This is a genomic window from Bacteroides sp. An269 (assembly GCF_002159755.1).
Classification (GTDB): Bacteria; Bacteroidota; Bacteroidia; order Bacteroidales; family Bacteroidaceae; genus Phocaeicola; species Phocaeicola intestinalis.
Genome location: NZ_NFJG01000001.1, coordinates 115,344 through 169,845, shown reverse-complemented (window position 1 = coordinate 169,845; position 54,502 = coordinate 115,344). Strand labels below are relative to the sequence as shown.

At 43.3% G+C, this 54,502-nt stretch carries 71 protein-coding genes and 1 pseudogene (1 of these 72 running past the window's edge); 12 read left to right on the top strand and 60 right to left on the bottom strand.

The features are described 5' to 3' along the window. The 25 genes from B5F71_RS00965 to B5F71_RS00840 form a co-directional block, all read right to left on the bottom strand. Positions 1–23: the beginning of an N-acetylmuramoyl-L-alanine amidase gene (locus tag B5F71_RS00965; RefSeq protein ID WP_021927117.1), read on the bottom strand. Its footprint begins 574 nt before the window's first position; 23 of the gene's 597 nt are visible here — the first part of the coding sequence; it begins with the start codon at positions 21–23; the stop codon falls past the left edge of the window. Between the two features lie 231 nt (positions 24–254). After that, positions 255–764: a hypothetical protein gene (locus B5F71_RS00955; RefSeq protein WP_021927119.1), complete on the bottom strand. Its 510-nt coding sequence runs from the start codon at positions 762–764 to the stop codon at positions 255–257. Continuing rightward, entirely contained in the window at positions 764–1,150 is a 387-nt protein-coding gene (locus B5F71_RS00950; RefSeq protein ID WP_021927120.1) for a hypothetical protein, read from the bottom strand. Before B5F71_RS00950 ends, B5F71_RS00955 begins: the two co-directional genes overlap by 1 nt. Position 1,151: 1 nt before the next feature. Next, on the bottom strand, positions 1,152–1,583 hold the full coding sequence (locus tag B5F71_RS00945; protein ID WP_087207107.1) for a hypothetical protein: 432 nt from the start codon (positions 1,581–1,583) through the stop codon (positions 1,152–1,154). Then, complete coding sequence (locus tag B5F71_RS00940) at positions 1,546–2,733, bottom strand: reverse transcriptase/maturase family protein (protein ID WP_087207105.1); 1,188 nt, start codon at positions 2,731–2,733, stop codon at positions 1,546–1,548. The genes B5F71_RS00945 and B5F71_RS00940 overlap by 38 nt, the downstream gene beginning before the upstream one ends. Positions 2,734–2,759: 26 nt before the next feature. Beyond that, entirely contained in the window at positions 2,760–3,020 is a 261-nt protein-coding gene (locus B5F71_RS00935; protein ID WP_143269828.1) for a hypothetical protein, read from the bottom strand. Positions 3,021–3,071: 51 nt separating this feature from the next. Then, positions 3,072–4,433: a hypothetical protein gene (locus B5F71_RS00930; RefSeq protein WP_087207103.1), complete on the bottom strand. Its 1,362-nt coding sequence runs from the start codon at positions 4,431–4,433 to the stop codon at positions 3,072–3,074. 1 nt (position 4,434) lies between these two features. Then, positions 4,435–4,734, bottom strand: coding sequence for a hypothetical protein (locus tag B5F71_RS00925; protein WP_241148522.1), 300 nt, complete (start codon positions 4,732–4,734; stop codon positions 4,435–4,437). Positions 4,735–4,823: 89 nt separating this feature from the next. After that, complete coding sequence (locus B5F71_RS00920) at positions 4,824–5,057, bottom strand: hypothetical protein (protein ID WP_087207101.1); 234 nt, start codon at positions 5,055–5,057, stop codon at positions 4,824–4,826. Continuing rightward, complete coding sequence (locus B5F71_RS00915; RefSeq protein WP_021927197.1) at positions 5,054–5,524, bottom strand: hypothetical protein; 471 nt, start codon at positions 5,522–5,524, stop codon at positions 5,054–5,056. Before B5F71_RS00915 ends, B5F71_RS00920 begins: the two co-directional genes overlap by 4 nt. Positions 5,525–5,530: 6 nt before the next feature. Continuing rightward, entirely contained in the window at positions 5,531–11,014 is a 5,484-nt protein-coding gene (locus B5F71_RS00910) for a LamG-like jellyroll fold domain-containing protein (RefSeq protein ID WP_087207099.1), read from the bottom strand. Next, positions 10,996–12,180, bottom strand: coding sequence for a LamG domain-containing protein (locus B5F71_RS00905; RefSeq protein ID WP_241148521.1), 1,185 nt, complete (start codon positions 12,178–12,180; stop codon positions 10,996–10,998). The genes B5F71_RS00910 and B5F71_RS00905 overlap by 19 nt, the downstream gene beginning before the upstream one ends. A 1-nt stretch (position 12,181) precedes the next feature. Beyond that, positions 12,182–12,688, bottom strand: a complete 507-nt coding sequence (locus tag B5F71_RS00900) for a hypothetical protein (RefSeq protein WP_087207098.1) — start codon at positions 12,686–12,688, stop codon at positions 12,182–12,184. A 1-nt stretch (position 12,689) separates the two neighbouring features. After that, complete coding sequence (locus tag B5F71_RS00895) at positions 12,690–17,720, bottom strand: tape measure protein (protein ID WP_087207095.1); 5,031 nt, start codon at positions 17,718–17,720, stop codon at positions 12,690–12,692. A 1-nt stretch (position 17,721) separates the two neighbouring features. After that, a complete protein-coding gene (locus tag B5F71_RS00890) occupies positions 17,722–17,940 on the bottom strand; it encodes a hypothetical protein (protein WP_143269827.1) in 219 nt (72 codons plus the stop codon). Between the two features lie 35 nt (positions 17,941–17,975). Next, positions 17,976–18,620 carry a hypothetical protein gene (locus tag B5F71_RS00885; protein ID WP_021927440.1) on the bottom strand — a complete coding sequence of 215 codons (645 nt, stop codon included), beginning with the start codon at positions 18,618–18,620 and terminating at the stop codon, positions 17,976–17,978. A gap of 73 nt (positions 18,621–18,693) precedes the next feature. Further along, positions 18,694–19,203, bottom strand: a complete 510-nt coding sequence (locus B5F71_RS00880; protein WP_087207091.1) for a hypothetical protein — start codon at positions 19,201–19,203, stop codon at positions 18,694–18,696. A gap of 11 nt (positions 19,204–19,214) precedes the next feature. After that, on the bottom strand, positions 19,215–19,640 hold the full coding sequence (locus tag B5F71_RS00875) for a hypothetical protein (RefSeq protein WP_087207089.1): 426 nt from the start codon (positions 19,638–19,640) through the stop codon (positions 19,215–19,217). Then, on the bottom strand, positions 19,637–20,113 hold the full coding sequence (locus B5F71_RS00870; protein WP_087207087.1) for a hypothetical protein: 477 nt from the start codon (positions 20,111–20,113) through the stop codon (positions 19,637–19,639). Before B5F71_RS00870 ends, B5F71_RS00875 begins: the two co-directional genes overlap by 4 nt. Then, on the bottom strand, positions 20,104–20,433 hold the full coding sequence (locus B5F71_RS00865) for a hypothetical protein (RefSeq protein WP_087207085.1): 330 nt from the start codon (positions 20,431–20,433) through the stop codon (positions 20,104–20,106). The genes B5F71_RS00870 and B5F71_RS00865 overlap by 10 nt, the downstream gene beginning before the upstream one ends. A 2-nt stretch (positions 20,434–20,435) precedes the next feature. Further along, the gene (locus B5F71_RS00860) at positions 20,436–20,771 is read right to left on the bottom strand and encodes a DUF6706 family protein (RefSeq protein ID WP_087207083.1); all 336 of its coding nucleotides are present in this window, start codon (positions 20,769–20,771) and stop codon (positions 20,436–20,438) included. A gap of 1 nt (position 20,772) precedes the next feature. Further along, the gene (locus tag B5F71_RS00855; protein ID WP_087207081.1) at positions 20,773–21,129 is read right to left on the bottom strand and encodes a hypothetical protein; all 357 of its coding nucleotides are present in this window, start codon (positions 21,127–21,129) and stop codon (positions 20,773–20,775) included. Between the two features lie 3 nt (positions 21,130–21,132). Further along, complete coding sequence (locus B5F71_RS00850; RefSeq protein WP_087207079.1) at positions 21,133–22,368, bottom strand: hypothetical protein; 1,236 nt, start codon at positions 22,366–22,368, stop codon at positions 21,133–21,135. A gap of 17 nt (positions 22,369–22,385) precedes the next feature. Further along, a complete protein-coding gene (locus B5F71_RS00845; RefSeq protein WP_087207161.1) occupies positions 22,386–23,024 on the bottom strand; it encodes a hypothetical protein in 639 nt (212 codons plus the stop codon). Positions 23,025–23,031: 7 nt separating this feature from the next. Beyond that, positions 23,032–23,646 carry a hypothetical protein gene (locus B5F71_RS00840; RefSeq protein ID WP_087207077.1) on the bottom strand — a complete coding sequence of 205 codons (615 nt, stop codon included), beginning with the start codon at positions 23,644–23,646 and terminating at the stop codon, positions 23,032–23,034. Between the two features lie 266 nt (positions 23,647–23,912). On the opposite strand from B5F71_RS00840, the gene B5F71_RS00835 reads away from it, so the two are divergent. From B5F71_RS00835 to B5F71_RS00800, 9 genes are all read left to right on the top strand, one after another. Continuing rightward, entirely contained in the window at positions 23,913–24,380 is a 468-nt protein-coding gene (locus B5F71_RS00835) for an HU family DNA-binding protein (RefSeq protein WP_087207075.1), read from the top strand. Positions 24,381–24,493: 113 nt separating this feature from the next. Next, positions 24,494–24,703, top strand: coding sequence for a DUF4248 domain-containing protein (locus B5F71_RS00830; RefSeq protein ID WP_087207073.1), 210 nt, complete (start codon positions 24,494–24,496; stop codon positions 24,701–24,703). Between the two features lie 190 nt (positions 24,704–24,893). Continuing rightward, complete coding sequence (locus B5F71_RS00825) at positions 24,894–25,775, top strand: Abi family protein (RefSeq protein ID WP_087207071.1); 882 nt, start codon at positions 24,894–24,896, stop codon at positions 25,773–25,775. Positions 25,776–25,938: 163 nt separating this feature from the next. Further along, positions 25,939–26,154 (top strand): hypothetical protein, encoded by a 216-nt coding sequence (locus B5F71_RS19735; protein ID WP_143269826.1) that lies wholly within the window; start codon positions 25,939–25,941, stop codon positions 26,152–26,154. Next, positions 26,138–26,677, top strand: coding sequence for a hypothetical protein (locus B5F71_RS00820; RefSeq protein WP_087207069.1), 540 nt, complete (start codon positions 26,138–26,140; stop codon positions 26,675–26,677). The genes B5F71_RS19735 and B5F71_RS00820 overlap by 17 nt, the downstream gene beginning before the upstream one ends. 3 nt (positions 26,678–26,680) lie before the next feature. Next, positions 26,681–27,208 (top strand): hypothetical protein, encoded by a 528-nt coding sequence (locus tag B5F71_RS00815; RefSeq protein WP_087207067.1) that lies wholly within the window; start codon positions 26,681–26,683, stop codon positions 27,206–27,208. A 15-nt stretch (positions 27,209–27,223) separates the two neighbouring features. Continuing rightward, positions 27,224–27,664 carry a hypothetical protein gene (locus B5F71_RS00810; protein ID WP_087207065.1) on the top strand — a complete coding sequence of 147 codons (441 nt, stop codon included), beginning with the start codon at positions 27,224–27,226 and terminating at the stop codon, positions 27,662–27,664. Positions 27,665–27,970: 306 nt separating this feature from the next. After that, positions 27,971–28,252, top strand: a complete 282-nt coding sequence (locus B5F71_RS00805; RefSeq protein WP_087207063.1) for a hypothetical protein — start codon at positions 27,971–27,973, stop codon at positions 28,250–28,252. Then, positions 28,245–29,117, top strand: coding sequence for a phage antirepressor KilAC domain-containing protein (locus B5F71_RS00800; protein ID WP_087207061.1), 873 nt, complete (start codon positions 28,245–28,247; stop codon positions 29,115–29,117). The genes B5F71_RS00805 and B5F71_RS00800 overlap by 8 nt, the downstream gene beginning before the upstream one ends. Positions 29,118–29,452: 335 nt before the next feature. Here B5F71_RS00800 and B5F71_RS00795 read toward each other — a convergent pair whose 3' ends face one another. The 35 genes and pseudogenes from B5F71_RS00795 to B5F71_RS00635 form a co-directional block, all read right to left on the bottom strand. Then, a complete protein-coding gene (locus B5F71_RS00795; RefSeq protein WP_241148520.1) occupies positions 29,453–31,024 on the bottom strand; it encodes a hypothetical protein in 1,572 nt (523 codons plus the stop codon). 182 nt (positions 31,025–31,206) lie between these two features. After that, a complete protein-coding gene (locus B5F71_RS00790; protein WP_241148519.1) occupies positions 31,207–31,497 on the bottom strand; it encodes a hypothetical protein in 291 nt (96 codons plus the stop codon). Then, the gene (locus B5F71_RS00785) at positions 31,497–32,921 is read right to left on the bottom strand and encodes a phage portal protein (protein WP_087207059.1); all 1,425 of its coding nucleotides are present in this window, start codon (positions 32,919–32,921) and stop codon (positions 31,497–31,499) included. Before B5F71_RS00785 ends, B5F71_RS00790 begins: the two co-directional genes overlap by 1 nt. 11 nt (positions 32,922–32,932) lie before the next feature. Next, positions 32,933–34,366, bottom strand: coding sequence for a phage terminase large subunit (locus B5F71_RS00780; RefSeq protein WP_087207057.1), 1,434 nt, complete (start codon positions 34,364–34,366; stop codon positions 32,933–32,935). Further along, positions 34,353–34,895 carry a hypothetical protein gene (locus tag B5F71_RS00775; RefSeq protein ID WP_087207055.1) on the bottom strand — a complete coding sequence of 181 codons (543 nt, stop codon included), beginning with the start codon at positions 34,893–34,895 and terminating at the stop codon, positions 34,353–34,355. The genes B5F71_RS00780 and B5F71_RS00775 overlap by 14 nt, the downstream gene beginning before the upstream one ends. A 50-nt stretch (positions 34,896–34,945) precedes the next feature. Then, positions 34,946–35,347: a hypothetical protein gene (locus B5F71_RS00770; protein WP_087207053.1), complete on the bottom strand. Its 402-nt coding sequence runs from the start codon at positions 35,345–35,347 to the stop codon at positions 34,946–34,948. 84 nt (positions 35,348–35,431) lie between these two features. Further along, positions 35,432–35,662 carry a hypothetical protein gene (locus B5F71_RS00765; protein ID WP_087207051.1) on the bottom strand — a complete coding sequence of 77 codons (231 nt, stop codon included), beginning with the start codon at positions 35,660–35,662 and terminating at the stop codon, positions 35,432–35,434. A 30-nt stretch (positions 35,663–35,692) separates the two neighbouring features. Beyond that, a complete protein-coding gene (locus tag B5F71_RS00760) occupies positions 35,693–36,298 on the bottom strand; it encodes a hypothetical protein (protein ID WP_087207049.1) in 606 nt (201 codons plus the stop codon). A 5-nt stretch (positions 36,299–36,303) separates the two neighbouring features. Continuing rightward, positions 36,304–37,404: a DUF4417 domain-containing protein gene (locus B5F71_RS00755; RefSeq protein WP_087207046.1), complete on the bottom strand. Its 1,101-nt coding sequence runs from the start codon at positions 37,402–37,404 to the stop codon at positions 36,304–36,306. After that, positions 37,394–37,831 carry a hypothetical protein gene (locus B5F71_RS00750; RefSeq protein ID WP_087207044.1) on the bottom strand — a complete coding sequence of 146 codons (438 nt, stop codon included), beginning with the start codon at positions 37,829–37,831 and terminating at the stop codon, positions 37,394–37,396. The genes B5F71_RS00755 and B5F71_RS00750 overlap by 11 nt, the downstream gene beginning before the upstream one ends. 80 nt (positions 37,832–37,911) lie before the next feature. Next, positions 37,912–38,349, bottom strand: coding sequence for a hypothetical protein (locus tag B5F71_RS00745; RefSeq protein ID WP_087207042.1), 438 nt, complete (start codon positions 38,347–38,349; stop codon positions 37,912–37,914). After that, complete coding sequence (locus B5F71_RS00740) at positions 38,346–38,738, bottom strand: hypothetical protein (protein WP_087207040.1); 393 nt, start codon at positions 38,736–38,738, stop codon at positions 38,346–38,348. Before B5F71_RS00740 ends, B5F71_RS00745 begins: the two co-directional genes overlap by 4 nt. A 1-nt stretch (position 38,739) precedes the next feature. Further along, positions 38,740–39,066, bottom strand: coding sequence for a hypothetical protein (locus B5F71_RS00735; RefSeq protein ID WP_087207038.1), 327 nt, complete (start codon positions 39,064–39,066; stop codon positions 38,740–38,742). 2 nt (positions 39,067–39,068) lie between these two features. Then, positions 39,069–39,641 (bottom strand): 3'-5' exonuclease, encoded by a 573-nt coding sequence (locus B5F71_RS00730; protein ID WP_087207036.1) that lies wholly within the window; start codon positions 39,639–39,641, stop codon positions 39,069–39,071. A gap of 2 nt (positions 39,642–39,643) precedes the next feature. Continuing rightward, entirely contained in the window at positions 39,644–40,450 is an 807-nt protein-coding gene (locus B5F71_RS00725) for a ParB/RepB/Spo0J family partition protein (RefSeq protein ID WP_087207034.1), read from the bottom strand. Between the two features lie 134 nt (positions 40,451–40,584). Continuing rightward, the gene (locus B5F71_RS20630) at positions 40,585–40,761 is read right to left on the bottom strand and encodes a hypothetical protein (protein ID WP_164488559.1); all 177 of its coding nucleotides are present in this window, start codon (positions 40,759–40,761) and stop codon (positions 40,585–40,587) included. Positions 40,762–41,079: 318 nt separating this feature from the next. Then, positions 41,080–41,346, bottom strand: coding sequence for a hypothetical protein (locus B5F71_RS00720; protein ID WP_087207032.1), 267 nt, complete (start codon positions 41,344–41,346; stop codon positions 41,080–41,082). Positions 41,347–41,350: 4 nt separating this feature from the next. Beyond that, a complete protein-coding gene (locus B5F71_RS00715; RefSeq protein ID WP_087207030.1) occupies positions 41,351–41,800 on the bottom strand; it encodes a hypothetical protein in 450 nt (149 codons plus the stop codon). A gap of 25 nt (positions 41,801–41,825) precedes the next feature. Next, on the bottom strand, positions 41,826–41,990 hold the full coding sequence (locus tag B5F71_RS20625) for a hypothetical protein (RefSeq protein ID WP_021927482.1): 165 nt from the start codon (positions 41,988–41,990) through the stop codon (positions 41,826–41,828). Continuing rightward, positions 41,987–42,471, bottom strand: a pseudogene (locus B5F71_RS00710) (DNA N-6-adenine-methyltransferase). The gene B5F71_RS20625 and the pseudogene B5F71_RS00710 overlap by 4 nt, the downstream one beginning before the upstream one ends. Positions 42,472–42,473: 2 nt before the next feature. Continuing rightward, the gene (locus B5F71_RS00705; RefSeq protein WP_087207028.1) at positions 42,474–43,022 is read right to left on the bottom strand and encodes a hypothetical protein; all 549 of its coding nucleotides are present in this window, start codon (positions 43,020–43,022) and stop codon (positions 42,474–42,476) included. Then, positions 43,019–43,672, bottom strand: a complete 654-nt coding sequence (locus B5F71_RS00700; RefSeq protein WP_239383787.1) for an AAA family ATPase — start codon at positions 43,670–43,672, stop codon at positions 43,019–43,021. The genes B5F71_RS00705 and B5F71_RS00700 overlap by 4 nt, the downstream gene beginning before the upstream one ends. Further along, positions 43,602–44,396, bottom strand: a complete 795-nt coding sequence (locus B5F71_RS00695; RefSeq protein ID WP_087207026.1) for a hypothetical protein — start codon at positions 44,394–44,396, stop codon at positions 43,602–43,604. The genes B5F71_RS00700 and B5F71_RS00695 overlap by 71 nt, the downstream gene beginning before the upstream one ends. Positions 44,397–44,445: 49 nt before the next feature. Then, positions 44,446–45,210, bottom strand: a complete 765-nt coding sequence (locus B5F71_RS00690) for a hypothetical protein (RefSeq protein WP_087207024.1) — start codon at positions 45,208–45,210, stop codon at positions 44,446–44,448. A 25-nt stretch (positions 45,211–45,235) separates the two neighbouring features. Continuing rightward, complete coding sequence (locus tag B5F71_RS00685; protein ID WP_021927488.1) at positions 45,236–45,688, bottom strand: hypothetical protein; 453 nt, start codon at positions 45,686–45,688, stop codon at positions 45,236–45,238. A gap of 1 nt (position 45,689) precedes the next feature. Continuing rightward, a complete protein-coding gene (locus B5F71_RS00680) occupies positions 45,690–46,055 on the bottom strand; it encodes a hypothetical protein (RefSeq protein WP_087207159.1) in 366 nt (121 codons plus the stop codon). Between the two features lie 5 nt (positions 46,056–46,060). After that, the gene (locus B5F71_RS00675; RefSeq protein ID WP_087207022.1) at positions 46,061–46,705 is read right to left on the bottom strand and encodes a hypothetical protein; all 645 of its coding nucleotides are present in this window, start codon (positions 46,703–46,705) and stop codon (positions 46,061–46,063) included. A gap of 86 nt (positions 46,706–46,791) precedes the next feature. Continuing rightward, on the bottom strand, positions 46,792–47,268 hold the full coding sequence (locus tag B5F71_RS00670; RefSeq protein ID WP_021927491.1) for a hypothetical protein: 477 nt from the start codon (positions 47,266–47,268) through the stop codon (positions 46,792–46,794). Between the two features lie 2 nt (positions 47,269–47,270). Next, complete coding sequence (locus tag B5F71_RS00665) at positions 47,271–47,999, bottom strand: MBL fold metallo-hydrolase (protein WP_087207019.1); 729 nt, start codon at positions 47,997–47,999, stop codon at positions 47,271–47,273. Between the two features lie 11 nt (positions 48,000–48,010). Further along, complete coding sequence (locus B5F71_RS00660) at positions 48,011–49,003, bottom strand: recombinase RecT (RefSeq protein ID WP_087207018.1); 993 nt, start codon at positions 49,001–49,003, stop codon at positions 48,011–48,013. A gap of 4 nt (positions 49,004–49,007) precedes the next feature. After that, entirely contained in the window at positions 49,008–50,972 is a 1,965-nt protein-coding gene (locus B5F71_RS00655) for an ATP-binding protein (RefSeq protein ID WP_087207015.1), read from the bottom strand. A 1-nt stretch (position 50,973) separates the two neighbouring features. Then, positions 50,974–51,255: a hypothetical protein gene (locus B5F71_RS00650; protein WP_087207013.1), complete on the bottom strand. Its 282-nt coding sequence runs from the start codon at positions 51,253–51,255 to the stop codon at positions 50,974–50,976. Between the two features lie 6 nt (positions 51,256–51,261). Next, positions 51,262–51,801 (bottom strand): NUMOD4 domain-containing protein, encoded by a 540-nt coding sequence (locus B5F71_RS00645; RefSeq protein ID WP_021927496.1) that lies wholly within the window; start codon positions 51,799–51,801, stop codon positions 51,262–51,264. Further along, the gene (locus tag B5F71_RS00640) at positions 51,801–52,010 is read right to left on the bottom strand and encodes a hypothetical protein (RefSeq protein WP_021927497.1); all 210 of its coding nucleotides are present in this window, start codon (positions 52,008–52,010) and stop codon (positions 51,801–51,803) included. The genes B5F71_RS00645 and B5F71_RS00640 overlap by 1 nt, the downstream gene beginning before the upstream one ends. A 23-nt stretch (positions 52,011–52,033) precedes the next feature. Beyond that, positions 52,034–52,249 (bottom strand): hypothetical protein, encoded by a 216-nt coding sequence (locus B5F71_RS00635; protein WP_087207157.1) that lies wholly within the window; start codon positions 52,247–52,249, stop codon positions 52,034–52,036. Positions 52,250–52,461: 212 nt separating this feature from the next. Here B5F71_RS00635 and B5F71_RS00630 point away from each other — a divergent pair, with 212 nt between their 5' ends. The 3 genes from B5F71_RS00630 to B5F71_RS00620 are packed head-to-tail and all read left to right on the top strand — an operon-like array spanning position 52,462 to position 53,689. Beyond that, positions 52,462–53,145: a LexA family transcriptional regulator gene (locus B5F71_RS00630; protein WP_087207011.1), complete on the top strand. Its 684-nt coding sequence runs from the start codon at positions 52,462–52,464 to the stop codon at positions 53,143–53,145. Between the two features lie 8 nt (positions 53,146–53,153). After that, a complete protein-coding gene (locus tag B5F71_RS00625; protein WP_143269825.1) occupies positions 53,154–53,363 on the top strand; it encodes a hypothetical protein in 210 nt (69 codons plus the stop codon). After that, positions 53,360–53,689, top strand: a complete 330-nt coding sequence (locus B5F71_RS00620; RefSeq protein ID WP_087207007.1) for a hypothetical protein — start codon at positions 53,360–53,362, stop codon at positions 53,687–53,689. Before B5F71_RS00625 ends, B5F71_RS00620 begins: the two co-directional genes overlap by 4 nt. Positions 53,690–54,502: the final 813 nt, after the last annotated feature.

The following is a 54,502-nucleotide window of genomic DNA, read 5'->3' as shown; positions in this document are numbered from 1 at the left end:
CCGTTATCAATCAGTACCAACATTGTTTTGTTCCTTTCCTTTTTTTGCTTCGTTCACTAATTGCTTTATTTATTCCACCGCCAGCCATGAAACCACCGATACAGAGCATGAATACTCCAAGAGCATCAAGATCTGTTTTCAGATAGCCGTTGGTGCATACATCCCATATAAGGCAAAATCCGACACACAGCCCGATAAACGCACCTACCAGAATTGATAGTACAAGCGCAAAGGATTTGCTACTATCAAGCGTATTAGCCCTTATCAGACTTTTTAGATACTCCGCTATCCTTATTCTCTGCATTGCTCTTCTTGTTTTCAGTTATATCATCATCTTCATAGAAAGCATCATAATCTCCAGAGGCAAGTTTTTTCAATCGGCAATAAGTCCTTTTAGGTAGCCTACCCTTAAAGCACTCATCATCAGGTCTGACACATTCATTGTGTCGTGCCTCTCTTAGCGCAAGTTCCAACTCCGCATTTCTCTTGATCAGATCCAGCCTCTCATTTTCAAGTGAGCGTACTTGCCTGTATAGCTCATCCACTTTCTCGTTCAGAGATGAAATTTCCCTTTTTGCATCATCTACCTCTTTTCTTACCCTATGGTAATCCTCAATGATAGACTTATATTCCGCCTTAAAAGCATCTGCCGCTGTAACACGGTTTATATTTTTCCTGTTAAGAAGATACTTTAAGAACTCCAATCCGCCAAGTGCTGTTACTACGGAGGCAAAGGCAAGTAAAATTTCTTTCCAGTCATTCATTACCTTTTTCTTCTATACTTGTTACGTTTGTAATACTCGAAGTTATCCTTATCCTCTTGCGTGATCTTTGACTTCGGAGAAAAGAACTTGAATCCAGTGTTATTTCCAAAGCGCACTACCTTAATGATAGCACGGAATGGGAATGTTCGGTTTGGATTGCAAACCACATCTTTCAGCCTCTTGCTATCGGTGAAAAATGCGGATCTTCCTGCACCCTCACCAAAAGCAACAAGCGTTCTCGTTCCGTTCTCTGTCTGCACATCAGACTTTACGCCAGTGAATACGATCACTTCATTAATTAGGGCATCCACGCTGGAGTATTCGCAATCAAACAGATCACTATCTCCAGCGTTGGAATCCAGCTCATCTTCAAAATCTTCAATCATACTATAAATCAGTTGGAATGTTGTACGTTTCGGCATCGGCATCAATCATGGAACGGATAGCCAGACGATCTTTCAAGAAATCCTCATAAGGCTTCTTGTAGTCCTCATCAAGCAAACCAAGCACTGCGGATTGATACTCATTCATCAGCTTACTTTCCGTCTTTGCCGGATATTTTGCAGTGAGCAAAGTGCTGAAAATGTTATCCGCTGTTTTGGGGTATTCCACCCTCACGCTGTCATACTGGAACATCTTTCCAGTGGCGTTTTCGTCATCGTCCGTGGTGATAGTAATACCACCCTCTTGTTCCTTGATTACCGATACTTCCTTGATATTATGGTTATACAGGAATGTACCTTGCCCGTTGTACAGGTCATAGATAACTTCCGGCTTTTCGTCAGCCAGCAAACCGATAGCTAATGTTGTTGTTTCCATTGTTCAAACATTTATTAAATATGAATTTACTGTGTTCCTCCGAGCATCTGATTACCCAGCCGTATTCAGACGGAAAGAGGTGTTTTACATCGTTAATGTCTTTGATCTCGTATCTCTTCTTCACCTTGTTAAGTTTCTTATAGAACCTCATAAGTATTCCCTTTCGGAGCAAGATACCGTAGTGATTCTGTTTGAAACCCACATAGTCAATACAACGATCATCGACCGGGAAGATCTGCCAGTTCGGTTTTATCTCCAGTTTCAGCTCCGTTGCCAAGTAAAGCCCCATCATGTCAAGTATGAAATGCAGTGCTTCCTTATTGGAGCAAAGAACTACTATATCATCCATGTATCGGTAATAGTATATCTTCACTCCGTATTTTGCCATAACCATTTTTGCCAAATCCTCTTTCACCCAGTGATCGAAGTAAGCGAGGTATAGGTTGGCAAGGTACTGACTTGTATAATTGCCTATTGGCAAACCGATTGTTTTACCGTTGCTATCTATAATTCTATCCAACAGCCAAAGCATCTGATCATCCGCAATGGTATAGCGGATTATTCTTTTCATTGATGCGTGATCCACATTGTCGAAATACTTTCTTACATCTATCTTCAAGCAATACTTAGTGCCTTTCTTATCCATCATCATATCACGGTGAAGATCTTCCATGCACTTATGTACCCCTCTGCCTTTAATGCAAGCATAGGTATTTGATGTGAATATGTGTGTCCAATGTTGCCCAAGAACATTGATAACGCAATGGTGGACTATCCTGTCCGGGAAGAAAGGAGCGATCATTATCACCCTCTCTTTTGGCTCATATATAGTCTTTGTCTTGTATTCGCCCGGCTTATATGTCATGTGCCTTAATTGCTCATACAAGAGCGTAAGACGCTCTATAATGTTGTCATTGAATTTGCGTATCTCTGTACGATCGCCCTTTCCTTTCTGTGCATTATATTGCGCCATAACGAGGTTTTCAGATTCGTATATAAGGTGATAGATATTCTTTAGCTTCTTACTTTGTGAAGCATATAGCTTTCCAGTATCGCCAATATAATATCCGCAATCCTCCATATCACGATAATCATTAAACATCGTATCGCTACTATAGCATAAGCCGTATTCTGTTTTTATCAAGCCCATTGTGCCGTTGGTCTAAATCGGAGCGTTCAATTACTTACTAACACCGTTTTAATTCGTACTTTTTTACCAGCTACCAGCAGTGCCGATAGCCCCTGTGTGGTAAGGTCATGGTGATCACAGTTATATCTTATAAAGTTGAAACCACGGTAAAAGCGGAAACCAATGTTCGCATTCGAGTTCGAGGAACGATTATTCGCATTCAGATAACCGAAGCCCGCATTCGCCCCATTATTCGCATTACCACCGAACAGAGCACCACCTATCACCATCAACCTTTTTATTTTCATGTCAATTCACGTTCACAAAAAAGCCCCCGTGTACCGCCGCTTTGCAGTCCGTCAAAAACGGCACAAGCGGAAACCAATGTACGCAGCCGAGGACGAGGAACGATAAAGCGCACTCAGAGACCCGAAGCCCGCACCCGCCCCATAATGCGCAGCACCACCGAACAGAGCACCATACCAGCCTACAGCAGACCAGCCGCTACCACCTGTAGGAGTATAGAAGTAGTCACAGCCGCCAGCATTTGAAGCACCACCTACTGTTTCAGGGAAAGCATATCCTTTGCTTGAATGTGCGAATTGCAAGATATAACCCTCCGTGCGTGGAAGCTCTGTGATAGCCTCATATCCATCTGGAACGGTAGCAGCACTATCAGAGTGTGAAGTGAACTTTGTCGGATCTTCACATACATACGCAATAGAAACATCCGACTTGTGCCAGATAAGCACATCATCTGCCAAATGCCACAAGTATTCAAACGGGCACTCCAATCCACGGTAAGAAGTTACCTGTACCGTCTTGTCGCCACCAGTCCATCCCTTGATTACATAAGCGACCCTGCCAGTGTTGTTACCAAGAGTTGCAGTAACACCGCACGGGATAAAAGGCTTATAACCTCCCCACGTGTTCCACTCTGTACCATTCACAGCCGTACCGTTGCTAAGTCCTCCTTGATGATAGCCTTCCGATGTTAAGGCTTCATTGTAGGCATCCTGACAATGCAAAGAAGCATACTCCAGTCTTTGCAACCATGCAATTTCATTGTACACACGGTAAACGCCCAAATGAGTACCGTTCTTGCAAGCGGCACGGGCTGTAGCCTTTGAAATGGAAGTGCGAGCCATTCCAAGCTGTGAGTTGTATGTACCATCTTTGGCAGCATCACCAGCACCAGAACCACCCCTGTAGTTGGCAGCGTTGGAAGTGAGCTTTACGAATCCGCTTGCATCACGGGCGATATTGTCACCATCCCAAGTGAGGAAACAGCCGGAAACAGCTTCATTCGTATCAATCTTGATAGTGGCAAACCACGGGGAAACCGTCTTGCGCTCCATCTTGATGAATCCCGGCAATGGATATTCAGAATAGGCACGAATCCACTTTGTACCCTCAATCTCAAACCTGAAATAATACTCCGGCTTTTCGAGCATCACATTACCGTCCGTACTGTCAATGATAGCAGCAGCACCACTATCTTTCTTCCGGCTGTCATTCGGATGCAAGTAGTATTTCACAGAGCCGTCCGGGTTTTCAACAAACCTTTTCAGCTTCGCCTGTATTGGAAGTGTCTTGTGCAAGTCCAGATTACCTACCCTTGTGAGTTTGTAATCCCGGCTTGTAAAATCTCCCTGTATTCCGTACCACATATCATACGGATATTGCGGTTTTGTATTTCCGCTACCTAACAAAAGTCCCATGTCAGTTTTTTCTAATTATTTCACCTGCGCCCCAATAAATCTCATACTTCTGCAAGTCTATAGCGTTTGGAGCAATCGCCACTATAGCCGCTGGTGTCCAGTCGCCAACTGGCACTGGAATGTTGCCAAATGAGTTGTCACAGATCAGCTTGCAATTCAGAAGCGTATCGGTAGCCATTTCCGTTGCGCTCTTGCTACGCACATAGACCGAAAACGGCTTGCCGCCAAGATTGAATCCCTTGCTAAGATCCGATACTTGCCCTTTGGCTAACACTCTAAGGCTGTACATATCATTATCCATAATTCACCAAGTTAATTTCTAACTGCAAATATACTTATTTATGTGTTCCTCAAACACACTTTTAGACGAAAAAATATGCCCTCAAACCATTATACACCTCCTTTCCATATAAGATAGATTACTAAGGCTTGCAAGATTTGACCTACCAAGCCGCCTAACAGCGTGGCAATGAGATCCAGCCAGTCCCATTTGCCACCGTAGGCACGATCCTTAAACTCCATACCAGCCGCCAATCCTGCCACAAACAGAATCGTCAGCAAAAACGCACATGGTATAGCATACACCAAATGCTTTGTCCTGTTGCTTTCTTTCAGCCAGTTCATAAGCTATTAAGTTTAACTTGTTTTGCTTCAAGTTCGTTTATCTGATCTCTTATCGCTTGCCTCTTGCTGTTCAACGACACTATATCATAAGGCATTTCCTCACCAACCAAAGAAAACTCATAGCATTTTATTACCTTGTAATCATCATCTCTTAGTTGTTTCTTTAGTCCGTCTATTACCGTTTTCAAGTATGCGTTATCTGGAACTTTCTCATACTTGTATGATATTCTATCTCCAGCATCATAAGGAATTATTTGAATGGTATAATATGGATCTCCAGAATCCATCTTCTCATCATCAACAAGCTCAACAGGCTTCCACTTATCGCCCATTTCTGCAAGCTGTTCCGCAATAGTAACCGTTTTGGATTTCAAATTGCCGTCCTCATCCTTATACATGATTTCGTGAGGCTCTAATATCTTTGAAACCAAATATCCATCTTCATTTATGTAACCGTACTCTTCCATATTTCATTATTCTTGTATTAAATCTGGTAATTGATTGATTAGCCATGCCGAGGTTTTTACCCCATTAATATATCCAACAGTAAATATAGCTATAGCCATTCTTCCACAAAGAACTTTATGATAATTGTTTGGTGTGTTGTCATCATACAATTTCTGACCGCTTTTTGCCCGTATAGTCATAGAGCCAGTCCACCATTGTTTGAAAAATATGATCCTGCCTATTACACCATCATTAGGTAAATAAACACTTTTATCACTACTTGAATATCCTATAACGAGCGATGTAGTTTCAGATAAGTAGGTTGTTCCATCATTATCATCAATAATTTTAGTGCTAAGGAAAAGACCTGCCGCCATTAGTTTTTGAAAATATCCACCGTATTCTGGTGCATTACCACTATTAGAGGCATAACCATATATACCAGCGAGCATATTTTCATTATCCCATACATTTGAGCTGACATTTCCATATCCAATACCAACTATAGCTGCCTTTCTTGTTATTCCTGTAGATAGTGCAACTGCTTGTGTTTCTGCATTGTTGCAAAATATTCCAGTAGGAGACATATAGGCTACACGTGATGTGTTGCTTTTACTTCTTGCTTCAACAGTTCCGTTATTTGCATCAATCGTGATCTTAGATCCTTGCGTTGTTGCCTCTGAATAGTCTCCACCAGATCTACTTGATTCAATCAGTATGCGAGCCATTGAAGCATCCAAAGTAATCTTGTTGCCTGATCCGAGTGTTGATACAATCTTTCCCCCTTGTATAAACCAGTCGCCAATACTTGCTCCCTCTGCGAGTAAAAGGTTTGTAGCTATGCTTTCAAATTGCGCTCCAAATGGATTCCACTTGCTTGTATTTGTTGGCACTACATTTGAGAATGTATCAGCATCTATACGGGCAATATAGTATTGGTTGTTGTATTTTACTGCATCCAATCTGTTTTTATTCCCATAATAGGTTTTTGAACTGCTGTAATCACCACGGTAAACCATTACCGGGCTATCTCCCTTGTCGCCTTTATCTCCTTTATCACCAGTTTCACCCTTTCCACCTGTAACACATATAGGCGAAGTTGTGGTTGAAGTTCCGTTTGTATAAGTTATAACTGATCTTGTCCATATATACCAACCATCTTTCCAAGTAGGTCTGTTGGTACTCCACGATCCGCCAGATTGCGAAGTAGGGCTGCTGGATAGGTAGTATTGTTCCACTATGGATTTCACACCCACGCCAGTAGATCCTGTAGCTCCCTTTCCGCCAGTGATACAAACAGCCTTAGTATATTCAGTAGATCCATCAGTAAGCACGGTTTTTGTTCTTGACCAAATATATTTCCCATCTTCCCATGTAGGAGCGGTAGTTTGCCATCCGCTTGTTGGTGCTGTCTTGTTGGAAGTGCTTTTAGCATATTCCACATCAACAGAATTTACCCCTACACCATCCTTTCCGTCTTTTCCATCGTAAGGATTGATACGGAAAGGTGTACACCAGTTCTGTATCAGTTTGTCGCTCTCTCCGCTTTTTACTTTGCCTATGTCTGTTGCTGACAAAGCACCGTTGTAGATCTTCACATCATCATAATAGACGGAAGATCCAAACATATTATCGTCATAAATGGAAAATCCTACTACCTCTTCATTTATGCTGCCTGTCTGCGCAAGCGATCCATTGATGAATACAGAAACCGTCCTGTCATTGAAACGCAAGGCAACATGAAACCAAGTGTTTTTTGATACGTTCAGGCTTTTCTCCACATACTCCCTGCCATTATATCCGTTCAGCATCCACCTTATAAGCGTCTGATCCGTTTTCATCCAGAAGCACAAGGTGAAACTTTGACCGAAAGGCAGATCATAAGGTATCTTGCATTCCCCGTCCTGACTTAGATTCATTGCATACCTGCTACCGTCTTGAATTACGGAAGCACCATTTGATAATGTGGCTTTCAAGCCATCAACACTATCATTCAGCGTGGTAGTTTCTCCGCTGTTTACAGGTATGTACAATGCAAGTTTGTCCGATAGTCCTGATTTCTTAGCCATCGTACACCACACGTATTCCAAAGTGCCTACAGACGGTATTTCTGTACTCCACCCAGCCGGATTTTCAGCATCAGCATCCAGAGCCGGAGGTGAAACGGTAGATCCGTTTTTGGCATACCTGTATTCATAGTATTCTCCAGTGGTTGCATCGCTACCAGCCGCACCACTTTCACCCTTAATCAAACTCCAAGTGTAATCAGTGGGGTTGTCGCTGTCTTTCTGTATGAAGTCCACATATTGCCCAATGTATGCGCCCGGCTCTTCACCGTTGTTTGCAGTGAACGACAATCCCCCGTTATCGCTATATTTGATATGCAGATAGGAAGTCTTTCCATCCTCACCATTTATGCCCGGCAATCCGTCCTCACCATTGAAGCCCTTGAATCTTGCCCATGTGTATTTTTTCGGATCGTTGCTATCAGCTTGCGTATAGTCCACATAAGTACCTATGTAATCAGACGGTGTTTCCGTCATTTGTGAGGCACTGGTTGGATTCTGTACGGAAGAGTATTTGATATGGAAATAGCTTGTCTTTCCATCAGCACCCGGAACGCCCGGCAAACCATCGTCACCCTTAAATTTACTCCAAACATAATCTTTCGGATCATCGCTTTCTGTAGCCGTTTCTTTATTTGTAGCAATACCTATGTACATGGTGGTATCTTTGGGCTGCTGGTACATAGGATTACCGTCTGCATTGTCAGAATAGGCAATCCATGTATAAAGCGTTTTTCCATCTTCGCCCGGCTCACCCGGAACGCCATCTTTACCCATTATGTCAGACCATTTATAATCCTTTGGATCGTTGCTTTCAGTCGGAGTTTCCTTGTTGTATGCAAAACCTATGAAGCCTTTTCCTGTAGGATTATCAGAAATGCCAGTACCGTTTACATCATCAGCATAACGAATCCATGTGTAGTAACTCTTTCCGGGTAGCCCATCTTCACCGGGTAAACCATCATCGCCTTTCTGTCCTTGCTGCCCTTTTGCTACTACTTTCCAATAAGTCGTATTGGTTGGTGTAATCCCCTTTGCTGGAGTAGGATAAATGTACCTGTATGTGCAAGTTTCCGCACCGTTGCTATAGCTAACCTCATCGCCTGTATAGTACACATATTCCTCGTTGTAATCTCCACGATACACACCGATAAACGACACATCGCCAGAATCGCTTAATAGGCGTACATTATGCAAGGTAAGTTGTTTTAATGCCGTCACATTCCAGTCAATAGAGCTTGTTGCATCACCGATTCTGAATTTGTTTCCGTCCAAATCCAAATAACACTCACCGTCACTGGTAACAATCGCTCCAGTGGTGATAGTCTTTCCGTTGATTCTGGTAAATCCATAAGTGGTTACGAAGTCACGGAAATTATCATCAGGATATAATGAGCTTATGATACCTATCTGGAAATAGTAGTTGTTTGGATCTTCTGTAGGCTCAAACTTGTATGGTGTCTGCGTAACGACAAACACGCCATTCGATCCAGTCTTGCTACATTTGGCAAACACATAGTAACCGCCCTGTTCGGATAGCGTAACGCTCAATTCGCTCAAATTCCATTGCTTAATGGTGGTTTCATCTATTGTCAAGTGTGCCAATATGCCGGAAGAAGCATCAAACCTGTTGGCATTACCGTTTACATTGGCTTGCATCACCACACCGATCAGAACAAACTGCTGGCTCTTCGATCCAACGGTAAGCATATTGGTGTCAATAGAATTAGGTCGTATGTTTTCTGGATCAAAATACCCGTCTGTGTCATACACCATATTCCTTAGCTCTTCTGTTGTACGCCATCCCCTGCGTGCCTTGCTCAAATCTTTCAGTCGGTTTGCTTCTATGATCTTGTTATGCTCAATCACATCTATAACCGTCTGTTGGCTTATGGATATGGTGGTAGTGTCGGATAGGGTAAGGCTGTAATCGTGATCCACAAGTAAGTTACGGCTTATCTTCTGGATTCTTATGCTCTTCTCCACACCGAAACGCACATCTTTTACTGGCACATAGTCCCCAACCTTAAAGACGCTGGTTTCGCTATCATCCGGCAAGTTTTCCAGAAAATAGGAACGGTCAAAGGTCAGAGCATACTGCACTCTGGACTGTGTACGTGGCTTGAAATCATCATACCCGGCATACCACAGATCTTCTTCTGCATTATCCTCATAGGACTTTGGCAGATTTATATCCGTGATCTTGTAGGTATTTCCAACCTCAACACGGAAAGCCTCGCTATCAGTAGTTGGTATTGTAAGCCCTCGTTTATCTGTGAAAGGTATTAGGGTGAATTGCTTTTTAGCGTGATCATATCCACCATCAGCCTTAACCTCAAACTGTTGCCCGGCAAGCCTACCAGTAATGAAAGTGATCTTTGCCGTAACTCCATTGATAAGATACTTCGTACCGTTATCGTCCTTTTCGTTAAGGTCGAAGTCCATAGTATCATCAACGAATGAGTTTATATCATCCTCCACAATAGCCGTTACCACTCCTGTACGCTTCGGATATATATCATCATATTGTGCGCCATCCTCTTCACTCCCTATTTCCTGTGCCAGTTCCGCATCCTCAATATAACGCTTATTATCATCATCAATGCCTATCATTTCACTGTTTGCCGGGATAACCGTACCGTCAGCCAACGTATGCTCATTCTTATTCATACGCTTAGGGTATGGAAGTTGCAAGCGTTCTGAATAGTTCCTGTAGTCACTTCGTATGTTGGTAGTTCCACCCTCCACCCAAAGACGGGTGATAATGGCTTTATCATCCACCTTTTGATCTTTCAGAGTGAACAGTCCACCACCTTTCCCCCACTCGAAATAATCGCTTCCGTTAGGTGGCACTACCTTTGTCCCGAACTTTCCGATATGGATCGTGCGCACACCGTTGTTTTGGGTGATACGGAACTCCAGCTTGAAATTATTATCGCTACATAGCGATTGCAAAACCTGTAGGCAGTTCTGCTTTGAGAATGATATTGTGCGTGGCTCTGTGTCCGGGCAATTCGCTTCATCAAAAGCCCATAATCCCGGATAGTCACGGTTCATGTTGTATATGATCACCTTGACAAAATCCCGAATGGAATAGGTAAGATCAAAAGTCATGGAAGTAGATTTTCCGCTTTCGTCTGTATTCCTGTATTGGGTTTTCATCAGTTCATACATCACGCCATAGAATACTGCATCATACTGGTAGTATCTATCCGTTTTCATTTCACGGGTGGCACGTGTGCGGATCGTGTATTCTTCACCGCACACTATGATCTTATCGCCTTTCTCGAAGTCAAGCAATTCAGTGGAGATAATAGACAACTGTATGTTATCATCCCCCATCAAAGATATGTTCTGCGTTGCCGATTTTACGGTACAGAAAGGATCTCTGCTGAATAGCTGTATAGTACCCCCTTTGCGCTTGATTACTTCAATTTCTCCCATATTACGATCGCATTAGTGGAAAATTCCTCTATATCCTCAATTACACCGCTAACAATAATGTCATATTCCCCGGCTTCTTCGTAGGTATGTTCCAAAGCAACATCCGTCCCATGCACATTAAATGTATGGCTTCCATCACCCCAATACACGTTAAGGAACTTTGTGCTTGTAACGGTTATGGTTGCTTTGCTGTTGGCATTCCCAATATGCCGTAAAACCCTCTTCACTGGCTCACATTCAACCAGCTTCAACGAGAATGTACCAACCATAATATCGTTGTTGTAAGTTCCCCAAGTCTTATCCACATCTACATCATCAGGTACATACACTTCATATACCAACGGTTTTGCTTTTCCGTCATACTCGCATTTCAGGCGCACTGTACCCTCCTTGTCGAATTGTTCCATGAAGAGATTAACCCAGTTTACAAACTCCGATCTGCTGGAAGCCTCTATAAAGCAATCAAGCGTGATCGTGCGCTCCTTGTACCGTGGTCGCTTCAAGTCAATAACCTTTCCGTGATAGTTATCCCAATCCACTTCCAAACTTTCTTTCCTTTCCAGTCTGCCAAGAAGCCCGGAAGAAGCGGAAACATACACGCCAAAGTCTTTCATGTTCTTTCCGTCTATGTAGTATTCCACATCTGTATTTGCCTGTAGCTTCATTACCTCCGTAGGTGTCTTTGCCACATTGAATAAACGCAACTCATCAATGAGTGATTGAGTACCGTTAAGGCTTTCATCATTCAATGATAGACCTTTCGGAGTGCCGGATATGGTTTCTTTGAATATACGGCTTGTGTTCTGGTAAACCTCGAAAGTGTTGCCGGACTTCACAAAGGCAAAGAAATACCAGTTCTTAGGCATTACGTTCACCCATTGCTCCAGATAATTATCCACACCGTCAAAGTTCAAGAGCCAGCCAAGTTTGCTTGTTGCCGGGTACACATAGCAAGACAATGTGAAATCGCCACTGAAAGGGATAGCCTTTTCTGTCTGGCACTCACCAGCACCATTCATAGACAAAGATTTTCCGCTCTTCGCTATTTTGGAGAATGTAGCACCATCAGAAAGCGTTGCATCAGCCCTGCTTAATGAAAAATCGTATGCTTTACTGCCGTCTGGATCGTCAAATGGCAAATAGAGGATTAAATTATTGTCTATCATATCAATAAGTATTTTTATTTGTTCGTATTATTTTTACCTTTCCACCAACTGTTTCAACGGTTGCATTACCGTACACATTAACCAGTACCTCCGCATCACCGCCAGCCACAGCGATAGCAAGGTATGAGTTATCGAATATGTCAATGGTTACAATAGCATGATCGCCAACATTCACAGAGGCTTTGGAGTTGTGCCGGATATAGATGTTTGAAACAGCAAACCCGTCATACTCCAACATCGCTTTGCAGCCCCCGTTCAACACTACATCTTTCCTGTTTTTCTCCACAACTTCATCATCCACATACACACCGTAATCCTCACACTTCCCTTTGAAGTTCGTGCGTAGGAAGTCAAGTGTTGGATAATCATTCTTTATACAGAAGTCTATCCCTCGTATATACAATTCAGCAAGGGAATCCACGCCCAAACCCGGTTTGAGCTTCATTTGCCACAAACGGCACAATCCCTTTGCTATTCCATCCTGTTTGATTTGGTGTACCAGTTCCATATTACGATATTCCTTGTGATAGTAATGAATTATCTTTGTTTTCTATTCTCTTTAACGAATCAGCAATTTCATCAAGTCTTCTACAATAACGTGTGTTTTCCGCTATTTCTATTTGATAAATAAGATATTGCCTCATAATCGCTATCTGATCGCTCTGGTTGATTACAAAGGCATTCAAACGCCCGGCAATCACACCTCCTGTTTCCTCGCTCATGGAAGTAACAGCACCAGTAAGGGGATCGGATTCCTCTTCTTCATCTGTCTGATCCTTGATCCAGTCACCTACACCCTCCAAAGCCATATTGAATTTATCCGCTCCCAGCTTCACCATTTCCTCAAACCGTTTCTTTTCATAGTCAGAAAGCACATTATCCTGCATGGCTTCTCCAAGATACAGAACGGCATCATTAATGGCTTTTGCAAGGAACTGGCGTTTCAATGCTTCTACAACCGCATTTTTCAGCGTTTCTTTTGTCACTTCTCCCAATGCCTTTGCTGCATCTTCACCTTGACAATAGGCATCTACAAGCGCATCGGCAAAATCATCAATGGCACTTTGAACATCTGTTCCGGCAAGCGTTTCAAGCATATTTCGCTCCAGATCCTCAATCTGTGTGTCAATGTCCTTAATGGCTTCTTCCCATTCTGCTATCTTGTTGTTGTCGGTGTCTTTTTTGTCTTTTTCCGCCTGTATCTGCTGCTTGATAAGCTCCTGTTGTTCCCGGAGATTCTGTTTCTGCAACTCGTAGATCTCAAACATATCTCCGCTGTTTTGTTCTTTCTCCAGAGCATTTTTGAGTTCCTTGATCTGCTTTGTCAGTTGAGCGTATCTAACTAAGTCCCAACTTTGTCTTGCTACAATCTTCTGTTGTTCCAGTGCCGCTATCTCATCCTCTATGGCTTGCACCCTCTGTTGGTGTGCCGTCCTTTCCTCTTCACTGTACACCCAGAAAGTCTGATCGTATGAGTGTTGCAGTCTGTCAAAGGCATTGGATAGCTTATCAACATCCATCTGGATATTCTGAATCCTTTCCTCCAGTTCATCATCATTGTTAAACAGTCCGGCAATCCACTGGATAGCCTGTAAAGCAATGGATATGGCGGCAAGGATAACAGAGCCTTTTTCAGCCGTTGCTATGGCTGCTGACATGGCGATACCAGCGGTGGCAACACCCTGTATCATCTGGATAGTGGATTTGCCAGTTTCACCAAGTAAATCACCCAATACATCGCAACTGTCTATTGCATCATTAACGAAGTTGAAACACCCCTCGGTGGCAGATGCTAAATTCTTCCAATCCGTTTTTATATTACCGCTGGAATGCTTGGATTTTTGTTCAGCCGTTCCAAAAACAGATTTTATTGCATTCCCTAATGATTTGAACGGATTTACATCAAGGATCTTTTGTTTAGCCTCATCCAACCTATCCAATACGGCTTTCATATCCGCTGGATTTAGATTCATATCAGAGGTATTCATCTTACTTTGAATATCTCTTACCAACTTATCTATTTGCTCCACTGTCAAAGCATCAAGATCCGTAAACAGATTGCGCCAACTTTCGCTCTGCATGAGGAATGAAGCATTTAAGGCGGAAAGTGCCTCATTCTCGCCCTCATTCAACTTCTTCAGGATCTCTTCATTGTTTTGTGCAATGGCTTGTGATCGCAACATCGCATATTCATCCTGAATGGCTTTCTTTTGTTCCTCATAACTTCTGTAGTTGTTCAGTATCTTATCCTGAATTTCTTTATCCGCTTCCGCCTGCTTCTCCGATATGAATAGGCTTGCTTCCGCTTTCTCATCTTCACCTACCAGCCCTGTACTTCCGCTTACAAGTCTTTCTTTGGCATCGGCTATGGCTTGCACTCTCTCTGCAAGTGTGCTTGCTTGCGATATTGCTTCCGTCACACTTTCCTTGAAAAGATCCATTGCGGACTTTGCGCCCGTTATCTCATCATATTGCATATTCAGGGAAATAAGGTGGTTTCCCTCGCCCTCTGTCAGTGTTCCGGCTTCTTTCTTCTGGTTCATTTCTGCTATCTGGTTTTCCAGATATTGTTTGAATGAAGCACCGCCTTTCAGTAAGTTTGCGAACTGTGTGTTCGCCACATCTTCGCCCAGATTACGCACCCAGCGGAAATACAACTCATACTGCTGTTTTTTGTAGGCTATTTCACCATCAAACAACTTATTTTGCTCTCTCTGATAACTGGTATTCTCAATGCTTCTTCTCTCATCGAATCCGGCTTGCTCCGTTGCAGTCAATCCACCTTTTCCGGCTGCTTTACGTGCTTTCTCCAGTTCTCTTTCCTCTCTGTCTATGCGATCCAGATTCTCTTTGTGCTGTAAGTCCAGAATGGCTTTACGTTTCTCATAGCCATCTTCCATGATAGAGATACGTGCCTCTTCCAATTCACGTTGTGCCTCCAGTTCTTTCTGTGATAACTGATTTGCGCTGTTACTGCTATTCCCAGAGCTTGTAATACCAGTAAGCAATTCGAGATTCTTTTTTGCCGTATTGAGTTCTTTTATTTTGGCATCTATCTCTCCTGCTAAATTGTCTTTGACAACTTTTCCAGATCGCAAATCTTCCAACTCTTTTGTAAGCGTGGCAATTTGTGTTCTCGTGTCTGCTATCTGCTCTGAATAAGTTTTTGCACTCTCGGAAGATTTGTCTATTTCCCCTGAAGTGTCGCTGATCTCTTGGTTCAACGCTTCAATAGTCTTGTTTATGTCTGTGAGTTCCTTTTGAGCCTGTTTTAGTTGCCTTTCTGCTTTCCCTGCTTGCCTCAAAGCATACATCTGATATTGTGCTCCAGCATCGCCATAGGCTACATCTGGAACGTTGGCACTCGCTTCATCATAGGCTGCTTGTTTTTGGATGATCTCTTTTTCTTTGAGCCTCTTTTCCCTATAAGCTGCTTCCAGTTCCTCTTGTGCCGCTTTCATCCTGATTTGTTTTTCTAACAAGCTCAAGTACCGCTGGATTGCATCGGCATTGTCATTGATAATAGTACCCTCTTTTGTCAATTCTGCATTATATCCGGGTATAATCTGTTTCAGTTCATTCAAAGCCTTGTTGCGCTCATCGTATGCAACATTACTATTTCTGATAATTTTCTCTAAAGCCTCAACTTTTCCAGCTTCTTCACTGAATCGCTCTGTAGCCCGTTTGGTTGAATTAGTCAAACTTACCGTATCTTCCTCCAGTTCTTTAGTCTTTGAAGAAAGCATAGAAATCGCACTGAAAGCCATTCCAACCAATGATACAACCCATGTAATAGGATTTGCTTTCATTGACAGCCACAATGCCTTAAATGAGGCTGTAAGTTTGCTTGTCGCTAATGTTAGAACATTGGTAGTGGTAGCTTGTGCTGCCTTTGCTGCTGTATCAACGGATGAGGCTATCCGTGATTGCTGAATTGCAGCTGCTTCCAACTGCTTCCGTTTAGTGTATAAATCTGTTTGAGCGGCTAAGGCGGCTTTTCTGGCGGCACTCTGGTTGTCTTGCGCTGCCTCCAGTTTCTTTTCAGCCGTGGCGATCCTTGTTGCATCCCCGGCTTGCCTTGCCCAATACAGTTCATACCGTGCCATTTCGGTTGCTTGCATGGCAGAAACAGCCGTTTGTTTGGCGGATTCCACTTTTTGTGCTGCTGCCTTGACATCGGTACGCATAGCCTCCAGAGTGGCGGCATTGTTTCTTTGCTTCGCTGCCACTTCTTGCTCCAGAGCGGCACGATATACGGCACTCTTAGCCGATAGGTCGGTTTTGCTAAGTGCCTCCCTTTGCTCAACCGTCAATACAGAGGTAGCCACTGCCTCATAATTGGCAGAGGAAGTGGTAAGGTTAAGGTTTGATAAGTATTCCTGCTGTTGGGCTGTCAATAACTGCTGTATGGTGGCAATGCGGAGTTTCTTTACCAGATTGGCTTGCTCTTCCGCTGTAAGTTCCTTTTGCAAGGCGGCAACATGAGCCTGTTGTGCGGCTGTCATAGCCTTTGTTTGGGCTGCTGTTTGTCCCGTTATGTTGGCTTCCGCTTTCAGTAGAGCGATCTTTGCCTGCTTAACGGTATTGTCTATCATGGCAACACCCGTGTAGCCCTTTGTTGCAAGGGTATTCAGCACGATTGCCGCTTTATAGCTTCCGTAAGCAATGGTAACAGCCTGTACGATACGGATAATCTGATCCATATTCTCCACAAGGTCTATCGCACCCTGAATAGCCCCAGTGAACAAATCCTGATTATCCTGTCCGATCTTGTTGAGCGCACTATCCCAAGCATCGCCCAAGTTGGAAAGCATACCAGTAAGCGACTTACTTTGCTCTTGCATGAGGTTGAAATAAATACCGCCCTCACTGGTCATGTTCTTAAATGCCTTTTCAACTTCCGGGAATCCAACTTTTCCCTCCGTTACCAGCTTGTTCAGTTCTTGCCTGTCTGCGTTAAGCACCTTGCCCAACTCTTCATAGATAGGAATACCACGCCCGGCAAACTGGCGAATATCCACCGTGTATGCCCTGCCTTGCGATCTCAATGTGCCATACAGATAGATAAGATCACCAAGTGGCGCACTCACACCAGAAGCCACGTTTCCAAGCATCACGATCTCATCTACCACGCTTCCCACATTTGATCCGAAAGCAAGCATCTGTTTTGCTCCTTGCGCTATGCTGGTAAGGTCAAACGGAGTTTTAGCGGCTGTATCTACCAGTTGCGACATAAGCACCTGTGATTTTTCGGTGCTTCTCAACATGGTATTGAAAGCCAGTTCAAGTTGCTGGAACTGCCCACGCACTTGCACAATGCTCTGAACAAGGCTCATCATTCCTTGCCCAACAAGGTAGGAAACGATATACCTTGCCCCGTTTTGCGCAAAGGTCAGAAACGATTGCTCCATGCGGTTTGCTTCCAGCACGGCATTATCAGAGGCGTTTTTGATATACCGCCCCATCGCTTCGCTTGACACTTTGAAATCATCTATATCAAGAGTGGCTTTGAATGCTAATGCTCCACCTATATTTTCCATACTAAATTAAACCTTTGACATAGTTCTTAATATCTTCTTTCGTTTTGAGTTCTCTACGGATAACCTTTTCTCCTGTTTTTGGCTTCGGTAATCCGTTCTCATCCGTTTCTGTTTTCGGAATCGGCTTTGTCCTTGCCATATCCGCCATCATCAGCTCTACATTCATCCAAGAGATACCCCAGAGCAAGTAATCATAACTCCAGCCGAACATTTTCAGCAATTCCGCACGATTACCCCACGGGCTGTTTAGCCCGGTTACTCTATCATATCCGCTCTGCTCTTCGGTTTCGTTTTCCCTACTTCCTTGATTGATATGATAGAGGATGTAAAACCCCCGGCATTCATCATCTGGCTTATCACATCGGCAAGTTGCTTCAAACGTGGTACAGTCAGATGCTCAATGAAGAAATCACGGAGTACCTTTGTCTGTTTGTTTACTGGATTAGCGATTGAGCCGTTGTTGATTACTGCAACTGCGGCTATCTCTGCCATGAGTGAAATGTACTTGAAATACTTCTTTGCCTCTTGCGTGGGTTGTTCCTGTATCTTTTCCTCATTGAGTTCTATTTGTAGGTACAGTTTCCTCAAATAGTCAATAGTACCCAGATACAGAGGCTTCACATGGAACTGGCGCATATATACTTCTACCATCTTCCCCTTATCCGTGTCCGGCATTTCCATTACTGACACATTCCAGTCTTTAGGAATCCGCCTGTCATGCCATACCTTGACATGGTTAGGGAAATGCTTGTTCCACCAACGTACCCACTTTGGGGGCTTCACCGGGTTAATCTTCAAAGGCACGGAGAATTTCACCCCCATATCCAGAAGTGCCTGTATCGCTTGCTCTTCTATTTCAAGCTGTTGTTCTCTTGTCAGTTCTTTTGGCTTTTCTTCCATAGATATTGCTGTTAAAAAGAAAGCCCCCTACGTTGCTTGCAGGAGGCTTTCCTGTTACATAAAAGCATCAGGATTACGCTTTAGTCGGATCGGTCATAGCCTCATCAATTTGCAACTCGGCTTGATACTGGATCGTGAGCGGCACAAGACAGATACCCGTTGAAGAGTAGGTAATCTCGAACTTCGGAATGATCCTCACATTCGGGCAACCGATAAACAAGCCCTCTTCCGGCTGCTGCCAAATGGCAAATTCCTTATAAGGCAGTTTCTTAGGTCTTACCCACGTACGGTTAGGAGTTTCCCCCTCTACAGTTCCGCCAAAATAGCGTGAAAGCAAATCCAGATCTGGATCCATCAGCGAAAGTGCCAATGTGGTTTCAGTTTCGCCTACCTGTGTAATCTTCTTGCTTGAAGTTTCTGACTTATGTACCGTTGTTTCAGGGTCAGAATCGGTAAGCTGGCAAGTGTCTTGATACACATCGCCAAGATCTTTCCATTCAGAGCCTTTTGCTGGCATAGTACCGTCAGCTTCTGCATCGGCAACATAGATCTTCTTCAATCCCATTGTTGATAATACTGGCATAGTCGTAAAATTTATTGGTTCATTTTCTTTTCTCTAACTGTTATCTCCAAAGCGATAGAAACAAAGTGTTCGTTATGGTCTGGCTCTTTGATAGGAGGATTGATCAAACCGATATTCCAGTTATAACCGCTTCCTATCTCGTAGTGGTTCTGCAAGACTGCAATAACCTTTTTCCTTATGTCTATCAGCCTCTGGTAGTCTATTCTGTACACGGGTGGATTTGTACGCTTCTTCACCTTATCCGGCACATGAATGTTTACGTTGATTTGCCCGTAACGCACGGATTCCTCACCGTCTATTGCATGAGGGACTATAATCACATCTTCTTTGCTGTAGTCGTTACGTTCATAGTCAATGCTGCCTGTAATCATGGTTTTCACTTCACTTTCCATAAGCATTTGATATACCCGTACCGCTATCTCTTCCGTTGTAATCATAACACACCTCCGAACAATTCATTTGCCTTTGATTTGGCTTTTGCCATAAGTTGATTCATTGCGGCTGGAAAATCCTTTTTGGCTTTCAGTTCTGCCGGAAGAATGACATTGTAACCCTTAGCCTCAACGTAAGCTGCGTAATTCATCCCGGCTACTATAATGAGAGAGAAAGCGTCCGGCAAGCTGTTAGCCATCTGCATAGCCACATTAAGGCTTGCTTTAGCTCCCTCATTGTTAGGCTGGTTTTCCCCACTAAAGTATTCCAGTTTCTTTTTACGCACTATCGCATAGGATATAGAGTTTGTGAGGTTGCCCGTCCTGTCTGTATAGCTGTGTTTCTCCTTAGCGTACTTCACAAGGCTTTCGCCAAGAAACTTCAATAGGTATAGTGTGGCGTTTTCAAGTCTTACTTGAAACGCTGCCACCGCCTTTGAAATGACACTGCTATGATTGTTAGTCGGAGCTATCCCCATATCTCAATGTATCTTCTGTTAAGATTATCCACGCCTTGAATCTCGAAAACTGCCACCTTGCCATCCTCACTTGTGATCTGTACTGGCGTTGCAATATCCAGATTTCCTTTGAAGCACTTTGGTATAAGTACATCGTAAGTGTACTGGTGCATTTGCCCGTCTGTACCGATCTTTTGTTTGGCTGGCACGAATGTTTCTATCTGGCACTCGCAACCGTCCATCCAGTCGCCCGTTTGAGGCTCTGAAACAATAAACCCAGTATTCGGATCTATTTGCTCATCCTGAATTTCCTTGTATTTGAAAGTACCGTTATATCTCATGGCTACCACATATTAGATCCGTCCGTGATAGACGGGACTTCGACAAACTCCGAGGCATCCAGACCGTTTTCACTGCAAATAACCTTGATACGCTTCTTTAGCTCATCCACGCTGTACCCTTGTGAGGATTTGCCCATGCTGTCACTTGTGAGGACAACCATTTTCTTTAGCACCTTGATAGCGGCAATGGCAATAGGTTTCCTATCCGTTTCCGCATTGTATTCGGCATCAGAATTGCCCACATTCGCATCAGCAAGAGCCTTTTTCAGCGCAAGAGGACTTGGCGTATATGGTTCAAGCTCACCGATCAGAGCATCGTATTTTGTCAAATTACCCATCTTAGACCTCCTTGTTTAGTATTTCAGAGAGTGAAGCGGCTTGCTCTTCCGTCAGTTCATCCAGTTTCTTTGAAACACCTTTTACTCCGGCATTCTTGGCGGCTGGATTACCGATTTCTTCAAGTGCTGCTTTCACCTCATCAAGTCCGTATTCTTTCTGTTGGAATGAGATTGTTTCAGGCTTCTTCTCATCAGCCTTTTCATCATTCCCATCATCAACAGAAGTAATCTCACACATACCACGTTTCACAAGGTCGTTTACCCTGCTTAGGTCGTTTGTGGTAAGAAGATCGCCAGACTTGTAAATAGTCTGGTGATCATTCTTATCTCTGAAAGGCTTTAATACTACCAGTTTCATAGTTTAGCCCTCCATAAGAGCATCAATGCCCTCAAACTCCTGCTTGGTGCAATACATACGCTCGTTTCCGTTGGCATCTGCCGGGATCGTCTTTTCGGAAATGCCTCTTACCTGCATACAGATAATGGCATTAATATCCGTAATGATAGGCAGCAAGCGTCCAGATCCTTGCGTAACTTCACCTGCTACCTGACCAGTGGATTCACCAGTACGCCACTTGGCGATACGGATTCCGTTACCAGCGTTCATGTAGTCCACATCGTCCTCTTCCATGAGTTCGCTGTCCTCAATAGACGGCTGGATTTCACCGATAACTCCGGCTGGCTTGATACAGATAAAGTTGTGATTCCACGGCTCAACAGATCCACGCTTACCGTCCTTGTCCTGTCCCATCTTACGGGTGACAACCGTAATGTTCGGGATTTCGTTTTCACCAAAAAGGCTTTCAAGTTGGGTTTTGGTGACGGTCTGCGCCTGTTTGTCGTTTCCATGCACCAGCAAGCGTGTGGTCTGATCCATACGCAACCAGTAGTAGAGATCCTGAGACATCAGGATTTCGCCCGGCTCAATCCCCCTTTGGCGAAGATCGGCACAAATGGCAGCAAGCATCAGAACGGGGCTTAACTTGCCTGCCTTAGTGTTTGCCGTAGTCCAGTTGAAAGCCGAAACGAGCTTGTTAGCCTCATCCATGTTGTAGTCGATCTCAAACTCCCTACCACCCGGATTGTTGATAGCTGGTTTGAACTGTGCAACACCCCAGTTGGAGAATGCCATAAGCGCAATGAAGTCCATGACATCTTTGCAGCCCAGATAAGCATCCTGCACATCCGCTTTGAGCGTCTTTTCGATCTCCCTAACCTTTTGAGCCTCCGAAAGACGGGGATTCTCGTAAACTTCCATCAGCTTGCGATAGGTACGGGCTGGCATAAAGAACTTGTGACCCACACGGGGTATCTCCTTAGTCCAAATATCGAAGCCGTCAGAGCGTCTTTGAGGGGTAGGTGATTCATCAGCAAGCAGCGTAGCCATGAAGCGCAACCGATACTTGCCCATAATTCCCTCCGCTGTCAGTGACATTTGAGGGGTATTGTAGGTAAACCAGTTATCGGAGTACATCTTCTGGAACAAGGCTACTTCCCTTTCAGAAGCCTTATCGAAAGCCTTGCGCCACGTTGCCAGAAAGTCAATGGGTCTACCATCCTTGTACAGACCTTTGAATTTTGAATAAATTGATTTCATGCGTTATCCTCCTTTCTTTAGAATGATTGAGTGAGTTTAACGTGCGGATTGGCTTTCAGGAACTTTCCTGTAGTGTCTTTCTGGCTTGCCGGGATAGGCGGAACACGCCTTTCATACATTGCGTATTGCATTGTATCTGCCGACACATCAATGCCAGTTTCAAACTCGCTTACCTCCACATCGTAGATAGTTACAGCGTTAGCCTCACCGATTTCAGCGGCATTGGAAGATTTTTCCACCACCTCCACCAGTACATCATCCTTAGCAAGCCCGGTGATTTCACCAGATAGCGTGATAATGTATTTTTCGTTCTTAGCCTCAATCTTGGAGATAGAAACAGCACTGGCAAAAGTGCCAGAAATAGCACCAGCCTTAGCCACCTTATCGCCAACAGCGAAGCAAGGAGCAAAAAACTCATCCACCAGCAAGCGAACGATCTTCTTATCATCGCTATCTACCTCCACCACCTTAGCGGTTTTCACCACGCTAACGAGCCGGGTTTGCTCATCGTAGATTGCAAGAGTTCCAGCCGGGATAGTGTCACCAACATTGAAACGCTGTTTGGTGACATCCAGATTGAAACCGCCTTGCACAATAGAGGGACTACCCGTAAATATCGGGCGTTCCCCTGTAAATGAGTGCTTTTTCCTTTTCATTGCGATTTTATTTAACAGTGATTGATTCCAGCAAGCTATCAGCAGCTTCATCTATCTGTTTTTCGCTTGCCGCTTTAGAACCCTCTGAATCATCAGGCGCAAGACCTGCCGTAATGAAGTCTTGTTTGAGATTTGCCACAGCCTCTTCTATATCCTCATCATCGGATATGGACTTGGCGAAGCGATCACGGAACTTAGCCGGAATCTTGTGCTTTGCCATAGCAGCGTTAATATCCGCCATGCGCTTTGCCTTGTTTTCGTCAGCCTCATACTTAGCCAACTTCTCTTCCAGAGCCTTAATCCGCTTCTCATTAGGATCATCCTTTTTGTTGGGATCATCGCCAGAGCCTTTGCCGCCCTTATCGTCTGGATCGTCATCTTCTCCGTCCTTTTTCCCTTTCTTGGAATCATCCTTTTTCTTGTTTGCCCATCTGGTAGCTTCTCCCTGACTTTCAGTAGCCACGTCAGCTATCAGGTTTGCAGTCGTTTCAATCGCTGCATCATCGGTCGAATCATCCTCAATGCTGCCACCCAATTTTTCGGTTATCGCTTTAAGGTACTTCTCCGATAGACCAGTGTCCTTACACAAGTCCTTGACCTTTTCAAAGAGTTTCTTATTCATACTTGAATTGCATTTATAGTCCGTTAATATGTGACTTCTACAGCGCAAATATAGAAAATAATTCTGTATATATGTGTTTGTTGAACACATAAAGAAGATTTTTTAGCCTTAAAATGCCTGTTTTTCTCAGTATGCAGAAAATATTTCCGTAAATTCACCCTGTAAATGCCATTTCGTCAACTCTGCGTGTCGGCACAGCCGTACTTTTGCGGTGTGCAATGGCATAGGAAACAACAAGAGTATTAACCAAGTGAAATGTTACAGAAATGGCAGAAATCAATTATTCAGTAGCGGCAATGAAGAACCCTATGAAGCAAAGCGAGCCGCCAAAGTATTATGCGAAGATGCAAGCCAGCGGCATAGTGGATATGGACGATCTGGCAGAAGAAATCAGTTATGCAACGACCCTCACGGACGGGGACATCTTGAACGTGCTTCGTGCGCTCATCAAGCAGATGAAACGCCACCTGAAAAGCGGCAAGATTGTGAAGCTGGAAAAGTTCGGCAACTTCCAGTTTCAGATATGCAGCGAGGGCACAGAAACCGAAAAGGAGTTTACCCCTGCGTGCATCACCAAAGTAAACATCCAGTTCCGACCGGGCGCATTGTTGAGAGAGGTGCAAAACCTTGACACCCTTACTTTCAAGAAAGTACCCAAGAAGAGCGAAAGCAGCGGCAACACTTCCGAAGATGAAGATGATTCATCCGACTATGAAGAGAACCCGTTGGGATAATCACTACATAGCCATTGCATAGTGAAGAGTGAACTACTATATAGTAATTGAACGACTACCCTATAGTAACGCAACATTTACTATAGGGTAATTTTTTATCTTAGAACGAGCGTATGAAAGCAATCAGAATGGGCGAACTCGCCTGCCAATACTTCCCGAACTCCACCAAGCGGAGTGCCGTAACGCAACTCCGGCGGTGGATCATCCTTTGCACCCCGTTAAGGGAGCGGCTGGATGAGCTTTGTTTCCAGAAAGGGCAACGCATACTGACACCACTACAGCACGAGGCGATATTGAAGTTTTTGGGAGAGCCGGGTGAATAGGTGTGTTTCTTGGACACATAATCAACCAACGAACCAAAATTTGCGAGCCAAATACTTTTTTTATTGAGGCAATATATCTATATTTGCAACGTAAAAAGTGCCGGAATGCACAAGCTGTACTCCTTGCACTATAATAAGGAACTTTAGGGATGCCCTTTGCGGTGTCCCTTTTTCATTAAAAGACAAATGAATGAAAACCGCAACAACAATAGAAGAACAAATTCAGTTGCTCCATAGCAGGGGCATGGAGTTTCCCAATGAGGAAAAGGCTAAGGAAATCTTGCTGGATATTGGTTATTACCGATTGGGCTTTTACTGGTTTCCATACGAGCGTACCTATCCGGCAAAGAACAACCGCAACCATAAGTTTAAGGATAACACCTCTTTTGAAAATGTGGTTACGCTCTATTATTTCGACCACGACATAAGAAGCATCATCGCCCCTTACCTGTATCGGATAGAGGTTAACTTCCGCACATTCCTCACTTACACGGTTTCCAACAGATACAAGAACAATCCCACATGGTTTGCCGATCCACGGATTGTAAGCAGTGACTTTGTAGCCTATCTGCCTAATTGCTATAAGACGATATGCAAGAATGAGGCTATCAAGCACCACCATAGCAAGTACATCAACGACATATACGCCCCGGCATGGAAAACATTGGAGTATATGACATTCGGGGATATTCTCTACTTGTACTCCAGCCTGAAAGACCAGACGCTGAAAGAAGCGATAGCCCTACATTATAATATAAGGAACGTAGATGTGTTTGAAAACTACATGGGTACGTTGCGAGTGATACGCAACCTGTGTGCGCATGGTCATAACATCTACGATTTGAAGCTGCAAAAACGCATCCGCAAAGGCCCGATAGCGGAACTGAAAGGAAACAGGTTGCACGATTTGGCGGGCGGATTGCTGGTGCTGACCTATATTCTCAACTCCATTTCAATGAATAGGGTACAGGATTTGCGCTACAAGCTGAATCTTTTGGTGTCGCAACCGCAAATCAGCAACATAGAAGATGTGATAAAGGATTTGAAAGACTTTATTAAAGAAAGCAAGTAAATGTGTCATTTGTAACATACACAATGCGGATATTTGGTATATGTAATATGCACAATCCGTGTGTTTGTAAAACACATAATTGTATCATAACTGAAAAAACGCAACGCTGGATGCCTACATTTAGAAAGAAATAAACTATCTTAGCGGACTAAAAATTTGTATCATGTGCAGAATATCTAAAGAAACGGTTATCCGGGCGAATGAAAAGACAATGAAACGTGGCAGAGTGCATGATTGCTCTTCCCCCGTTGTGGACGGTGCTATAACAGTATCTGCCCGCTATCGTGGCGTGGTATATTCCCAAAAGGTAGATGTACGGAGAATGCAAGAATCCTACAGTCGTTCATTTAAAGCAGTAAGGAATGGCAAGACAATATAACTTTATATACAAGCAACTGGTGGAAGATGAGAGCGATATTGTGGGCAATATCGCTTATTCTTTATATAAGGCAGACAAAATAAACTTTATTGAGGACTTTAAGGCAAAGCACAATGGCAGCGAACCAACGGAAGCAGACTTTCAGCCATTCCACGACATTTGCTGTATGGAAGCTAATATAAACCGATACAAGATGCAAGCCCTCAACATCTTGCAAGGCTTTTTGGATGATACGCTTTCGTCTACCATTAAACAGGTAGAGAAAGATTTGGAAAACGATTATAAAAAGGAGTTGATGGGCATTGTGGGAAAAACCACCGTAAAATCGTTCTCTTGGAATGTATTGCAAAATATCGTAGGAGCATTTGCGTTTATGCTCATCATGTGTGCCATTGTCTTTCTGCTCAAATTCTCCGAACATCAATACACGTTTACCATAGGAGGCAGCGGAAGTGCCAAACTGGAAGTAGTCAAAAGTACCCCTAATGACACGATCGTTGTACCCGCTCAACAAAACAAATAATCTATGAGAAAGTTTTTATTCGTGCTTTGCCTGATAGCTTTGACAACAGGAAATGCGGTTGCGCAAATTGGAAGCTCAGAAAACCTTGAAGCGAAAAACGGATTCAAGTATTTTATACTTGGAGACAGCATATCGAAGTATTCAGATAAAATAGAACTGGTTAAAGGCAGCAATGACACCTATTCAGCCACCGATACCACCTTATTAAAAATAGGAGATGAGATAAAATTATCCATGATTTTAATCAAAACCTACAATGGCAGAATCTTATCAATAAGCCCGATGGCAAAATCTGAGTACTCATATAAGATGCTGAATGTGTTTCTGGCAGCTTATGGAAGATGGAGCCATAGACCCAATCAATATATGGATAAGTACTTTTGGTTTTCTCCAAACAAAAAGGTTAAGCTATATTTCTACGGAGAGAAACTGGACAAATGGATTTTTGCCACATTTACGGACATGGAACTTGATTCCCAAAAAAGTAACAGCGAACATAAGAAAACTCTTAATGCAGTAGATGATTTGTAATCTAAATACCAAGTAATGACAGAGAAAGTATCATTGAAGAAACTGCTTGGCTACGGGCATTTAATAGACACCGATACATATATACAATTAGTTAATTATGAAATGCAAGGAGCTAAGTATGTAAATGTGCCAGTCGGTACGTTACAGGAACTTCAAAGGAGAAAGGATGAAGAGAAAGAAAGGCTACGCATACTCAATAAAACGGCTCAACTCAATAATAAGGGTATTGAATACGAAAAATCCGGCAAGCTAAAACAAGCAATCTCTACATACGAAAAGAATATAGAAACAGGTTTTCCAGCCCACCATTCATATAAACGCCTAATGGTGTTATATAGAAAATCTAAAGATTATGAAAATGAGGAACGAGTTATAGAACGAGCTTTAGACGTATTTGGAGAATATCCCGAATATATTGAACGCCTTGAAAAACTACATAAGTTAATGAAGGAATAGCTCGATCTTACTGTGTTTATATAACACATATTACACTCAAAATCAAAAATTCACCCGGTAAAATTTGCAAGTGTCAAAAGAATAATCCACCTTTGCAATGCTCTACATATACACAGGTGGGTTGTCCAGCCTGCCAACATATCGGTTAGGCATTTTTTATGTCTATACGTGTCGTAAGACTATTCCGATATACGGCTTTCATACCCCCGTGTGGTGTCGTTAATGCGCCCACTGCCTGTGTAGGTGTAGAGCAACGGGAAAGATGGAAGCCGTTTTTCATTTTCCCACTAACAGACTTTATAAGTTATGCTCAAATCTACACAAGAAGGTCTGGAAGTGAAAAACAGTAACAACCAGACAGGGACAGTCCACCAAACGGACTATTGCAAAGAAATTGAGGAATCCATACAGGCTGCACTCAACTTGCAGAAGCGCATTTACGATCTCTTTGAAATGCCGTTCATTGCCGATTTGTTCAACAATGAAATCCGAAGAACGGAGCAATGTACGATTGAAATTCTGGAAGATCTTGCCCCCATTATGGGGTATGCTGTTATCAACGCTAAAAGGGACACTAACAATGGATAACAGCAAGACATTTATCTACGAGGGTAGCCCCGTCACATTCCAGATAGGAGAGGCTACAATGGTTAACGCTACGGAAATGGCTAAGCCTTTCGGAAAGCAACCCGTGTTTTGGCTCAATAACCAATACACTAAAGGCTTTTTGAAAGAATTAGCCGAACTTAGAAATTTAAGTTCGGCTGATTTAGTGAGAGTTATAAAGGGTGGAAACGATAAAAACGCACAAGGCACATGGCTTCACGAAGATGTTGCGTTAGAGTTCGCCCGTTGGCTCAGTCCCCAATTCGCCATTTGGTGCAACGATCGTATTAAAGAGTTGATGAAGTACGGAGTAACAGCCACGCCCCAGACCATAGACAGCGTGCTTGCCGACCCGGACAATGCGATACGGCTTCTTACGGCACTGAAAGAGGAACGCAAGGCACTGAAAGCCGCCAACAAACAGATTGCCGTGCTGGAAGATCAGAAGAAAGCCTACCATTCCGAAAACCGCCGCTTGCTGAAACTGAAAGACAGACAGGATGAAATCATGCGTGAACAAGCCCCGTTGGTGGAGTATGCGCAAAACGTGCTTGACAGCTACGACACGTTTACTTCCACGCAGATAGCAAAGGAACTCGGCATGAGCGCACAAGCCTTGCACAAGCTGCTCAACGATGCCGGGGTGATGTTCAAGCATGGCAGCCAGTGGTTTCTGTATGCCAAGTACCAAGCAAAAGGATTTGTAAAGACACGTGAACACACCTACCAGCGCAAGGACGGGCGCACGGGGTTGTTCCTTACGACCGTATGGACGGAAGCCGGGCGGATGTTCGTGCGTAGGGTGGTGCAACTGAAACGCTCCATGACCAATCCACCAACGGAATAATCTTCCTAATGGCAGAACATGAAAAAAGGCAGGGGAAGCGATTCCCTTGCCTTTGTTTAACTGCTGGTGGTGCGAATAATGCACGGGCGCAACGGTAAATGCCCGTGTCGGTCACAAAGATAGTGAATATTTCCACAAGAATTTGCTTAGGCGGAAATAAATGCCTATTTTTGCAATACCATAAAGCCTTGATGCCGATAGGCTTCAAACAATTATCGGACAGAACTGTCTCCCACGTTTGGCGCAAGCCTTACCCCAGTATTCGGGAGCTTCCGAAAGGAAGTGGTGGCAGTCGGATCTCCTCTTCACCCCGGCATTTGTCGGGGTGTCGTATTTTATAGCTCGAACACTTCATTTTCCCTACCCGTAAAGAAATACATGACCTTGTACCCCATCTTTTTCAGCTTATAGAGTTTCGTGTGAATGGCTTCCGTCTCATTGTCGAACTGGAATATCACGATGTCAGCACCTTGTTCCCTAACCGCTTCTTTGGCATGGCGTTCTATGTTGTTCGCACTGGATAGCCTTTTCAAATCCGCCTTTGTCCCGTCTATGGTTATATCGGGTGAACTCACGCCCGGCACTTCTTCCAGCATCTCTATCTGATACCCCTTTTGAGCCAGCACCCGGCACATGGCAACCTCCTTGTCATACTTCGCCTTTTCGTTCTTGTTCCTTTTGGAGTTCTCGTAACGGGTGGAGTGGGCAACAAGGAAACCGCCCGTATCATAATACCACATCCGCCGCCACTGGCTCCCATACGAATTGTACTTCACTACGGGTACTTCCTTGTTGTCCCTCAAAAAGTAGGGCAATGTGCCTTTGGCTTTTGCAGCCCTTATGCGCTCATCGTTATTTTTCACCCACTCTGTAAACTGGCGTGGCACTTCCTTAACCTCATTCTCGCTGTTTTCAAGTGTAGCGTTCTCATCCTCCAGAAGTTTATCCAGCATCTTTTCTATTTCCTCATCCTTTGCCAGCACTGGCACTTGGTAGCACCTACAGTTAGGATGCCAGCCCGTCCATTTGAAAGTTTTGGGATAGATGCCTTTCAGATCATCGCAAATATCATGTACGGGGTGGTTGTTGCTCAACTTGATTTCAATGCCCACCACAAAATCCAGTTGTCCCCAACGGGTAAAGTCGGCAGTTCTGTAGGCTATGTTCGTTTCAGTCCGGGCAAGCCTTTGGGCATTCCGATATGAGGAACGGTAAACACCTTTGCCGGGGTGATACTTCTTCGGATCATCATCCACCCATTTGTATGTTTCTGTTGTCTGGTCGTACACCCTGCGTTTCCATTTCCTGCCATAGATAGGATTTCCGTTCTCATCTTCTCCGATCTTCACACGGAAACGCCTATACCATCTATCCGGGTCGTTCAGATACTCTTTGATTTTGGTAGCAAGTCTGTTGGCTGGTATTCCCTCACCAATGGCAAGATCCAAAGTCTTTTCAAGCTCTTCTTTGTACATTCCCGTGTACTTCCATACCTTTTGCGATAGGTTTAAGCCGTCCTTTGTCTTTCGGGCAAAGAAAGCATCCATAGCCTCCATGTTGCGGAGAAAGAACCGGGCAAAGTGGTTATCCTCTATAGAGCGTTCACCAAACACACTTTTAACCAAAGCATCATTATTTTCATTGGATAAAAGCCACTCCTTTTGTACGCTGTTTCGGATCGTCTGGTAAGTCTGGCTGTACATATTGCGAAGTATGGGCGTAACATCTTCACTGTAGCCATACTCCGAAAAGGAAAACGGCTTACCATCTTCAAGCTCCGTGCCTTTCACAAGCTCAATGATTTTACCCAGTGAATCAAGATAGATCTTACGCACTTCGGCAGCATACCCCTCTGTGCGCTTGAACAACTCCTGCTGTAGCTTCTTTTCGTTTATGTACTTCGCCATACTGTTTTACCCTTTCTTTTGGAAATGTTCGCACCAGTCACTATCCAGAAACTTTGAATACTTGTGGAATGGGCATTTGCACAAAAACGGCTCACCTTTCCAGTTCAATTCATGGTAGCTGTGTGAGTGCTTGCAATCCCTACAATGGTACTTCAATTCGGATCGTTTCAGTTTCTTTGCCATCACTCATCATCATTTAGAAAACTATCCAACAATTCCTTTTTTGTCCCGAAACAGGCACATTCGTTGTGGTGGTAAACGGGATCTTTATCACCAGCACAACGGTATTCTTTGCGCTGTATCTCTACATACCAAACTTTGGTATATAATTCACCTGAAAGAATACCACAAGTACCGGGAATAGTCCCCCCTTTTACTTCTACCTCTATTCCGTCAATACGGATCTTCTCCGGCTTGTTATCACGCATGATCCAAACCTCATCGCCAACATTATATTTTGTCCGTATTTCCATTATTCGCCCTCCCCAAATACATCAGTTCTGTTTAGTGCCATTTGTCGCTCCAGTGCTTCGGCTTGCTCCTTGCTTATTTGCTCGTATTCCTTTTGTGCATTCTTAACAAGGTAGGAAAGTTCCAGAGTGGACTGCAAAGAGAGTGCGCCAGCCCCATACTGTTTCAGAACATCGGCAAGCATTTCGCTCACATCATCACCGAAAGGCTCTTGAAACTCGTGCGTCAGCTTCAATGCCTCATACTTGGATTTGTTCTTATAGTCAAGCACATTTCCCATGATCGAAAGCATGATACTTCCGTGCCTGTTCATGTAATCATCGTGGGTTTCCTTGCGTTTCTCTGCCTTGATAACAGCCAGAAGCATAACCTTTCGGATAGCCTTTGCGGAAAGGTTGCCCAGATTCTTCATGTTGTCAAAGTCAATGTTTGGCGTGAACGACTTGGAAAGAATGTGCTTATCCAGACGCTCATACTCGTTAGCCTTGCTCTGTGAGGCTTGATCCCATGTAAGATACTCTATTTTTCCACCGTCTTTGAGGATAAACAACTTAGCCTCATCCTCTGACTTTGGCAAAGAATTGAGGATTTCAGCCGTTGCCACCATAGCCGGGTTTGCAAAACGATCGTTCACATCTGCATCCGTGCTTTCCAATGATTCCGACCGCTCGATCATTGCTTGTACTCCTGCGTGTTCCACCTCTTGCTCAAACAGAAGCACTGGTATTTTACCAACAGGGTTTTGAAGCACCGCAACCTCCCATCCGATATTTCCACGCTTTGCCCGGTATATGGTATCGGCTGTGTAAATATCCACATGGTAAACCGTCCTATTCCCTGCCTCTGTCAGATAGTAGCCCCACGCAAAGGCTTTGAGTTTCCTATACTGATCCTTTACGGTGTAAATATCATCGCCATTCTTCTTGCAAAGCACATTAAGCAAAAGACGTGGGTTATCCTCTTTGTCCCTATACACATGGTAGAGTATAGCCGCTGATCCCTCCGATCCAGCCGCTCTTTTGGCTTCCCTTACACGGGCATTGAAGTGGACTTCATCATTCAGGTTTTTATAATTCTCAAATGCTTCATCCGTCCCCTCTGAAAGTTGCCCCCATTTTACTGGTCTGCCATAGAGGAACACCAAAGCAATTTCATTGATAAACTGCTGGTAGGGGATAGGAATTTTCCACCTCTTGCTCCAGCGTAAGAAATTGCCTTTCTTATCGTACACCGCACGATCCTTTCTTTCCATTATCTTGTGGCTGCTTACCTCGTAATCTCTTAGATTCTTGGCAGCGACAATGGAATGATCGTGCATCATCGTTAAGGCTCTTGATACATCCTTTGCATCCAAAAGCTCCGTCAAGCTCTGCTGGTAGCCAACAGCCGCTTTCACTTGGTTTGTCAGTACATTGAATAATCCCATATTATTTGAATTTACCCGGTTAAACCTAATCTCCGTTCTATATCGTCTGGTATCTCATACTCGTTGTAATCAAACCACGATCGCATGAGCATCATATCCCGCCAGTCCGGGGAACATCCCAAATCCTCTTTGATAGCCTCCTTTGGTTTCAGCTTCAAACTTCCGTCATCGTCAGGCTTCCATGTTTGCAGTTGTTCAAGTTCCCTCGCTATCTGCTCTTTGTCCGCTTGACTTACCAGATCCTCATTTATTCCCACATCAGAAGCGTTGATATGTTCCGCCAGTTTATAGCCGCATTGTGCTTGCAAGTTCTGGTAGTTCTCATCTTTCAAAGCACGGCTGTTGTTCACAAATCCCTGTATGTTGCAACTATCCACAACACCACCGCCCACACCGTCCTCATCCACAATACACCGATAGTTTGGTATTCGGTATTTCTTCTGGCATCGGATAATGTACGCCTGTATGTCTGTAGTCTTGCTTACCGGGAAACTCTTTAGGTCTATGATATTCCACCCATCCCATACGGCTATCCTCGCATAGTCAGCACCGAAACGGGCAATATCGCCAGTGAGGTAGTGAGTGCCTGTTTTCTTGGCTATCCTATTCCCAAATATCGCCATGATAGCATCATAGGAACAAAGGGAATTGGGGTTATCGTCATACTCCCAGTTACCCTTAAACAGACGCTCGAACTTCACTTTGTCAGAGGTCGTTTTCAATCCCTCTATGTAGTCAGGATCTATAAACGGATTCTCTTGCACAAGGCACGAAATGTAATACTTGTATTCTGGAAGTTTCCCTGTAGTGAAAGGCTTGTAGAACAAATCATACATCCAATTCTTCTTGGGGTTGCAAGTGATAAACAGTTTTCGCCTTAGTCCGTATTCCTCATTCTTGAAACGCCCAACACGGGTTTTAAGAGTATCATAAGCACCGAAGTTTACTTCTCCGCCCTCTTCAATCCAACCGCCCGTGAACTCAATAGATCCGTAACGCTCATACAAAGGATCACCCGGCTTGTATTGCAGATCCAGAAAGTCAATTCGTGATCCATTGTAAAACTCAATGTAGTTAAGGTTGGCATTGTATTTATACAGCGATTCATGCACACCGAAACGGGCGCACACTTGGTAGAATGTTATCAGTGTGGATTGGGTTATGCGCTTCAACTCCGCTCGCCCTATAAACCATTTTGTGCCGGGATAGCAAAGACACATGAAGATAAGCCATGCCGCACCAGTCCACGACTTAGCACCACCAGCCGCACCACCATACAAGATTTCAACGTGTTCTGTATCGGTAAGAATGCGCAAAGCATCAGCCTGTTTGTCGTGCCTCTTACCGTCACGGCAAACAATGAAGTCAAAACAGCCACGCTTGAACAACTCAATCTTGACTGCAAGCCCCATCGGTACTGTTATCGCCTTGCTACTTCTTGCCATCTTTCTTCATGCTGATCTTTTCAAGTAAGGAATTGTATTGCAATAGTTCCTCCGTACTCAATGCGGACAAATCCACATTGTTTGTTGTCGTTACTTGGGCATTCACATCGCCCTCAATGGGCTGTGTGGCTTTCCCAAACAGATACTCAATGATCCAACGGATCGTGTAGCTTTCCCCCTTTGATGTTTCCCTGTTGATAGCCTGCGATAGCGCAACAAACACTTGGCTTATCACTTCATCCTTGCTTAGAGCATCTGGAGTTTCTCCATTCCGTATTTGTTCCGCTATCTTCTTCATGTCATTGTTGAGCGATAGGTTTAGGGCTGTTGTCTGCCTTATATCCACACTCAATAGCGACTGGAGCAAATCAATAATCTGGCTTTGGGTAAATGTCCCATTGGAAGCCAGATTTATTCCGTACTTCTTTTTCAGTATGGAAAATATCTTTGGCTTCCTGCCGGGGTTTTCAGGCTGGTTGTCTTTCGTGAACCTGTTACCCTTTGAATTACCCTTTTCAAATCTTGCCATTTCTCAACTTCTCCGTTGTTTTCCCGTTGTTTTCTCATTCCACAGACGGGTTAGCCATTCAACAATTCTTTCCTCTTTTTCTCTGCTTCTTCGTATGTCTTTGCCACAACCAAACAATCCGTTTCGCTGTACTCCTTACCCTCCTTATCCAGATAGATAGCTTCAATGGTAGTATCTACACTACCCATCACCGTTTCATATCCGCTAAAGCTGGTTGTTACCTTGTAGCCCTTTGTCAGTACCGGGAAAGCCTCTTTGCTCGCATCTGTCACAATATGGTTTTCTACTCCTACTTTCAGGCTGTCACTAACAAGGAATAGGGGCAACTCCCTTACTACCTCCTTGATCTTATCGTACAATGTGGCTTCAACGCTTCCGGCTTCTTCTACGCCTTGCGTGGAAATTTCCACATCGGAAAAATTCTTCTGCATACTGAAACTCATTTTAATCATAGCAATCTGTGTTTATTGAACACACTATAAAGCCAAAAGAAAATCGGATATAGTTTACCCGATTCTCTTTCTCATTCGGTCTGCTTAGGCATTCTCCTGCTCTTGGTACTTCTTCCAATACCAATCTATCAAGTCATTGCCTTGCGCTTCCAGTTCGTCATAAGCATCTTCTTCATCCAGAAGATCGTTTGCTTTGTCAATTACTCCCATGAGCAACTGTTGCTGCTCTTCGGTGGCACTATGCACCTCAATTTCTCCGTTGAGTTGCTGGCGGATCACCTCAATTTCTTTTTCTGTAAGTTCAATCTTTTTCATATTCAATATCTTTAGACGTTACAAAAATACTCATAATTTGTACTTCTTGGCTATGTTCTTAACCGCTGCTGTGTATTTGTCGGACTTTCCATGTATGGCTTTCGTCACCGTTTCAGCCCAGAACTCACTTACATTGGTTGCGGCATACTTACCATAGCCGGACTTCTTTTTATCCTTACGCCATTGGGTGTATAGCTTGTTGATCTCCTTTCCTGCCGCCTTTTGCTTTGCACCCGTCATGTGCTGATTCCATGTTGCGTGTGCCAGTTCGTGTGTCACTGTGTGCGCAATAGGCTTGTTTGTCTTGGTACTCCATCCGCTTGCATATCCTTTCCTATGCGAAGCCTCGATAGCACTTCTTGACTGGTTGAAATGAGCCTTGTTAAGATACACGCCATCAGACTTGCCATTAGCCGTTACATGAACTCCGTATGTTCCTGCTGGCAGATCCGCCAACTTCACACTACGCTGCCTTACACCCAGTACGGCATGGTATCTGGAAATGGCTTCTTTGGTCGCTTTGTACACCGCTGGATCTTTCATGTTCACCAACGGCTCTACATTTGAAACTTTACCCTTGAAAGTGGCATCGCCCGGCTGTAAGCCTCCACGTGTTCCGCTTGAATTTCTTCCCATATTCGCTACTTCTTTTTTGCGTTTATAAAATCGGTTACATACAGTAGCCCGTGTTTCCGGCAAAACGCTTGTACATCCTTACCGCCTCCATAAACAAGTAGGTTAGGCTTTTCAAGCCCGGAAATCTCTTGTGCTACTTGGAGATCCGATTTAAGGCTTTCCATCCATCCGTCCAGCCCACGAGTGGCGAAAGCATTATATCCTTTCGGAATCCCCATTTTGTTGTACTCTATGAATTTGTGAGATACATTCAAATCAGCATACACCCTTATACCGCACTCTTGGAAGTAACGGGATAACCACCGTTTTTTGTAGATGAGTTGCAAGCCCCACGCTATAGGTGTCTGGTCGTGGCAACTACAATTCGGCTCTACCACAGCTTTGCAGCCACTTGCAAGCAAGTTGATCGGATCTTTGAAAAGAGCCTCAAACCTGTAATCATCCACATAGAAATGATAGGTGGCTACATCTTTCCTCAAACGGCTGTTTGCACCCCACGGAGATAACGGCAACTCCAGTTTTCCGGCTTGCATTTCCAGAAGCAAGTTGGGGATCTCAAAAATGTTGTCGCTCTCATACAAAACATCTTTGAACATGGAGCGGTAGAAAGCCTCTTTGTCGTTTGCCTCTTCGCTTCCATCCTCTTGCTCATCGCTCGCTGCCTCATCTTCCGGCTCATCCTCTTCAACCGCTTTCTTCTTTGACTTCTTAGGCTCTGCATCCTCCGGGATAGTCAGACCTATAAAGCTGAAATCGGTATCTTTCCAGACATCATCCACTTGCAATGCGTTGAAATCCCATTCTCCGTTATTGATATTGTCCCGGAGAATGATATTCTTTTCCTCATCCTCCGTAAGATCCGAATAGACAACGGTAGGGACTTCTTTCAGCTTCAATTTCTTAGCCGCTTTCAAACGCTGGTTTCCTGCTATCACAACCAGTTTGCCCGTCCGGTCGGATAGCGTAATAGGTCGGTGCTTCCAGAATCCGTAAATCTTGATACTATCCACAAGCCGATCCATATCGGCTTTCTTGATAGTCCTCGGATTGGATTCCAAAAGCACCATTTCCGACAAAGGGCGATATGTAATCTCGCTACACTTCATCCTCTGCCTCCTTTTCCTCGTTATCTTCCGTTTCCTCAACCTCACTCACTGGCAGATTATCCAGATACTGATCCAGCCCTATAGATTTGCGGAAACGCTCTACAATCCGGCACGGTATGATATATCTACGCTTCCTCATGTATAGGAAACGGCTGTTATCCGACACATCTACGCCAACAGCATAGAACTTGCCACGATAGGACAAAGGCAAAGGCAGTTTGTCATAGATAAAGACACGGTTTTCCTCAACCTTTGAAATGGTCGCTTTCCTGTTATATTCGTTGTTCAGGTAAATGTACATCACATCACCTTGCTTCATATTGTCGGCTGGCATCCACTTGTTTACAAGGTAGCCGCCCCAATTATGCAACACAAACAGAACGCCAACTATCACGGCAAACACGATAAGAACATCAATTATAAGCATAGCTTTCAATTTACTTGGTTAATGATACAAAGATATGAATTTATGTGTTTACTAAACACACTTTTAAGCATAAAAATAGCCTAATAACCGAAAACAAGCATAGCCGCATCCCTGCCATGCTCATTTGTCTGCTTTCCCCACCCGGTATATCGCTTGAAAGTTTCCTGTTTGAGCTTGGTTACATTCCTTTTAGGGGCAACCATTTCAAACTCAACTCCCAGATCTTTCAGGTAATCTTCCCAGATAGAGGCATCACGCTTCACCGATCCAACACCTTGCAGCCGTTTCCTTTCCTCTTCCCTTGACATCCTTTCAGTGCCGAACCAGTTTCTTTGCCTCGGATCTTCCACCCTCACAAACACCTTATCGCCTACAGCCACATATTCATCACGCAAGGATCGGACATTTTCCATTGCCTTATGAATGGGCAAAGAAGTCACCATAAGTAGGGATCGCTGCTTGCTGTCCCAAACAGCGAATCCCGTATGTACGCCTGTATCTATCCCAATACAAATCATTCCGCTACTTCGTTTTCTTGATTGTTGGGAATCTCATACAATATCACGCCTTTCATTTCACTTGCATCCTTTCTTGGTGCATACAGTTGCGCCATCAAAAGGTTGTCCGGCAAAAACTTGTAGCGTATTTCCTTGATAAGCGGCAAGCCTATAGGAACTTCGCTCATCATGTGCAAAGTCCAGAGGTCGTTTTCCTTTCTCACGCTTACTATAGCGGACTTGTAGAGGAATGTACCCGTCTTGTATTCTCCGTACTCATCGGAACACTCCGCTTCTTTTTGTGCCGTTTCTTCCAGCATCTTAATGAATCCGGCATTAAGCCTTTTCTTCCGTTTCGCCCAGTATTCCGGGTAGATAACTCTTGCTTTCTTGGTTCCGTCAGTTTTCATATCATTCTTGGGTTTTAATTGATACTCTTATAGATGCTTTCGTTTCCACATCAACCAGATATTGAGCATACATATCCTTGTGTTCCTCTTGGAATCTGGTTTTGTCGAAATTCTTACGCTTGGACGGTGCAATGTAGGATATTCGTATTCTCTCATTCTCCGCTTTCTTCAGGTCGTGTGTTTGCATAAGCTCCAGCATACGATCCTGTAACTGCTTCTTACGCTCTTCCAGCCGGGTTATTTCAGCATCAACGGAAATATACTCATCCTGTAGTGCCAGAAGATCATCCGGCATCGGATCAAATGTTTTTTCTTTCTTCTTTGCCATAATCAGACTTTGTAAGGTGAAACAATATCGAATATCGCCTTGCATATCTCTATATCATAGAGCGCATCATGCAAGCGGTTGGAATCTACATCAATGCCCAGAAACTTTGCAACCGTCCCCTGCTTGAAATTCTCCATTTCCGCACGTCTGGCGGCAAGATACGGAGTGGCAAGCACCATCACATCTATAGAATTGCTCCAGAACCACGATCCGAAATACTTATCTTCATTCTGCACGAACCATGCACGGAGAAACTGGTTATCAAATGAGGCATTGTTGTACCCGGCAAGAAAGAACTTATCCTGCCTGTTGTACTTATCCACATACTTAGCCAGCATATCCACAAACTGCCTGTACACTTCGCCCATAGGTGGGTAAGCCATTATTTGCTCCTTTGTAACTCCTGCCACATCCAGAGCCTCTTGTGTAATATCGGCTTTCGGATTGGGTTGTACATGGAAATTGAAACTTTCACGGACTTCACCGTCAATTACTACCATACCGCTTATCTGGTGAATGCCGTGCCGATTTACCAGAGTGCCAGTAGTTTCCAAATCAAAAAATAATACTTTCATACTTACATCTTTTTATATTGTTTCATTGCTTGGTATAGGCTTTGTTCCTTATCCAGAAGCGTAATCAGCCGATCCACATCTACCATCTTTTCACCGTCCAGATATGCCCAGATACTACGCAAGGCATTGGCTACCGCCTTAGCCTCATTTGATTCTTTCAGGTGGGCTGTTACCTCTCTGTTGGTTGCAGTCTCTCTTCCTTGTTCCTTTGCCGCCTTAACAGCATTTTGAGCCGCTTTCACTTGATCCGATTCCGTTTCATAGCTTGAAGCAATCTCCCTTGCCGCTGTTATGGATAGCTCATTTCTCATAATCCGCTCTTGCAACTCCTTTGGAAGATCCAGAAGAGAAAGGCACTTGCTGATATATGCCGGGGACTTCTTGAATTTGTCCGCTATCTCCACCTGTGTATATCCGAACTCTTCTTTGAACCGCTGGAACATCAAAGCGCATTCATATTCAGTAAAACGCTTTCCCTCATTCCTCATCATCTGCTCTATGTACATATCCTCACGGCTCATTGTTGGCGGTCGCTTCAACGCTTTCACAAAGGGAATATCCGCACCCTCTGAAATGGCTATCATAGTGGCACGGAATCTGCGTTCACCATCTACCAGCCTGTATTTCTCATCACCGTTTTCATCCTTGAAAGCGATCACGGTTAAGGGATTCAGCACCCCTTTCGCCTTGATTTGCTCTTTCAATTCATCCAGATCAAAATCTCTACGGACATTGAAGCCATCTTCCACTACTATGTTTCGTGGATCAATCAGGAACACATCCGTTTTCTTTGTTGCATTATTTTTCATTCTACTTATTGTTTTGTTGGTAAAACTTACATGGTTTCTTTCTTGCTGTTATTCTCTTAGCCAGCTTGCAGCAATACATCTGACCTACTTTCGGATTACTCCAGAAGTGCTTACATTCGCTACAATGCCTATCGTCACTCATCGCTATCAAAGTATTCTTTGTTATCTTCCAGAAACTCTTCCAGCGCATCATCGCAAAACATACCATCACACGTTATTTCCGGGGTATGGTCTATTTCACCTCTACGCCACGGGCAATATGCGCATAGCTCTTCGCCCAGACTTTCTTTCAACTCTTCATTTCTATTCATATCTGCTACGGAATTTCCCACAGTTACATTTGAAGTGTGGCATTACACCTTTCGGATCTTCATAGCGTGTTCCTCCCTTAACATAGGAATGAGCCGTACAACAATAAGCCTTATAGCCTTTTCTAATCTCCAATAGCTTCATATAGGAGCAATTTTCACAAGTCTTATCCATATCAATAACCGAATATCATTCTAAAAACATAACTTACAGAGCCGGAATAAACCTCATTCCCCTTTGAAGCACGGATATGTTTGCCCAATGTGACAACCTTAAAACCACGCTCCTTAATCCGCTCAATCTTCCGCTCCTTATCCATATCAGCACACCTTGAAAGTATGAAACACAAGCGAACCACCGTACATTTGAAAAGTACCTATGTATTCCAGCCTGTCGCTGTCTTGAATTGTATGCCCTGTACCATGTACTCTGATATGTACTCTTTCTTTTTCAGCATTAGGATCAACCATTGCCCAAATGCAAGGAACACCATTTTGAGTTTGAACCGTCAGAATTTTTGCGCCAACTGGCATTTCGATATTCTGATCATCCGTTACTTCAATCCTGTATTTATAAATCTTCTTCATATTGTTAGTATCTAAAATCCGTAAAATGAATAACTACACCCTCAAACACATTATCCTTAGTGAAGAACCATGAAATGAAGTCCTCAACGCTCAAACCGTCATTCTTGGCTACCACTTCAATAGGCACTCTCTTATCATCAATCCAGATTTGAGGCACGGCATCGCTGCTGTCATAAGTCATTGTTATGCGTTGCAGTCCTATTTCCTCATACCTTGCAAACTCCCTTTGTTCGGAGTTATACGGTCTGCCAGTCCATTCCCTAACAGATAGGTACTTTCTGCCAGAGGAAATGCCCTTGTAACGCTCATCCCATACACCTTTTGCATTGTGCCGTATAGTGTGGATCTTCGTGCCATTTTTCAACTTGCTTTCAAATCCTGTAGGCACTCCGGCTTTCGGGTGTGTAGCCGGGAACTTTTTGCAGAGGGTAACTATAACTTTCTTCTTTTCCATTGCTAAATATGTTTATTGAACACACTTATTGAAACAAATTAGGCATATTGGGTGCTAAGTTGGATAACATATTATCCACCTTACGCTCCAGTTCCTTTGACTTTGCAAGGATCGCTTTATCTCTTGTCTTGAAATACTCCTTTTGGGCATTTCTCATTTCCTGTACAGTTTTTACAAATTCGTCCATCATTTCAGTTTTATGTATTTACCCGGTATATTTGACTTCTCCAGAGCTTCGGCATTGCTTTCTCCAAATGCAATAAGAACGCTTCCACATCCCGGACTATCGCCCTGTGTTCCATCTGGTCTGTAAAACTTGATCCTACCCCTCACAAACAGAATCGCACTTGCATTGGGGAAAATTAGATCTTGGAACATCTTGCTATCACACCTGTTGAAAAGCAATGCTATGCCGTTATTGTTAGCCACCATCTTCTCCACAAAACGCTCAATAAGAGGTCTTGAATAAGGAGGATTTAGCCATACTCTTACCCCCCCCACGAGGTTTTTAATCCGTCCTCTTGTGGCGTTATATGCCTTTTGGCGGTATTCCACAATCGGTTTGCCGGGGAACACGGATCGAGGTCAAATTCACCGAGTGAATCAATAATCCATTTCGGGGTGTACCATTCATCCGTTGTATTGGCGCATCTTTCAAAACTTGTATTCATACTCAATACTTTTTCCCGTGTTTGACTTCTCTACTTTCGTTGTACAGCATCTTTTGTTCTATGTGCCATTTGAGATTTATTTTCAAGATCTCCGACAATCTTCTTATCTGGTGCAACGCATAATTAATTTGCTCTTCTTGCGAATACCTGTAGTTCACCAGATCCTTAACTATGGCAAAGATGTTTTCCGTAAAAGTCTTGCGTGGAGTAACAACGTGCTGTATGCAGAATGTATTCAAATTCAGATTGTGCGCTCCGGCAAGATCCAGAAGCCGTATGGCGGCATCTGCCAACTCATCCTCTACGGTATCTTTCAAATGCGATTCAAACAATCCTTTGAAATCTTCACCAGACGCTAAATCATCTTCAAAAAGTTTCTTCATATCCTTGCCTGCGTAATCACCTTTTCGATCCGCTTCTACGGCTTCCATAAGCTCACTTATAACCAGACAAAGGAAATGTTGGTCACTTGGGCTGTTTTCCCAAAATCCGTGTCTTACGGAATTGGCATGGGCTTTCTCCCTTAGTTTGTTCCACTCAATCATATTCATCTTCTGTAACTATTCTGTTTGTAATGCAGTCTTTCAAACATTTCTTCCATCCTGTCAGCAATACGCAATCCGTACCGCTCTCCAAACTCTTCATCCGCTAAGTTTGAAGTGGCAATAGTGAACAACTGTCTATCATATCTCGCATATATCAACTCTGTTACTGGCGAAAATTCATTTCCCCAACTCTTCACACTTTCCGGCTCTGTACCCACATCGTCTATAAACAGAAGTTCTTTGTTTTTCAACCTTGAAAAGTAACTTGGATCGTCTAATACATACTTAGCCAGATTCAACGCTGAAACACGGTATATTTCCGTTCTTTCAGATGATATTGAACTTCCGCCGTAAAGAATGCCTATAAGATTGCATATCGCCTTTGCTAAAGTAGTCTTTCCAGAACCTACGCTTCCATAAAGCAACAGCCCTACTTTGTAATCGCCACAGAGCCATTTTGCAGCCTTACCTATCTTTTCCAGTGTACTATCATCGGGAATGTACTTGTTTCTTCTACGCTCCACTTCCGACTGATAACACATACGCAGCATTTCTTCTATCGTTTCTTGCGGAAAATTGGTGATCTTAAAGCGTGTCCCTGTAGCTGCCTGTCTTGCCAGTATCGCTTGAAGTCTTTCCGCTAATTGCTTTTCCATATCGTTGTATTTCTTCGTTATATCTATCTACTACCCAATTCAATATGGCTCTATAGTCAGACTTGTATTTCTTTCCTTTTGAGCCTTTGTAGTTGTCAAGTATTTCTATCATCCTCTTTGCCGATTCCTCTGAATACCGCCCGCATAGTGCAGCGTACTCATCCCTTGTAAGAGTGACAAATTCGGCATACTTGTACTTCTTCGCTTTCTCCGCTTTTGCCTGCTGTTCCGGGGTTAATGGCGGTGGGCTTTCTTCCGGGAATAAATCCGGCTGTTGTTCCCCTACAGTTCCCTGCTTGGGTTGCTCTTCCGGCTTCTGCATTGGTGGCTGTTGTACTGGTGAAACATCAAAAACCTTAGCCTTTGTTATATCACCACCTTTCTTGCCAGCTTCACGCCTCTTTTCCCTTATAGCCTCATCACGAACCATACGCCTACTAAATACAGCACCATCATCACGAACTCCGCACAAACCGTTTTCTATAAGCATATCAAGCCAGCTTTCACCTACGGAGCTTTCTTTCCCTAACAGCCTTAGTATTTCCTCATGCGTATAGATTTCGCCTGTAGGCTTTACCATCACGCCACGATCCGCACTTTCCCACATATAGCAAAGCATATCAATCCACAGCCCCTTAACATCAAGTGGCAGTGCTTTCAATACTGGATCACTCAACCAGTATTCAGTATCGAAAGGCATTGGATTTTTCTTCTTTCTTGCCATCGTGGAGCTTCTTTAAGGGTAGGGGATAAATCCCCCACCCGAAACACATTTAGATTTCCATGATTGCAATACCTGGCGCAATGTCTTTGATCTTGGTAAGAACATCGTCAATGCAACTGTCACGGTAAGATTCCGTCAGTTCATTTGCGCCCGGAGAAACAAGCTGTAACAGCACTTCGCCATCTTTAAGGTAGTGATCAAATTCCACCTCAATAGGTGTTTTTGCAGTTCCTTTGAAGATAGCCACATTGATAGTGAAACTCTTCGGCAAGTTGCTTTCCACCTCTTGACGGTACACATCCGCCATAGAGCCGGACGGATCACGCTGCTTCTGGATCTCTGCCTTTGCCTTTGCTGTGAAGTTTTTGAGTGCAGAAACGAGTTTCATGCAATCCTCTTTGTCGGCAAACAGCACACGGTTAATGCGTAAGAACTGCCCCAACTTTGCCGGAATCCAGCCAGAACTGGCATCATTGATACCGAACTTTTCAAAGGCTTCTGAAAACTCAACCTTTCCAACGAAAGTGTTTTTCGTGTAGTAATCATCCTCATTCACGGTAAGGGTGATCGTCATTTTCTCACGATCCACTTTCACATTAGCCCGTTTCTGGTCTATCGTGCCAATACGCTTCTCCAGCCAGTCAAACGGAGTGGATATAACACCAGTAACACCTATCTTCTCCGGCTCTTTCGTTTCAAGCGGATTGGGTGATTTCGGTGCAGCACCCTCACGGTACACAATCTCAATAGGATTTTCGCCTGTGTAGTTCGCAATGTTCACGGTCAAACCGTTTTCTTTTTCAATCTTTTCCATCTTGATAAATTTGAATTATTAAAAATTAGTTATCTGTACCAGTCTTAGACATCTGTACTTTCATGTTTTCCCGGATTCCCTGAAATATGGTACGTGATCTCTCTTCCGGGCGCATATCACGCTCTTCAATCTTGTACCCTTTAGGATCATACAAAGCTGCCTTTCCCTCATCAGCATCTAAGAACTGGTAACATTCTCCAGATACCCATTCTCCACCAGCTTTCAATTCTCCACGGATTTTGCCCATGCGCTCAACAAGAGGCTTGATACGCCCTTTGTAATCAGCACGTATTTCTGCTAATTTCTCTTCAAGATCCGCAATCTGAATAGAAACATTGGCAAGCTCCGCCCGTTTCTCATTAGTTTCTTTCGTGTCGAATTTCCGGGTATAGCACTGTTCTACAATCTTATCGCAACTATCCCGTAAGATTTGCGCTCTTTCCTCAATCGGAGTGTCGGCTAACATCACATCTTTCATACTACAAACTTTTAATGATTAATGAATTTAAGTCTATCTGGAACTGGTATTTGTTCAATATCACAAAAGCCAGTATCAGAATCCCAAGAATGCAATCTATAACCCTCCATGTAAACCACCTCTTCGGGATAAACGAAAGGATTATCAGAGCCAGAAAGCCTATCCATTGCGTACTCATCAAGCCAACAAAGCAAATGAGAAGATAAATGCAGTTGAAAACAGCCCACGCTATGAAAGTAGAGCTACATTCTTCCAATTTCTTTCCCTTGTAACGCTTCACGGCTTCCGCTGTCTTTTTCACTTTCAAAAGATTCATCACCTCAAACATAAGGCAGAATGCCACCAGAATATAAAATACCGTTGTCATAGCCATTATTTTAAGTGTTCTGTCACCTTGAATCCATAAGCCAGATATTCAGCCCACAACTCAATGAATTGCCTACCGAAATATGCCGCCTTTTCCTCCGTTTCTTGGCACAAGCGGAAAACAATGTGCGCATACGAGAACGAGGAACGATAATTCGCACGCAGATAACCGAAGCCCGCATACGCCCCATTATAAGCATTACCACCGAACAGAGCACCACACAAAGATTTGCGTTCCTCATCACTCATACGATCAACTTCATCTTTTGTGTATAATGCGAACCACGGATACCAGTAAATCTTGTTTCCCTCCGCATCTGGCTCTGGCTCGAAACTCTTACCCCACAAAGCCCGGCTAATAATTTCCAGCTTCATTAAGGCGATTATGTGTTTAGGCATATTCTGCCGAAAATCGTAGTGATCTGGAAATTGTGCGCAAAGTGCCTTGTTCCTGTTTTCAGAAAGTATTGGGGATAGCCCCAACACATCACAGGCATCTTCGTAACTCTTGATCGTCTTGTAATCGTCAAGTGTAGGCTTTGCAGTTTCCAACACATCTTCGCCAAACAGCTTTTCAAAAGCATCTTTGACACAACCGCAAGCATTTTTGTAGGCGGCTTGCAATTTTTCCTTTTCAATTTGAATTTTCATCTTTCAATGTTTTTAGTTTTACAATCAGTTTCTTTGTTAATCTTATCGCATTATCCACTCTGGTACTTCGTCCGGGTGGAATGTTGTCAATCAGCACTGGTAGAAGTCGGATCAGTTCCGAAACTACATTGTTGGGTATTCTTTTCATTGCACTTCCAGTATTTATCAGGATCGGGTATTTCCACATTCAAAAACTCTCTTCCGTATTCCCGTAGCTTTTCGCAATATGTGGAGAATGTAAGCGTGTCCATCGTAGCGGTAGATCCGGGAAAAGTCAATATCTCGCCTGTGTGCGTGTTTACCACTTTATCAGCGGTCATTTGAGCCTTAAAGAACTCATGCACTTGCTCCACGCTCACAAACTCATATCCGGCATCCAGAAGAGCATCTAACAGCATTGGGTAGATACATCCCCACAACCAGCCGTTTTGGTCGTTTGAACGTGGTTTTCTAACCCTTTTAGCCTCCAACCTATATAACCCATCCATTTGCTGTTTGAGCCATTCATACAGAGGTTTGAGGTTAAACAAACCGTTCCTTTTCTCTACCAGAAGTTTTGCCATACCTAAATCCTATCAAGTTCTATTTCAAGTCCAGTATGTGCCGCATAAACCACCTTTCCTGTCTGCCTTTCTATCTCCGAAACAAAGTGCTTTTCATCACTATTGTTGTCGGATAAGTGAAGCAGGATAATGTTTGCAACATTGGTAAGGTCATTGGCGCATAAGAACCCTTTGCACGTATTTAGCTCCATGTGCGAAGTCATTAGGCGTTCACGCTGTGAGGGAAGTGTACGCCCGGCATTGATAGCTTCCACCAGCTTTGCATCAGAGTAGTTGCACTCAATCATAATTTGGTTTAATCCCGGAAAAACATACTCACACATACAACTATCCGTAAGGAACATTATACGCCCTGTTTCCGGGTGGTCTATCAGGTAGCCGACACAAGGCACATCGTGGCAAGCATCAAATGGCAACACCCTGAATTTTCCAAACTTGTAACCCTTTCCACGCTCAATACAATAGGCACGGCTTCCAGTGACACCCTTTGCAGCCCACACCTCTTCAAGTGCCAGCGTAGGAAATCCACTTTCCACCATTGCCTTAATGTATTTTGCATGATCGTTATGTTGGTGCGTGATCAAGCAGCCAGACACTTTGCGTATATTGAAGTTCAGAGCCTTTTTCACTTCAATGAATCTTACCCCGGCTTCAATGATAAGTGCCTCATCCCTGTTTTCAAGAATGTAGCAGTTACCCTGACTACTTGAACCTAACACTTTCAGAACCATATCACACTCCGTTAATAATCCGGCTCATTTGCCGCATTTGGATTAGCATTGCTTTCGGTCGCAACCTCTTCATAGGTTGCATCCGTCATATCCAATACCTGTTTATTGGCATTGTCCTGAATCAGATTATCACGAACATCTGTATATTCGCCCTCATAGTCGCTTGCAATAGCATTTTGCATTTCAATAGACAAATAGCCGTATTTACTAAGTAAATTGCGTATAACAGTCTTGATAGCCATCCCATGAAAGTTACCCATCCATCCTACAGCAGTGCTATCTGGAGATACGGGAAGATTTGCAAGGCTTAACAGATGCTCAACTGTAGCCTTTTCGTCATTCTTCAATGCCTTTGAGTATCTTTTTGCATGGGTAGCCATTTGTTCTGTTGTCATGTACAATGTCTTGGCAAACCCGTTGATCAACTCAAAGTAGCAGAAGTAACCGATCACCTTGTCAGACTTTCTTTCGCCATCAAAGGCTATCTCTCCAGTAAGCCTGTTCACCTTACGCAATTCCCCATCATAGACTACATCAGCATTGATTGTTCGGTACTGCCCGGATCTCAAAGCCAACTGAATAAGCCCTTTGTAGCCTATCTGGAAAGTAGGCTCATACACTTTAACCCACTTCTGCATAGCCTTACCATCCCTGCCGATCTTAGGCTTTCCGTTCTCATCCAGATCATCAACTCTCTTGCTGTTGTTGAAAGGGATAATGAAAGCATATCCCAGTGCCTTATTGATAGGCAGATGCAAAACAGCCGCTTTCAGAGCTTCCATAACCACCTGTTTTGGCTCGCATAGCTGTAACTTGGAATCACTATTGTACAAGTCAATCACAGAAGCCACGAAAGTAGAAGCATTCTGTTTCAAGGCATTCTTGAACTGTTCCATCACAGAGGGCGCATTAAGCATCTGTTTCAACAGATCCACACCCTTTGTTTTCTTTGCGGCTACCGCTCCACTGTTTGCAGTAGTCACCGCTGTTGTTACCTGTGTCATTACTTTATTGTTTAATGGTTAATTCTTTATCATGGCTAACAACCAGATTTATAATCTGTGAAATGGTAGGTATGATCTCATTCACACGCTCCCTGTTATCAATGAAGATAGGTGCGGATATACCTTTCACCTTGCACATTGCATTGATAATATCCAGTCCGGCATTCAGTTTCTTAGCATCATTCAGATCTGGATAAGGAACTCCATCTATGGTGCATACGCAAGTCAGTTTCTCACCTCCATTAAGTTGCTCGTTCACGAATGAAAAAGATACAATCTGGAACATTCCATTAATGCGCTTCATCAATTCGTTATCTTTAGCTTTTTGGAAGTCAATCATCACAAACTCCGTTTTCTCCAGATCGGCAAGTGCTTGATTATTTGCAATACGCCTTTCTTCAAGTGTGGCTATTTCCTTTTCGGCACGTTCAATGGCTTCACGCTTTGCCAGCCTTTTAACCAGTTCTGAAATGGCACTATCAAGCACCTTAATACCGTCTTTGAGGTCTGTAGTATCTACTGGCTTTGCTTCCATTGAAAGTTGGTTTTCCAATTCCGCAATCTCATTACGAATGGCAATGCAATCGGCATCGGATTCTATCAACTTGCTAACATCCACGCTTTCCGGCATATTTTCCTTTTGCTTATTTATCTCTGACTTGATTTGCTCAATGTATGCCTCCAATTCAGCAACATTAGCTAAAGCATTTTCACGCTTGGTTTGCGTTTCTTCCAGAGTTGCTTTTATCCCTTTACCTTTCGCTGAATTAGCCTGTAACCTTGCAGATTTGTTTTGGTTGAAATTTGCCTCCATTTCGTGCTGTTTGGCGGCAATATCATCCGCTTCAAGCTGCCTATGGCAAGTAGGGCATACAAAAGCCCCATCAGGGTATGTAAGTTGCTCTTGGCTTATCTTTCTGTACTGACCACGCAATGTATCAAGATCCGTGTTCATTCTCTGGATTTTTTCATCATAAGAGGATATTTCGTTGCGTTTCCGCTCCAAATTTCCCTCCTGTAACTTTAGGTTATATTCCAAATCACGGATCTTCAAAGAAACTTCATTGCGCCCATTGTCGGCTTCCGCTCTCAACTTATTCTCTCTATTGGTAAGAGAAAGACGCTTTTCCCCAATAGCCTTTTGGATATTGTTTTTCCGCTCATACTCTTTTTCTACAAGTTTGGATTTGTCCGACAAAGTAGCTTCCAGTTCGGCTTTACGTTCTTTCTTCTCTGTCAGTTCATCATCCAGAGCAACCCAATCCTCTTCTTCTGGCTTCAATCGGTTTGCAGTTTCAATGTTAGACGGTATAACCAGTAGCTCATCCTTGATAGCCTTTTTCTTTGCGGCTATTTCTCTTGCGAATTGAGCCAACGGTTTTCCAGATAGTTGTGCAAGCAGTTCCACATACTCCGGCTTCAATCCTGCCACATCTTGATCAGTCACATCACCTGCCATATCAAGCAGCATACTTTTCTGCACATCTGGATTAAGAGAGGTGAAATAGAACGGATTGGTGATCATACGTGATACATCTTCCGGCAATATGGAAGCCACCGTACTATCATACTCTTGTTTTGTAGCCATCTTCACATCATTCACATAAAACTCTGTCTGGTGGTTTTTCAGAGTTTCTTCCGTAGTTCCACGTGGCTTTACCCATTTCTCCACATAGCAGCGTTGCAACTTCACATCCTTTCCATCCACTGAAAGCACACCGATAACATAGTGCTCCAGCTTCAAAATAGGCTTTCCGTTCTCATCCAGCGTTTTAATGTTGAAATTGCTGTCTGACTTTCCTTTACTGTCCTTTCCGAAGAGAAGCCACGAAAAGGCATCGCATACCGTAGTCTTACCTGTACCGTTCTCACCGTAGATCCACGTTTCCGCATTGGTGAAATCCAGTGTAAGGTTACGGATTCCCTTAAAGTTGAATAGGGACAAACTTTTCAGTTTAATTGTTCTCATACTACTTGTTTATTAAAGTGTTAAGTTTTTCAGATTTATCAGCAGCCAGTAACTCTGCTCTGGAATAAAGAACTTTGGAGCGTATGGAAGCACCGCCACGAGTAGTAGATACTGTACCTTTTTGTACCCACTTCTTTACCCGGCACTCCTGAAACTCCCTGTATGCCTCACGCTGTGAAATGAGATCATCAGCAGGTTTGGTCATTTTGACATAATTAGCCGCTCCCAAACTTGCCATTTCCATACAGATATTTTTCAGTTCCCAAAGTTCTAATTGTATCATGGCTACTTAGTATTTCCAGATATATCCTTTATGGGTTTTCAAATCTCCTTTGGCTACTTTACTAACTCCAGCAGGATTAAACCCATAATTCTTTACGGATGCTACAGATTCATATTCTCTTATTAATACACCATCTTGCGTATATTGCTTAACTGGCTTTGATAGCTTCAAACGCATTTTAGCGTCATGGTTTCCATAACGGTTATTTTGATACAAAGGCAACCATTCCAAATTCTCAACGCTATTATTGTTTTTGTTTTCATCCTTATGATTTACAGTGTCGTACCCATTAGGATTTGGTATAAATGCCATAGCGACAAGCCTATGAACTAAAAAAGATTTTCGCTTGTTCTGTACTTGCAGTTTCAAGCAATGATAACCGCCATTCACTATAAAAGTCTTTAGCATTCTGCCAGTGTGCAAACGCTCCTTTCCAGATTTTTCACGGACATAATAATCTATGCCCTTAACTCTACCACAAGAGGAAACTTGATATTTTCCCTCATAACCGGGTACATCTTTCCATATCTCATCAGATGATTTCATCACTTGCTATTTTTCCGTTTGAAGAATGTAGCCACGCTTTCAGTGCCGTACTCATCATCTGTGTATAGCACATAAGCCATAAGAGCGCACATACCGAATGTGACGAAATGCCACCATGCGCCAAAGAAGATCGCCCCGATTAGGGCTGTGATTCCAAGCAGTCCGAAGATTACCGATCCTGCCAAATTGATTAATGTTTCAAACTTCATAATCAGTGTTGCATTTTTGATTGTTAGTCGAATAGTTCGCTTTCAGGTATTCCGATTTCCTTAGCGATAATAGATACACATAGTGCATTGGGCTTCTGTGCGCCAGCCAGCCAACAACGCACCGTTTTTTCCGATACCATACACAGCTCCGCTATTCTTCGCACGAAAGCTGTTTTTGGTGCTACCTCCGTTTTCGGGGGTAGTGCATCATAATACTGCCTGAATTTTGTTTTCTCCATTTCTGTAATTTTGTTATAGTACATAGTGTTCCACAAACACAAATTCGTTATATTTGTGCCGTGAAGTAGTAATTCACACCGCAAATATACGGAGGATTTTTCAGACAACAAAACATTTTACGGATAAAAAATCACATATTTTCCCGAATTGATTTGGATGGTCTGAAATTCAGTGTATTACATAATTAATTTAACTCTGAAAAGAAATCAGTATGAGCGAAATTAAAGATAGACTTACAAAGTTCCTTGAATACAAAGGGTACGGACAATTAAAGTTTGAGAATACAGCAGGATTGGGTCGTGGATTCGTAAACAAGGTTGGGTTTAATATCAATGCAAAGTCTCTTGAAAAGATAGCAAAGGCTTACCCTGAATTAAACATAGACTGGTTAAGAAGCGGACACGGATCAATGCTGAATGGCGAGAACGGAGATAGTGAGGTTACTCTAAACACTCCGAAAGAAGAGCATAGCCAGACAACAGAATCAGAAGATACTGCAAAATGGGTGTTGCTACTACCTGTATCAGCACAAGGTGGTAGCCTGAATGACTTTGTTGTGTCGGTCAAGGAAAGCGACTGTGAAAAGGTTGTTTCACCCATCCGTGGCGTGGATTTCGCTATGACTGTTTCAGGTGATAGTATGTCGCCAGAATACCCAAACGGTAGCCGGATCTTCATCAAGAAGATAAATGAAAGGGCATTTATTGAATGGGGAAAAGTATATGTACTTGACACCTGTAACGGTACAGTGATAAAAATACTCGTGCCGTCAGACAAAGAGGGATATGTAAAGTGCGTATCTATCAATACAGATCCTATCTTTGCACCTTTTGAGGTCGCTTTGGAAGATATTTACGGAGTGTACAAGGTTTTGCTTTGTATGTCTGTTAAATAGTTATTGATATGGAAAATCTTAGTAGAATGGTGATAGACCTGTACAAACAGAGCTTCACCGATTATGTGAATGGGAACACGGTTAATGTAGATGCAATTCTGGAAGCGCAAGAAGCCGTTAGTAATGCGATAATCAAGGCAAGGATAGAAAATACTGTCACGGAGTTTCTGGAGCATCTGAAAGCCGATATTGATTACTTGAAATACCAGATTCTATGAGGAATGCTTTTGCCCTACTATTATTAGCCATGATTGTATTTTCTTGCCAAAAGCCATACGAAAAAACAATCACAGAAAGCACAAAGAATGCTTATCCGAATGAGTGCTATAATTGTATTGAAATATCATCCCCGGTACTGGATAGCATTGACGATAGCCACTATATGCCTGTACACGAAATGGATATACCACAAACAGACTATCAAGGAAAGGTAAATGTGGTAAAACATACTTTTAGCATAGGTTGCGAAAGCATAGATACTCTAACAGAAGTTTGGGTATTTAGCGAAGATTTCAATAGAGCAATTTTTATATCTAAAGAATGAATACACCAGTGAGCAAACAAATAATGGAGCGGTTTTATACTGCACTGGATGCAATAATAGCCATGAAGAAGATCCGTGGCGTGAACACATATTGCCGACTTAATAACATAGATAGACGGAATTTCATTGCGCAACGAAAGGATCTTGATCGTGGATGGTTTCAGTTGTCGTGGCTTCAACCTATGGTAAGGGAATACGGAGTAAATGCCAAATGGTTGCTTACTGGATTCGGTAAGATGTTTGAAGATTAAAAAGAGCGTGGGGTAATTGCCTCACGCTTTTTTGTTCTTTCCCCCATACCCCCTATTTCATATACTATCTATTCTTACTTATAGATCTTTATTATATAATATAGTATATATACCCCCATATAACTTTTGCTTAGGCAAAACGCTAAAATTATGTTTCTGTATATTAGATACTTACAAACATTTGCTTAGGCAAAATAAAATCGGACAAAATTTGCTTAGGCAAATTGACAGAATTAAACAACTGATTTCCAGCGTATTCTATAATTTTGCTTAGGCAAAATGGTTTTGCTTAGGCAAAAGTGTGCAAAGTATTGATAATCAACAAAAGTGTTGTTTTGCTTAGGCAAAAATATCCAGAAACAATTTTGCTTAGGCAAAACATGATTTTCCGAACATTGATTTACAGATAGTTATAAACTTTTGCTTAGGCAAAACCGTACTTTTTGGCACTCAAAAAATGCCGATTTTTTCCAAAAATTGCGCTTGCTTAGGCAAATGATAAATTTGCTTAGGCAAAACGCAAAAGTTTGTCTATTGGTTATCAAATACTTTCTGAAATTTG

Excerpts from the sequence above, each read along its gene's own strand:
- B5F71_RS00955 (WP_021927119.1), bottom strand. The coding sequence starts at position 764 with ATGAATGACTGGAAAGAAATTTTACTTGCCTTTGCCTCCGTAGTAACA.
- B5F71_RS00950 (WP_021927120.1), bottom strand. The coding sequence starts at position 1,150 with ATGATTGAAGATTTTGAAGATGAGCTGGATTCCAACGCTGGAGATAGT.
- B5F71_RS00945 (WP_087207107.1), bottom strand. The coding sequence starts at position 1,583 with ATGGAAACAACAACATTAGCTATCGGTTTGCTGGCTGACGAAAAGCCG.
- B5F71_RS00940 (WP_087207105.1), bottom strand. The coding sequence starts at position 2,733 with ATGGGCTTGATAAAAACAGAATACGGCTTATGCTATAGTAGCGATACG.
- B5F71_RS00935 (WP_143269828.1), bottom strand. The coding sequence starts at position 3,020 with ATGAAAATAAAAAGGTTGATGGTGATAGGTGGTGCTCTGTTCGGTGGT.
- B5F71_RS00930 (WP_087207103.1), bottom strand. The coding sequence starts at position 4,433 with ATGGGACTTTTGTTAGGTAGCGGAAATACAAAACCGCAATATCCGTAT.
- B5F71_RS00925 (WP_241148522.1), bottom strand. The coding sequence starts at position 4,734 with ATGGATAATGATATGTACAGCCTTAGAGTGTTAGCCAAAGGGCAAGTA.
- B5F71_RS00920 (WP_087207101.1), bottom strand. The coding sequence starts at position 5,057 with ATGAACTGGCTGAAAGAAAGCAACAGGACAAAGCATTTGGTGTATGCT.
- B5F71_RS00915 (WP_021927197.1), bottom strand. The coding sequence starts at position 5,524 with ATGGAAGAGTACGGTTACATAAATGAAGATGGATATTTGGTTTCAAAG.
- B5F71_RS00910 (WP_087207099.1), bottom strand. The coding sequence starts at position 11,014 with ATGGGAGAAATTGAAGTAATCAAGCGCAAAGGGGGTACTATACAGCTA.
- B5F71_RS00905 (WP_241148521.1), bottom strand. The coding sequence starts at position 12,180 with ATGATAGACAATAATTTAATCCTCTATTTGCCATTTGACGATCCAGAC.
- B5F71_RS00900 (WP_087207098.1), bottom strand. The coding sequence starts at position 12,688 with ATGGAACTGGTACACCAAATCAAACAGGATGGAATAGCAAAGGGATTG.
- B5F71_RS00895 (WP_087207095.1), bottom strand. The coding sequence starts at position 17,720 with ATGGAAAATATAGGTGGAGCATTAGCATTCAAAGCCACTCTTGATATA.
- B5F71_RS00885 (WP_021927440.1), bottom strand. The coding sequence starts at position 18,620 with ATGGAAGAAAAGCCAAAAGAACTGACAAGAGAACAACAGCTTGAAATA.
- B5F71_RS00880 (WP_087207091.1), bottom strand. The coding sequence starts at position 19,203 with ATGCCAGTATTATCAACAATGGGATTGAAGAAGATCTATGTTGCCGAT.
- B5F71_RS00875 (WP_087207089.1), bottom strand. The coding sequence starts at position 19,640 with ATGATTACAACGGAAGAGATAGCGGTACGGGTATATCAAATGCTTATG.
- B5F71_RS00870 (WP_087207087.1), bottom strand. The coding sequence starts at position 20,113 with ATGGGGATAGCTCCGACTAACAATCATAGCAGTGTCATTTCAAAGGCG.
- B5F71_RS00865 (WP_087207085.1), bottom strand. The coding sequence starts at position 20,433 with ATGAGATATAACGGTACTTTCAAATACAAGGAAATTCAGGATGAGCAA.
- B5F71_RS00860 (WP_087207083.1), bottom strand. The coding sequence starts at position 20,771 with ATGGGTAATTTGACAAAATACGATGCTCTGATCGGTGAGCTTGAACCA.
- B5F71_RS00855 (WP_087207081.1), bottom strand. The coding sequence starts at position 21,129 with ATGAAACTGGTAGTATTAAAGCCTTTCAGAGATAAGAATGATCACCAG.
- B5F71_RS00850 (WP_087207079.1), bottom strand. The coding sequence starts at position 22,368 with ATGAAATCAATTTATTCAAAATTCAAAGGTCTGTACAAGGATGGTAGA.
- B5F71_RS00845 (WP_087207161.1), bottom strand. The coding sequence starts at position 23,024 with ATGAAAAGGAAAAAGCACTCATTTACAGGGGAACGCCCGATATTTACG.
- B5F71_RS00840 (WP_087207077.1), bottom strand. The coding sequence starts at position 23,646 with ATGAATAAGAAACTCTTTGAAAAGGTCAAGGACTTGTGTAAGGACACT.
- B5F71_RS00835 (WP_087207075.1), top strand. The coding sequence starts at position 23,913 with ATGGCAGAAATCAATTATTCAGTAGCGGCAATGAAGAACCCTATGAAG.
- B5F71_RS00830 (WP_087207073.1), top strand. The coding sequence starts at position 24,494 with ATGAAAGCAATCAGAATGGGCGAACTCGCCTGCCAATACTTCCCGAAC.
- B5F71_RS00825 (WP_087207071.1), top strand. The coding sequence starts at position 24,894 with ATGAAAACCGCAACAACAATAGAAGAACAAATTCAGTTGCTCCATAGC.
- B5F71_RS19735 (WP_143269826.1), top strand. The coding sequence starts at position 25,939 with ATGTGCAGAATATCTAAAGAAACGGTTATCCGGGCGAATGAAAAGACA.
- B5F71_RS00820 (WP_087207069.1), top strand. The coding sequence starts at position 26,138 with ATGGCAAGACAATATAACTTTATATACAAGCAACTGGTGGAAGATGAG.
- B5F71_RS00815 (WP_087207067.1), top strand. The coding sequence starts at position 26,681 with ATGAGAAAGTTTTTATTCGTGCTTTGCCTGATAGCTTTGACAACAGGA.
- B5F71_RS00810 (WP_087207065.1), top strand. The coding sequence starts at position 27,224 with ATGACAGAGAAAGTATCATTGAAGAAACTGCTTGGCTACGGGCATTTA.
- B5F71_RS00805 (WP_087207063.1), top strand. The coding sequence starts at position 27,971 with ATGCTCAAATCTACACAAGAAGGTCTGGAAGTGAAAAACAGTAACAAC.
- B5F71_RS00800 (WP_087207061.1), top strand. The coding sequence starts at position 28,245 with ATGGATAACAGCAAGACATTTATCTACGAGGGTAGCCCCGTCACATTC.
- B5F71_RS00795 (WP_241148520.1), bottom strand. The coding sequence starts at position 31,024 with ATGGCGAAGTACATAAACGAAAAGAAGCTACAGCAGGAGTTGTTCAAG.
- B5F71_RS00790 (WP_241148519.1), bottom strand. The coding sequence starts at position 31,497 with ATGGAAATACGGACAAAATATAATGTTGGCGATGAGGTTTGGATCATG.
- B5F71_RS00785 (WP_087207059.1), bottom strand. The coding sequence starts at position 32,921 with ATGGGATTATTCAATGTACTGACAAACCAAGTGAAAGCGGCTGTTGGC.
- B5F71_RS00780 (WP_087207057.1), bottom strand. The coding sequence starts at position 34,366 with ATGGCAAGAAGTAGCAAGGCGATAACAGTACCGATGGGGCTTGCAGTC.
- B5F71_RS00775 (WP_087207055.1), bottom strand. The coding sequence starts at position 34,895 with ATGGCAAGATTTGAAAAGGGTAATTCAAAGGGTAACAGGTTCACGAAA.
- B5F71_RS00770 (WP_087207053.1), bottom strand. The coding sequence starts at position 35,347 with ATGATTAAAATGAGTTTCAGTATGCAGAAGAATTTTTCCGATGTGGAA.
- B5F71_RS00765 (WP_087207051.1), bottom strand. The coding sequence starts at position 35,662 with ATGAAAAAGATTGAACTTACAGAAAAAGAAATTGAGGTGATCCGCCAG.
- B5F71_RS00760 (WP_087207049.1), bottom strand. The coding sequence starts at position 36,298 with ATGGGAAGAAATTCAAGCGGAACACGTGGAGGCTTACAGCCGGGCGAT.
- B5F71_RS00755 (WP_087207046.1), bottom strand. The coding sequence starts at position 37,404 with ATGAAGTGTAGCGAGATTACATATCGCCCTTTGTCGGAAATGGTGCTT.
- B5F71_RS00750 (WP_087207044.1), bottom strand. The coding sequence starts at position 37,831 with ATGCTTATAATTGATGTTCTTATCGTGTTTGCCGTGATAGTTGGCGTT.
- B5F71_RS00745 (WP_087207042.1), bottom strand. The coding sequence starts at position 38,349 with ATGATTTGTATTGGGATAGATACAGGCGTACATACGGGATTCGCTGTT.
- B5F71_RS00740 (WP_087207040.1), bottom strand. The coding sequence starts at position 38,738 with ATGAAAACTGACGGAACCAAGAAAGCAAGAGTTATCTACCCGGAATAC.
- B5F71_RS00735 (WP_087207038.1), bottom strand. The coding sequence starts at position 39,066 with ATGGCAAAGAAGAAAGAAAAAACATTTGATCCGATGCCGGATGATCTT.
- B5F71_RS00730 (WP_087207036.1), bottom strand. The coding sequence starts at position 39,641 with ATGAAAGTATTATTTTTTGATTTGGAAACTACTGGCACTCTGGTAAAT.
- B5F71_RS00725 (WP_087207034.1), bottom strand. The coding sequence starts at position 40,450 with ATGAAAAATAATGCAACAAAGAAAACGGATGTGTTCCTGATTGATCCA.
- B5F71_RS20630 (WP_164488559.1), bottom strand. The coding sequence starts at position 40,761 with ATGAATAGAAATGAAGAGTTGAAAGAAAGTCTGGGCGAAGAGCTATGC.
- B5F71_RS00720 (WP_087207032.1), bottom strand. The coding sequence starts at position 41,346 with ATGAAGAAGATTTATAAATACAGGATTGAAGTAACGGATGATCAGAAT.
- B5F71_RS00715 (WP_087207030.1), bottom strand. The coding sequence starts at position 41,800 with ATGGAAAAGAAGAAAGTTATAGTTACCCTCTGCAAAAAGTTCCCGGCT.
- B5F71_RS20625 (WP_021927482.1), bottom strand. The coding sequence starts at position 41,990 with ATGATGGACGAATTTGTAAAAACTGTACAGGAAATGAGAAATGCCCAA.
- B5F71_RS00705 (WP_087207028.1), bottom strand. The coding sequence starts at position 43,022 with ATGAATATGATTGAGTGGAACAAACTAAGGGAGAAAGCCCATGCCAAT.
- B5F71_RS00700 (WP_239383787.1), bottom strand. The coding sequence starts at position 43,672 with ATGGAAAAGCAATTAGCGGAAAGACTTCAAGCGATACTGGCAAGACAG.
- B5F71_RS00695 (WP_087207026.1), bottom strand. The coding sequence starts at position 44,396 with ATGGCAAGAAAGAAGAAAAATCCAATGCCTTTCGATACTGAATACTGG.
- B5F71_RS00690 (WP_087207024.1), bottom strand. The coding sequence starts at position 45,210 with ATGGAAAAGATTGAAAAAGAAAACGGTTTGACCGTGAACATTGCGAAC.
- B5F71_RS00685 (WP_021927488.1), bottom strand. The coding sequence starts at position 45,688 with ATGAAAGATGTGATGTTAGCCGACACTCCGATTGAGGAAAGAGCGCAA.
- B5F71_RS00680 (WP_087207159.1), bottom strand. The coding sequence starts at position 46,055 with ATGACAACGGTATTTTATATTCTGGTGGCATTCTGCCTTATGTTTGAG.
- B5F71_RS00675 (WP_087207022.1), bottom strand. The coding sequence starts at position 46,705 with ATGAAAATTCAAATTGAAAAGGAAAAATTGCAAGCCGCCTACAAAAAT.
- B5F71_RS00670 (WP_021927491.1), bottom strand. The coding sequence starts at position 47,268 with ATGGCAAAACTTCTGGTAGAGAAAAGGAACGGTTTGTTTAACCTCAAA.
- B5F71_RS00665 (WP_087207019.1), bottom strand. The coding sequence starts at position 47,999 with ATGGTTCTGAAAGTGTTAGGTTCAAGTAGTCAGGGTAACTGCTACATT.
- B5F71_RS00660 (WP_087207018.1), bottom strand. The coding sequence starts at position 49,003 with ATGACACAGGTAACAACAGCGGTGACTACTGCAAACAGTGGAGCGGTA.
- B5F71_RS00655 (WP_087207015.1), bottom strand. The coding sequence starts at position 50,972 with ATGAGAACAATTAAACTGAAAAGTTTGTCCCTATTCAACTTTAAGGGA.
- B5F71_RS00650 (WP_087207013.1), bottom strand. The coding sequence starts at position 51,255 with ATGATACAATTAGAACTTTGGGAACTGAAAAATATCTGTATGGAAATG.
- B5F71_RS00645 (WP_021927496.1), bottom strand. The coding sequence starts at position 51,801 with ATGAAATCATCTGATGAGATATGGAAAGATGTACCCGGTTATGAGGGA.
- B5F71_RS00640 (WP_021927497.1), bottom strand. The coding sequence starts at position 52,010 with ATGAAGTTTGAAACATTAATCAATTTGGCAGGATCGGTAATCTTCGGA.
- B5F71_RS00635 (WP_087207157.1), bottom strand. The coding sequence starts at position 52,249 with ATGGAGAAAACAAAATTCAGGCAGTATTATGATGCACTACCCCCGAAA.
- B5F71_RS00630 (WP_087207011.1), top strand. The coding sequence starts at position 52,462 with ATGAGCGAAATTAAAGATAGACTTACAAAGTTCCTTGAATACAAAGGG.
- B5F71_RS00625 (WP_143269825.1), top strand. The coding sequence starts at position 53,154 with ATGGAAAATCTTAGTAGAATGGTGATAGACCTGTACAAACAGAGCTTC.
- B5F71_RS00620 (WP_087207007.1), top strand. The coding sequence starts at position 53,360 with ATGAGGAATGCTTTTGCCCTACTATTATTAGCCATGATTGTATTTTCT.